Here is a 57,671-nt window from a genome sequence, read left to right as displayed (position 1 = left end):
GCTCGGAAAGGACGCACATCCAGTGATCGGCATACTTGTAACACACTAAATCCTGTATCAGGGTCAGGACTTTTGAGAATTTACACAAGCAATAACGTCATACAGCCAGTCTGCTCTAACACTTTACTAGAAGATATCCATGCGTATTTCTAGCCCATACAAATCACGTACACGTCAGGCATTCCGAGGGCTGGAGGCTGATCCAACACGTCAGAATGCCCTCACACTTTCTCGAAAAAAGTACGCCTGCATATACGTTCATTTATAGGTGGCCATCTCTGGCCAACTCCCGAGCATTGCTAGAGAGTGGCCAGAGGCGATTAGCCTTGTCAGGCACTTCTCGCAGATAGCCTAGGGGCTACAGGGACTTAGTTTTTTCGGATATCAACGATCCTGGCAGTACTGCCCTCCATCCGGAAATCAAACGCTACCTTGTCTCCAACCTTCAAGTCATCGAGCTGTTGCGCAGAGGCTTTGAAGCCCATGGTCATAGCCGGCCATTTCAACGCCGCCACCGGTCCATGCATTAGGGTCACTTTGCCGCCCTGGGCGTCTATGGCCTTTACCGTCCCTTCAGCGTGAGCGGCAGGTGATGATTGGGCTTCCTTCATATCCATACCATCCATGGTCATCCCGGCCGTGACGTCTTGAGCTTGCGCGCCTGATGCGAAAGCAAAGAGCAATGCAATGCTGAGGTAGCGCTTATTCATCGGATGTCTCCTGGTGTTGAATCATGAGGTACTACAAGATCGCGGCGTCGGACCAGCCAATACGCTGCGGGAATCACGAAGAGGGAGAGCAAGGGGGCAGTCAGCATTCCGCCTACCATGGGTACGGCGATGCGGCTCATCACTTCGCTGCCGGTCCCACTGCTCCAGAGAATAGGTAGCAAGCCTGCAACGATAACTGCCACAGTCATCGCCTTCGGTCGGATGCGCTGCACCGCGCCCTCGCGAATTGCCTCCAGAAGCGCATCCTGCGTGCGCTCGCTATTGGCTTTCCTCTCAGCCCAAGCGTTATTCAGGTATATCAGCATGATCACCCCGAACTCCGCCGCGACCCCGGCCAAGGCAATGAAGCCAACGCCGGTGGCCACCGACAGGTTGAAACCCATCAGGTACAGCAACCACACACCGCCGGTGAGGGCGAAAGGCAGGGTGCCCATGATCAGCAGCGCCTCGCCCATGCGTCCAAAGGTCAGGTAGAGCAGGACGAAGATGATCGCCAGGGTCGCCGGCACCACCCAAGCCAGCCGTGCGTTGGCGCGTTCCAGGTACTCGAACTGCCCTGAATAGCTCAGGCTCATGCCAGGATTTAGCTTCACTTCGCGGTCAACTGCCCGACGGAGGTCAGCGACCACAGACGACAGATCACGCCCGCGTACATCGATGTACACCCAGCCAGAGGGGCGGGCGTTCTCGCTCTTGAGCATTAGCGGGCCTTCGGCAATTCCCACGCGGGCCACGGTGCCGAGGGTGATCTGGCCCCCTTGTTCGGTGTAGATCGGTAGCTGACGCAGGGCGTCGACTGAGTCGCGCCATTCGCGGGGATAGCGCACGCTGATCGGGTAACGCGCCAACCCTTCGACCGTCTCACCGATGGTTTCGCCACCAATGGCGCCGGCGACAATGGCCTGCACGTCGGCGATGTTCAAACCGTAACGGGCAGCAGCCTGGCGGTCGATGTCGAGATCGACGTATCGCCCTCCGGTCAAACGCTCGGCAAGGGCTGAGGTCACGCCAGGTACAGACTTCGCTACCCGTTCGATAGCCAAGGTCGTGCGGTCGATCTGCGCCAGGTCGCTGCCAGCTACCTTCACCCCGATCGGGCTTTTGATACCGGTGGCGAGCATGTCGATACGATTGCGGATCGGGGGTATCCAGATGTTGGTTAGGCCCGGTACACGTACAGTACGGTCGAGCTCCTCGACCAGTTTCTCGCTGGTCATTCCAGGCCGCCACTGATCCTTCGGCTTGAGCCGTACGATGGTCTCGAACATCTCCAGCGGTGCTGGGTCGGTGGCAGACTCTGCACGACCGGCTTTGCCGAACACACTGGCGACTTCTGGCACCGTGCGGATCAGCCTATCAGTGCGCTGCAGCAGCTCCGAGGCCTTTTGCGCCGACAGGCCTGGTAGGGCCGAGGGCATATAAAGCAGATCACCTTCATCCAGCGGAGGCAGGAATTCCCCGCCCAAATGGCTCAATGGCCACAGGCTGCTGAGCAAGATTGCCAGCGTGCCTAGCAACGTCATCCATGGCCGGCGCAGCACTACCTCCAACGCCGGGCGGTACAAGCGAATCAGCCCTCGGTTGAGTGGATTACGTTCTTCGGCAGGTAATGGTCCACGAATCCAGTAACCCATCAGCACCGGCACCAATGTCACGGCCAGCCCTGCCGCCGCCGCCATGGCGTAGGTCTTGGTGAACGCTAAAGGTGCAAACAGCCGTCCCTCTTGGGCCTGTAATGTGAACACCGGGACGAACGACAGGGTGATGATCATCAGGCTGAAGAACAACGCCGGCCCTACCTCCACGGCGGCATCTGTCATGACCTTCCAGTGCTCGGCACCACGCAGCACCTGCCGCGGATTGCGTTCGTGCCAGGCCTCAACCCGCTTGTGCGCATTCTCGATCATCACCACAGCGGCATCGACCATCGCTCCAATCGCAATGGCAATACCACCAAGGGACATGATGTTGGCGTTGATTCCCTGGTGGCGCATGATGATCAGCGCGATCAGTACACCCACTGGCAATGAGACGATCGCAACCAGCGACGAACGCAGGTGCCACAGGAAGGCGGCGCACACCAGTGCGACCACGATGAACTCCTCGATCAGCTTGTGACTGAGGTTTTCAACGGCGCGATCGATCAATTGGCTGCGGTCATAGGTAGTCACCAACTCGACGCCGGCGGGCAGGCTCTTTTTCAGCGTTTCGAGCTTGTCCTTCACGTGTGCGATGGCTTCCTGGGCATTCTTGCCGCTGCGCAGGATTACCACGCCGCCCACGGCTTCGCCATCGCCGTCCAGCTCCCCGATGCCCCGTCGCGCTTCCGGTCCGAGCTGAACCCTGGCTACGTCGCCCAGTGTCACTGGCGCACCGTTGGCGGCAAGGCGCAGGGGTATGGCGCGAAAATCGTCTAGCGTCTTCAGGTACCCCGAGGCCCGCACCATGAATTCAGCCTCGCCCTGTTCCAGCACGCCGCCACCCGTTTCCTGATTGGCCTTTCCGATGGAGGCTGCCACCTCGCCCTGGGTGATGCCGAGGCTGGCCATGCGCAGAGGATCAATTACCACCTGATACTGTTTGACCATGCCGCCAATGCTCGCCACTTCGGCGACATCTGGCACGGTCTTGAGCTCAAAGCGCAGGAACCAATCCTGCAGGCTGCGCAGTTGTGCCAGATCATGCCCGCCACTGCGGTCGACCAACGCGTACTGGTAGATCCAACCAACGCCTGTGGCGTCCGGCCCGAGTGCTGGCTTGGCCGTTGCGGGTAGGCGTGACTGAACCTGGCTGAGGTACTCCAACACGCGGGAGCGCGCCCAGTACAGATCCGTGCCATCTTCGAAAATCACATAAACGAAGCTGTCGCCGAAGGCGGAAAAGCCCCGCACGGTCTTGGCTCCCGGCACCGATAGCATGGTGGTGGTCAGCGGGTAGGTGACCTGGTTTTCGACGATCTGGGGTGCTTGCCCTGGGTAGGAGGTGCGGATGATCACTTGAGCGTCTGACAGATCGGGCAAGGCATCGATCGGCAGACTGCGCAGCGAAAATATCCCCCAGGCCACCAGAAACACAGTGGCAAGCAGAACCAGTATGCGATTGCTCACTGACCAACGAATCAGTTTTTCGATCATGGCTGGTTCTCCAGCGCATTGATCTGCTCGATGACCATGCCATCGTCGCGCTCGCGAATACCAAAGCGGATACGCTCACCCACCTTGAGCGGGGTAATCAGCGTGGGGTCAGCCACTGGAAAAGTCATGGTCATTCCTGGCATTTCCAGGGTGACGAAAGGCCCATGGGCAATGGTCAGCTGATTACCTTCAATTTGCACGATTCGACCGTCTGCTTCATGCAGTTCTGGCGGTTGCGAGGCGGCAGGTGAGTCCGAGACGGTGGTCGCCTCAATTCCTTTGAGGCTGGCTTCGGAGTCGATCAGGAACTGTCCGGATGCCACGACTTTTTGCCCGGCCTGCAGGCCTTTCAAGATGGCAACCTGGCCGCCGCTCTCCTGGCCTAGCACCACCTCCACTGGACGGAAACGGCCTTGCTCTTCGGCCACCATTACCAGGTCACGTTTGCCGGTGCGGATTACGGCCTCGGCGGGTAGCAGCAGGCTGTCATCGGTGTTCTCACCTGGGCGCAGCGCAACCTGCGCGGTCATCCCCGGCCTTAGTCGGCCAGCTTTGTTGGGCAGTTCAATACGCAGGCGCAAGGTACGGCTTTGCAGGTCTGCATCCGCGAGTAGAGCTGTCAGTTTGCCCAAAACGGTCTCGCCGGGATAAGCCGGTAAGTGGGCCTCTACTGCTTGTCCCTCGTGCAGCCCACTTGCCTGAGCTTCCGGCACGGCGGCTTCGAGCCACACATTCGCTATGCCATTAATGCGTGCCAGGGTTGCGCCAGATGCCAGGGCCATTCCTGGGCGCAGGTCTAACGCCTGGATTACCCCGGCGCTCGGTGCGACCAGTGTTACCTGCTTCTGCACCTTGCCGATGCGTGCGACCCGGTCGACCAGATCACCCGGCATTCCGGCCAGCAGCAAGCGCTGGCGTGCTGCGGCTAGTAACTGCGCATCGCCCATGTGGCGTATCGCGAGAAACTCTTCCTGCAGCCCAACCCATTCCGGAGCTAGTACATCCGCCAGAGGCGCGCCCTTGGCCACCACGTCCCCTGTGGCTCGGCCATAGGTGCGCTCAACGAAGCCTGCGGTGCGTGCCTGGAGCACACTGAAGTCCCGCTCATCGAAGGCCAGCACACCACTGACCTGCAGAGTGCGCTGCAGCCGGCCACGGCTCACCGTCGCCAGGCGCACCCCAAGGTTCTGCTGAACGCCTTGGCTGATTTGCACCGCTGGCTCTGCGGGGTCTGTGCCTTCTTCGGCGTATTTCGCTACCAGTTGCATGTCCATGAATGGCGACTTGCCGGGCGCTGGGAAGTGCTGCTGCGGGTACATGGGGTCGTACCAATACAACGGCCTCTGCTCTGCTGCTGTTGCGGGTGCTTGTGCGGGTTGGGCCGGATGTCCCAACCAGTAGCCTGTCCCGACGCCAATAGCCAGGGCGAGTGCGGTGATCAAACCGATAGCCCTGTTGTTCATGCACGCACCTCGCCATATACGAAGTGCAGGCGGGCGGCGGTCGCCGCTAGCTGCCCTTGCAGGTCTATATCCTGTAACCGTGCCTCGATGCGTTGACGCCGCGCTGTGAGCACCTCTTCTAGCGTCGACTTGCCTGCCCGGTAGTCGGCCAAGGCCAGGCTGACCCTTTGTTCAGACAGCGGAAGCAAGGTTTCGCTGCTACGGGTCACCGCCCGCTGCAGGCGTTGGTATTCCGCCAGATCAGCTTCGAGCTGCGCGGTGTGTTCACGTAGTGCCGCTTCCTGCTCGTCCTCCAGCTGACGTACTTGGGCTCGGCGAGCGGCGATCATCGGGTCTTGCCGCGAACCGCTGAACATCGGCAACTGAAAACTGACCTGGACACTGACCATGTTGCTGAATTCAGGCCCGCGGCGTTGGTAGTCGACCTGCCAGCCCCAATCCGACTTTTTCTCGGCGATAGCCTGCTGCACCTGGGCTTGCGCTTCACGGGTCATGGCCCCATAGGTGGCCAGTTCCGGATGGGCGTGCAGGGAGTGCAGGTAGTCAGGTGCGCGTACCGGCCACTGCGGAAATGCCTGCGCTTGTGCATCGGCGTCCTGTCCGATCCAGCGTTTAAGTGCGGCGCGGGCTTGGGTGGCCTGGGCGAGCAGCTGGTCCTTCTGCTCTTCCAGTTGTGCGGCCTCCTGGCCGGGGGCCAGGGCATCGGCGGAAGCGCCTCCACCAGCGGCCAGGCGCGCACGCACCGCCGCTGCCAGCAGGCGGTTTTCGCTGAACAGCATGTCGAACTGCTGCAGTTTGCGTTGCAGGGTGTATGCAGTAATCCAGGCCTGTGCCGTGGCGGCGCGCACTTTCAAGCGCTCAAACAGCGCTTCGGCATCCGCCCGCTCGACTGTGGCCTGAGCGGTTTCGACCCGCGCTTTGCGTTTGTCGCGATTGGGCACCTCCTGAGAAAGACCGACCACCTGCATGGTCATGAAGTCTCGGTTGGTACTCCAACGATCACTGCCGTCCACTGGCAGGTTCTGCACGCCGAGATTGAGTCGTGGATCGGGCAATTCACCCGCTGGCATAACTGAGTGGCGCGCCGCGGACGCCTGCTCCTGGCGTGCTTGAAGCGAAGGTGCGTTGCGTTCGGCGAGTTGCAGCGCATCGTCCAGAGTGAGCGAATTCGCCTGCGCCGATAGCGCCGGCAGCAGGAGTACCAAGGCGGCAGCAAGCATCCGCCCTGAATGGGAACATAGGGGAGTCATGAAGATGATTCCTCGAAAAAACCAGCGCATAGGCGCGTGTCATCGTTCAGCCGCCGAGGCAGAACAATGGTGTGAGTTTTACGAAGGAATCAGGCCCGAGGAGGGCGCCAGTGATCGGGGGGAGCCCTGGTTAGAAGGCTTTGACCGTAGGTATCGACGGGACGTGGAGTGGCGAAGGTGAGTGCGGGCTCGACCATGCTGACCTGCAGTGTGCTTGCAGTTCTACATTCCTGACCGACTTTACAGGCTTTGGATGAGTGTTGGTTGGGCTTTCCGTTGTCTTGATCCTGGCAACAATCGTGGTCCATGCCTGCCATCATATCCATGCCCTGAGACTGCATCGGGCATGGTTCTATGGGTGAGTCGATTCCCGCCATCCCATGGAGAGGAAGCGCGACCACGAGCATCAACATAGTTAGCAGTCGTAGGAATCGAATCATGATGGTCGAGTGTAGGCCAAAGCGGTTAGCGCAGCATTAACGACGCGTGCGATTGTTAGCCGTTCGGTGCGCAGCAGGAAAAACGAAATTGAATGCTGTAACCCCTTCGGACGAGGTGCACCAGACTTTTCCATCATGTGCTTTGACGATGGAGCGGGTAATGGCCAGACCAAGCCCTGCATTGCTAGGTCCTCCTTCTCGCCTTGCCGGGTCGGCCCGGTAGAAGCGATCAAAAATCTTGTTGATGTGTTGTGGGTCAATGGCGGACCCGCCGTTTTTGATCGTGAGGGTTACCTTGTCTGCTGCTTGCTGAATTTCTACCGAGATCTCGCTCCCGTCCGGCGTGTATCGCACGGCATTCGAGAGAACGTTGGATACAGCTCGATCAATCATGAGCCTGTCTCCGGAGATGATGCCTTTCCCTTGAAGCGTGAGGCGTATGTCGCGATCGTCGGCCAGCAACTGGTAGTACTCAAAGAGTTTGGCAACGAGGTCATGAAGCTGGATGTCCACCTGCTCAGGGATGATGAGGCCGTTGTCTGACTTGGCGAGGAAGAGCATGTCATCGATCATGCGTGACATCCGCTTCAGATCTTCCAGGTTTGAATACAGGTTCTCTTCATATGCGTCGACATCGCGCTTCCGGGACAGCACCACTTCGGTGTGCGTTAACAGGTTACTGACAGGCGTTCGCAACTCATGCGCGATATCGGCTGAGAAATTTGATAGACGAACGAAGGCATCTTCCAGGCGTGCGAGCATCCCGTTGAAGGACAAGATCAGTGTTTGCAGTTCGAGTGGTACAGGCTCCAGAGGGATTCGCTCTTGAAGTGACCTGGCAGATATGGACGTCGCAACCTTCGTAATTTGTTCGACGGGGCGTAGGCCACTTTTCGCGACCAGCCAGCCTATACCAGCACTGACCAACGCACTAATAACCAAACCAATCGCAAACCACCGTTGGAGGGTTTCGAAGAAGTGCGCATGGCTGGTGATATCCAGCATCAGCATGACGGTGCCGAGAGCTGGTTGGCCCTGGATCGCAACGTCAGCGGTGATACCGCGGAAATTATGGTATTCGTCCTGCCATTCCCACACCTCTTCCTTGCCAGCGCGCTTGTAGTGGTCTGGAATTTGTACGGCTTTGAGATCTGAAAATAGTACCTCACCCTGTGAGGTCAGCACCTCCGCCGTCAGATCCTGATGAGCACCCAGCAATGCGCGGAGTTGTGGTCTCAGCTCTTCCATTCCCGCTCCAGGTGCCTGGATTGACAGGATGTGTCTCGTTGACTCCAACTTCTCGGACAGCGCTTGTTCATCGAGCATGCGGAAGTGATGCTGGCTCAGCATGTTGAAGCTGATGCCCGCGACCACAAGAACAGCAATGACCGCGAACATGATCATCAGAGTCAGGCGCTTTACGAGCGAGGACCGGGCCAAAATCACTCCGGTGCATCCATCATGTAGCCCATTCCCCGAGCTGTGTGAATGAGCTTAGGAGCAAAGTCATCATCAATCTTTGCCCGTAGCCGTCGTATCGCAACCTCGATCACATTGGTGTCGCTGTCGAAATTCATGTCCCACACCTGAGAAGCAATCAGAGATTTGGGGAGCACTTCACCACGCCGGCGCATCAAAAGCTCCAGAAGTGAAAACTCTTTAGCGGTTAGGTCGATTCGCTTGCCACCTCGAGTAGCTCTTCGTTTGAGGAGGTCTACCTCAAGATCCGCCATTCTCAGGGTGGTCTGGGCTGCTGTGCTGGTGCCCCTGCGTAGTAAAGTCCGCACACGAGCGAGCAGTTCTGAGAAAGCAAAGGGTTTGATCAAGTAGTCATCGGCTCCCAGCTCAAGGCCCTTCACTCGATCATCCACCCCATCCCTGGCAGTCAGAAACAATACCGGGACGTCTTTGCCGGCTGCACGGACCATTCGCAAGACTTCCCATCCTTCTAGCCCCGGCATCATCACGTCGAGTATCAGCAAGTCATAGCTTTCGCTGAGTGCATGTTGAAGGGCATCGGTACCCGTGAGGACCCGGTCAACAGTGAATCCCGCCTCTGCAAGGCCCTGTTGTAAATAAGCACCGGTTTTCGGCTCATCCTCAGCTACGAGTAGTTTCATGTGCTCAGCTTCCAAAGGTGTACATACCCAGTGTGCAGCAAAAAAGCGAGCTAACCAGAAGCTGACGTAAAAGTAATGTTGGTATCAGCCAGCTGTCAGGGCCTGCCGTCTACGGTCATTGAAGACGGGCATTGCAATCACGCCTGCCGTTATCGGTAGCAATGGTTTCAAACCACCTGATGGAGATAATCCCGTGAAATCGATCAGACTTTTGCTTGTGGCTACATCTCTGCTGCTGTCGTCGGCCGTTTTTGCTGAAGGTGGGAGCGATCGGGCAATTGAGCGGATGCAGCAGCTTCGCGACAGAGCCGAAGCAGTTCTGGTGAAGGCGGAAAAAGCTGAACCCAGCCAGCGACATGTGCATATGAAAGAGCACATGACCATGCTTCAGGACCTGATGGGCCAATTGCACCAAGATCACCCCAAAGCGGGTATGTCCAAAGAAGATCACCTGGCGTGGATGGAGAAACACGACAAGATGGTTGATGACGTACTCGGTCAAATGGTTCGTGAACACAAGTTGATGATGGCGGACAAGGAGTGTCATCCATAGCCCAGGATTCGTGGCCGTTCCCCCTCTGCTCCTTTGGCCTATCGGCGCCCACACGGCGCCGTTTTTTTGTGGGCCGCATGAAGCTGACGGAACTGTAATGCCGAGCTCAGCTTTCTGAAAGCGCAGCCTGGCTAATGTGACCCCAAGGCTGAACTCCATGGGCCGCACAGTAATCCGCCGAGGAACAACAGATGAACTCGATCAAAGCTCTCGTAATGGTTATCACTTTTGGAATGGCTGGCCTTGCTCTGGCTGAAGGTGGTGGCGACCGTACCTTTGCGAAAATGGAGGCTGCCCGCCAAACCGCCACAGAGGCGTATCAGCTTGCACAGCAGAAGACCGACAAGGCGCCGATGGCAAGCCAAAGCCATAAACACGGGCAGCATGAGAACTGCTGATCCGAGCTTACAGAAATGTAATCACTCGGGAATCTTTTATGTGGCAGTTTCAAATCGCTTTCTCCCACTGTGGCTTGCGCTTTCGAGCAAGTCCATAAGACTTGTGGGACCCCCAAGGAAGCCGGGTCTGCGATCGAGCGGCCCGGATATCAGCGAATTATCTGACTGACTGGACACTACGGCATGCACAGCAAAACCACGAGACGATCTTTCGTCAAAGGCCTGGCCGCTACTGGATTACTGGGTGGACTGGGCATGTGGCGCGCGCCGGTCTGGGCTGTGACCAGCCCTGGCCAACCGAATGTTCTGACAGGCACCGATTTTGATCTCTACATCGGTGAGCTACCGGTCAACATCACCGGAGCAACTCGCACAGCCATGGCAATCAATGGTTCGTTGCCGGGGCCGATCCTTCGTTGGCGGGAGGGAGACACAGTCACGCTCCGCGTACGCAACCGCTTGAAACAGGACACTTCTATCCATTGGCACGGCATCATCCTGCCAGCGAACATGGATGGTGTGCCTGGTCTGAGCTTTCATGGCATCGCACCCGATGGCATGTATGAGTACAAGTTCAAGGTCCATCAGAACGGTACCTACTGGTACCACAGCCACTCCGGACTCCAGGAGCAGGTCGGGGTGTATGGCGCCCTAGTCATCGACGCGAAAGAGCCTGAGCCGTTCACCTATGACCGGGACTACGTGGTCATGCTCAGCGACTGGACGGATGAAGACCCTGCACGTGTGCTGTCCAAGCTCAAGAAGCAGTCTGACTACTACAACTACCATAAGCGCACCGTGGGCGACTTCGTCAACGACGTAGGCGAGATGGGATGGTCGGCTGCGGTGGCGGATCGGAAAATGTGGGCTGAGATGAAAATGAGTCCTACCGACCTCGCTGACGTAAGTGGTTACACCTACACCTATCTGATGAACGGCCAGGCCCCGGACGGTAACTGGACGGGCGTGTTCAAGCCGGGCGAGAAAATCCGTCTGCGCTTCATCAACGGCTCGGCCATGACGTATTTCGATGTGCGAATTCCCGGCCTGAAGATGACGGTTGTCGCAGCGGATGGGCAGCATGTCAAACCCGTTGCGGTCGACGAGTTCCGCATCGCCGTTGCCGAAACCTACGACGTCATTGTTGAGCCGGAAGACGAGCAGGCTTACACCATTTTTGCTCAATCCATGGATCGCACAGGCTACTCCAGAGGCACTTTAGCCCTTCGCGAAGGTATGCAAGCTGCAGTTCCGGCAGTTGATCCTCGCCCTCTCATTTCAATGAGCGATATGGGTATGGATCACGGCAGCATGGCTGGCATGGACCACGGCAAGATGGCTGGGATGGACCAAGGCAGCATGGCCGGTATGGACCACAGCAAAATGGCTGGGATGGATCAAGGCAGCATGGCCGGTATGGACCACAGCAAAATGGCTGGGATGGATCAAGGCAGCATGGCTGGTATGGACCACAGCAAAATGGCAGGGATGGACCAAGGCGGCATGGCCGGCATGGACCACAGCAAGATGGCTGGTATGGACCACGGCAGCATGGGAGACATGGGCGGCGCCATGCAGTCTCACCCAGCCTCAGAAACTAATAACCCCTTGGTCGACATGCAGACTATGAGTCCAACGCCCAAGTTGGACGATCCGGGAATCGGCCTGCGCAACAATGGACGACGTGTCCTGACGTATGCGGATCTGCGCAGCACGTTCATTGATCCAGATGGACGTGAACCAGGGCGCACCATCGAGCTGCATCTCACAGGCCATATGGAGAAGTTCGCCTGGTCCTTTGACGGCGTCAAATTCTCCGATGCTGAAGCCCTGCGCCTCAAGTATGGCGAGCGTCTGCGAATCACGTTGGTCAACGACACCATGATGACTCACCCCATCCACCTCCACGGAATGTGGAGCGATCTGGAAGATGAGGAGGGTAATTTCATGGTTCGAAAACACACCATCGACATGCCTCCAGGCTCAAAACGAAGCTACCGAGTAACCGCGGATGCTTTGGGCCGTTGGGCCTACCACTGCCACCTACTGTTCCATATGGAAATGGGCATGTTCCGAGAAGTCCGCGTGGACGAATGAACTGGAGATCCAAGATGAGCAAACCAATGAAGCGAAACGCCTTTTTCCTTTCTGCTGCGATGGCTGGTCTGTTTGCTGTTTATGCTCCTTCGTCGTGGTCCAGCGACAATCATGAACAGCACACCCAGAAGTCTGCCGATGCCGCGAAATCGAAGGGTTCTCAGGGCATGGATCATGACTCGATGAAGGGTATGGATCATGGCTCCATGAAGGGTATGGACCACGACAGCATGAAAGGTATGGACCATGGCTCGATGGAAGGTATGGATCACAGCAAAATGATGGAATCGCATGGCAGCGATAAAGCTAAGGCAGGGAAAGATGACCAATAGCCTGGTACGACCATCGCTGCTGGCATTGACCGTTTCATTCAGCTTGCTGGGTGCTGCGCCCAGCTTTGCTGCTGAGGAGATGGACCATTCGGCAATGGGGCACGGAGCCATGGAAATGGATTCCGCTCCTTCGGCTGACCCGATGCCAGGCATGGACCACGCTCAGATGGGCGCGAGCAAGCAGCAGAAGAAAGCCGCGCCCGTTGATCACAGCAAAATGAAACACAGTCAACCTGCGGCCAAACCTGCACACATGGACCACAGCAAGATGGACCATGGCAGCATGCAGGGGATGGACCATGGGGCCATGGATCACTCGATGATGAACCATGGCTCTGATGCCCCAACGACGACTAGCCGTACTCCGATACCTGTGCTGACGGATGCTGATCGCCAAGCTGCCTTTCCTCCGTTGGGCGGGCATCAGATGCACGACAGCGCGATCAACAGCTTCTTCCTGCTAGATAAGCTTGAGTACCAGGATGCAGACGAAGGCAGCGCGCTGGCTTGGGAAGCCTCTGGATGGGTTGGCGGCGATATCAACCGGCTGTGGATCCGCTCCGAAGGTGAGCGGACGAATGGCGTCACCGAGGACGCTGAGTTGCAGCTTCTGTATGGGCGATCCATTAGCCCATGGTGGGATGTGGTCGCTGGGGTGCGCCAGGATTTCCAACCAGGATCTCCACAGACATGGGGAGCTTTTGGTATCCAGGGCATGGCGCTCTATGACTTCGAAGCCGAAGCCACAGCGTTCATCGGTGAGAATGGCCAGACAGCTGCTCGGCTGGAGGGCGAATACGACATTCTCCTGACCAATCGCCTGATCCTGCAGCCAACCGCTGAAGCCAATTTTTATGGCAAAAACGATCCCGAGCGCGGGGTGGGTTCTGGCCTGGCAAACACCGAAGTCGGTCTGCGCTTAAGGTATGAGATCGTGCGCCAGTTCGCACCCTACGTCGGCGTCACCTGGAGCCGCTCTTACGGCAAAACGGCAGACCTGATCCGCGATGAAGGCGGGGATGTCGATGAAGCGCGTTTCGTTGCCGGCATTCGGATGTGGTTTTGAGAGCCTGACATGAAGAGAACAATTACAACGTTGGTAGCAGCAGGCGCCGTGGGTAGTGCGGCGGCGTTGGGGGCCGCATATTTTGGCCTGGTAAACGTCGGTGCTGATGATCCTCACTTCCCAGCCGTGCATGCTTTCCTCGCCATGGCGCGGGATCGCTCCATTGAAGTGCGCGCACGGGACATCGAGGTACCGAACCTAAAGGATGAAACCCTTATCCGTACAGGTGCCGGTAACTACAATGCGATGTGCATTGGCTGCCACCTCGCCCCTGGGGTGGATAAAACCGAGCTCAGCCAAGCGCTTTATCCGGCACCGCCCAATCTTGCCAAGATTGGTTCAAGCAATAACCCCGCAGCGGCCTTCTGGACCATTAAACACGGTATCAAGGCTACCGGCATGCCCGCTTGGGGCAAGAGCATGGGTGATCAGTACATCTGGGGTATTGTCGCTTTCCTTGAGCAAATGCCGCAGATGAACGCAGAGCAGTACAAGGCCCTGGTAACAACCAGTGGCGGCCACCAGCACGGTGGTGGAGAAAGTGAGATGCACAACCATGAGGGCCAGCATGGCGGCAATGAGCCAGACCATCATGGCAAGGTTTCCTCTGAGGCAGGGCATCACGATATGGAGCAGTCAGAGGCTCATCACTCACACTCGGCAGATTCCGAGGGTCACGAATCTGAGGGCGGCCATCATGATGCTACCGAGTCCTCTAGTGATCAGCATTCCAAACCAGGTTCGAAGACGCACACACACAAAGATGGAAAGGTACACACCCATGAAGGCTAACAGCCGCTTTCTCAGGTTGGCCGCCTTCGCGGCATTCATCGCGCTGCCGCCAGTCTACGCAGCCGTACCGACCACGATTGATGTTCATCGGGATGCCAATTGCGGCTGCTGTAAAAAGTGGATCGCACACTTGGAACAAAATGGCTTCAAGGTCATTGACCATGTTGAAACAGACATGAGTGCTGTGAAACAGAGCCTTGGGGTCGCACCGCGTTTGGCTTCCTGTCACACGGCAGTGATTGATGGGAAGTTTGTCGAAGGACACGTGCCAGCTGAGCAGGTTCGTGAGCTGGCAAACAGGGATGATCTGATCGGTGTCGCCGTCCCAGGTATGCCGGCAGGCTCCCCAGGTATGGAAGTGGATGGTGTCACTCATGCATACCAAGTCATCGGTTTCAACAAGAGCGGGCAGGATGTAGTGGTTGCGGAGTATCCAGGCCACTGATCGACAGTTTTCCCAACGCAAACGGCGCTTTCAAAGGCGCCGTTTTCGTTTGGATAGCGTTCAAGAGCTCAGTTCTGGCCGCGGCAATTGATGCCAGCTGCGCGGTATTCGAGAATGTTGAGCTTGCCTGTCGAGTCTTCATAGGTCATTTGCGCAGGCATCACATCACAGCTCCCCCGGTTCGAGGTCACAGCAATCACTTTTGCTACATCAAGCTCCATGCCGTAGCGGTAGTGGACAACCTCAGGCGGATTTTTACCGATGGAGGCTGCGTATGCGCGCATGGCCTGCTCATTCGCCTGAATCATCTTCCCGTGCAGGCGGTCGGACCCGCCCTCAGCCATTACGGCCGAGGAAGCCATCAGAATCAGTAAGGCGGCAATGCCGTTGAGAGCTTTCATGTTAGTCACTCCGATTTGGTGTGATTGAATCTTAGGGGGCAGCACCTGTCTCTCGGGTGATCTGTGGATTACATCTTTGTCAGCCGGCAAGCGGTGTCGAAAGACATTCTCTGAGATCTGGTGAAAGGCCAGAAAAGCTCATTCCCTGGGCGCAACATAGAACCTGGGACTACCCGAGATGCGATCCTTAGGGTTGAGGGCATGGTTTCGTGATCGAAATGACAAAGGAAAGGCGCCGTCTTTTTGACTTGCCTAAAACGCATTGATCAACTTCCGCGTGCCCAGGTACATGTGATATTAATTAAAAGTTGCCGCATCAACTCCTTAGGGATATGGCTCTCGAAAGATAGAGCATGTGGATAGCCGTAATAAACTGGCAGGAAGATCAGATAGATGTTGCGGACAGGCCCAAACGGAAGTTTATATTTGCAGCTTCTGGGTATATCTATGTAATCGGCGGACTGCTTTCTTCACTTACCATCTGGCTGATGGACGTGGAGCAAGATGAAAAGTGGATCGAACAGAAACCCATCATCTGGATGTTTATAGAGAGGTTCCAGGAAGCCGGCATTTGGGGGCTCACGATCATCGCCATCGTCATCACCGCTACCGCAATCGTGAAACGCATGGCTGATCCATGGGCTGTAGAGAAGCTGCAGTTCATTCTCGACGAGTATCAGGACAAAGTCTTTAAGAACCTCAATGCCCCTAAGGATCATAATAGAGGCACTCTATTCAAATTCCGTGAGAATCTTCTCTTCCGCCGCCACTGGCACATTTGCATTCAACTTGACCACTCAATTGCATTCGACTTGACCAGTCGTTGGCGTTGAGCGCAGCCAGGGCTTGCCTCATCACATCATGGCGTTGGCTCGAAGAAAATGCCGTCTCTGCACGGTGTGCTCATAACCCTTTTGAAAGGCGCACAGATCATCCAAACCGATACGGGATGTGGTCGCTACGGGCAGAGGGCTGCTGGATGATGTAAACCAAGCAATTGAGCAGAGTCGGCTAGCACGGCGCACTCCTGCTAGCCGGGCAGGAGATTAGCCTTGGTGGCCCATCGAGAGCCAAAGCGTAGTTTTATCCTCGTAATCATCGCGGCGGAGCGTTTCTAGTGAACCAAGGGCGATTCAGGCGTCCAGCGGCGTGAGATGTCCTATAGTTTTCTAATCAATTGGACGGGGCGAGCCATGAAACGGACAATCGAGGATGCGGTGCTTGCTGGCGACCTCCGGCTACTTGAGGCACTGTCAGCTTATCGGGCCTTTAAAGATGCTGACGAGGGCGGAGCCCCAGCAAATGAGGTTCGCCGACTTTGGATTTTGGCCGAGTCGCTTTACCATGCGGTGAACGATTTCCAGCTTCTCGTTGCCGTCCCACCACCCTCAACCGTTCACTGAATGGGGAGAGCGCATGGTGTCCAACGTGCCACTTCTTCCCGACTACCCCATGTAAGCTGGCAGATCATCCAGAACCGATCTGGGATATGGTTGCTATGGGCAAAAGGCCGCTGGGGTATGTAAGCGGGGTGCCAACTGCGTAGAGAGGCAAGCAGGTTGTGAATTCATAAGGCGATACTCAACAACCCACCCGAAATGCCGCTGCCGAGTACGACCAACCAAGGTGGCAGCTTCCAGAACACCAAGGCAACCAGCGCCATGAGGGCCAAGCCGAAGTCCTGCGGAGCGTGTATCGCACTCGTCCAAACTGGCTGATAGAGGGCGGCGAGCAAAAGACCGACTACAGCTGCGTTGATGCCAAGCAGTGCTGCCTGCGTGCGTATATTACGGCGCAGATGCTCCCAGAACGGTAAAGCGCCCACCACAAGTAAAAATGAAGGTGCGAAGATCGCCAGCAGGCAAACCAGACCTCCTGCCCAGCCATTGGGCTCTTGGCTCATCGAGGCACCAAGAAATGCCGCGAAGGTGAATAGCGGTCCAGGAACCGCCTGCACGGCGCCATAGCCTGCCAAGAACACATCGTTATCGACCCAGCCTGACGTCACGACTTCGGATTGCAAGAGTGGCAGCACGACATGTCCGCCCCCGAAAACCAGCGATCCGGCACGGTAGAAGGCATCCATACTCGACAGCATCTGACTTGGTAACCACGTAGCCAGAAGAGGTAGGCCGAGCAGCAGGGCAAAGAACAAAGTCAGCCAGCACAGGCCAGCGCGGCGTCGGATGCCAATGGGCAGCGACTCATGGGCTCCGCACGGTTGCGGCTTGAATAGCAGCACGCCAATGACTGCGGCAAGCGCAATGACCCCTATTTGCGCCAAGGCGGATGGGAGCAGCAATACCAAGCATGTCGATGCTGCCATGATAGAAATACGTGGCACATCAGGACACAGATTGCGTCCCATACCCCACACCGCTTGGGCGACTACTGCCACAGCTACTACCTTCAAACCGTGCAGCACGCCAGCCGGCAGAGCATCGCCATAGTTGGCAATGCCAAATGAGAAGAGGATCAGGGCAATCGCCGAAGGTAATGTGAAGCCTAACCATGCAGCCAGTGCGCCGCCATAGCCGGCGCGTGTCAGCCCCAGTGCGATACCAACTTGGCTGCTAGCAGGACCTGGTAGAAACTGACAAAGGGCAACCAAATCTGCGTAACTGCGCTCGCTTAGCCATTGCCGACGAATCACGAACTCATCCCGAAAGTATCCCAGATGAGCGATTGGGCCTCCGAAAGAGGTCAGACCCAAGCGCAAAAAAATTAGGAAAACAGTCCAGCGTGAACTTTGGGGAGTATCAGTGATGCTTGTTTGATTCATAATAGTCTGATCCAACATAACAATTCTTCGTCGCTGGCATGGCGCATCGGTAGTCGGCTAGCTATGCCATCGAATGCATCCGCCTTGAATAAGTGATCAGTGGGTCTGCTGTTTCATTTCGTGGTGTCTGGGCAGTCCTATCGAGATGAGCGCGGCGGTCAATACGAACATGCTGGAAACCCACAAGCAAGCCTCCAACCCATAGGCCTGAAACACCCAACCTGACAGCAGGGTGCCGACCAAGCGCCCCAGGGCGTTGGACATGTAGTAGAAGCCCACGTCCATCGAAACGGTTGTTCCATCAACAAGACGCAGGGGCCGGCCCCTCCAGCGCCATGACGAGGGGGCTTGATCACTGATCGATGAAGCCGTGTGACGAACCAGTGTTGAGACCATCTCCACCGGTAGGCGCTGTCTGGCTCTGCAGAAGGCGCCTGTACGAGTGCTGTTGGGCTTCATACCGTTGCAGGATCGCTTGATGGAAAAGTCATTGACCGCCTGCTGGCAGCAGCGATCAGCATTCATTGCTTGAGCCAGGAACATCGAGAGCTTTTCAGTCGGTGGGAATAGGCGCTCTCGATGTGCTGGCAACGATGACTCGACACGCTTTAGCAGTTCGGGGGCCATGAGGAGATCAAAAAATGCCTGAGCGTCACTGGTCGAAACATGGTGGCGGAAACGCTGCTGTTGATGCTGCAGGATTTGACGTCTACGATCCATTCTGGGCTGCGTCCTTGGCTTAATGGTGTGTGTTCGCAACTATCTGAAGTTATCCACCGTTTCCTAACTTCTAAGCGCACCAAGACTGGCATTCTTGAACGAATTCCCGTTACCAGCTGATTTGAACCGTGCGTGCACCACCTCGTGGTGAGGCACGCATGACTCGCTGCCTCCCGCATCTTCTCTAATCACTTCCTTGGCCTGATACAGGCGGTGCGATACAGCGCCGATTGGGTCACACGTCGCTCCTCGGCCACCAACTTCGCCTCCGCCCACAACAAACGTCGGATATGAAACTGTTCGGCAGACTCACAAACCTGTTCCAGTGCGCTCACACAGAGCGGAAGCTTGGAGACCTGTTTCTCGAAGCGTGACTGAGCATGCAGCTCCCGACCAATTCGGGTACGTGAGATCCAGACAGGTTTTCCCAACCCCTCGTGAAGCCGCCGTGCACAAGCTCGAATCTGCTCGGCAAGTCGCACATCGAGGGCAGCAAAAGCGTCGGCGTTGTCTGCTCGACTTGCGTGGATACCACCGTATTTCGCTATGCAGTCTGTAAGCCAGGCCCGGTCACGTCGGTATAGCCAGGCATAGTCCCGGCATCGGTGTGCATGCAGGTACCCATAATCCTCCTGAAAGGCCGCCCTGCGCTGCGAGCGCTCGCGTAAAAACCTCGCTTCACGCCATCTACTCGGACCGCCTTCGACGGCTCGGATGGTTCGATAAACGTAGACACTGGATACACCCAGTGCACTGGCGATCAACTGCGCTTCGTTTCCAGTGAGTGCCAGCTTCCAAACCGCTTCCGGTAAGCCACTCAGCTCCGAAGTTAAGATCGTTGATGATTGCATTTGCGGTGAATGCGCATCTAATGCCGATGGGGGCGCATCCGCAGGAGGCGCAGGCTTTTCGAAACCTGAAATGCGAGCCAAGTCAACCTTCAAAGCGCAGGCCAGCACAATGTATTTGAGCGGGTGGTGAGTACCTCTAGGCCTTCGAAGCAGCTTGGTGACCCAAGTAGCGGGTAGGCCCTCCGGGGCCTCTCGAAGAACTGCATACTCCCAGTCGACCGGAAGTTCTTGGAAGAAACCTGCCATGTACGCAGCCAAACACCGCAGGTCCAGCCGCTGTGCCGCCCCACAGGTCAGATCCAAATCAGCAGCCCCTTGAAGGAGGCAACCACGCACTGCGGGTGCAGGAAGGGGGCCGAGCTCCGCGTTCAGCAGCTCAAGTGATTGCGATGCGATCTGCTGCAGCGCAGGTCGGTTCCCGATGGCAACGTCGAGTTGAATTGAGTGAGCTTGCACGCCTTCATCGTCAGGCAGGTTGAGCTGTCGAGAGTTGCGGCTACTCCAGCCCGGATCCAGTACCTTGAGCAACTGCCCATCGTGGGGGCATACCAAGACACCGGGAAGTAGGTGAACCCGATGCCAGTATGCCGCGCCGAACTGATGGATGTCCTCATCGAGGCACTCGGGACAGAACCGAATCCTCGACGCGTATTCAACCCGGCTGGCATTTATGCCCAGTTTCAACATCAACCCTCTACCATCCCCGGCCATTGCGGCATGCGCGTGCTCCAGCTGGCTGCTGGTGAGAAAGGGGGCGTAGTAAGGCAGCAGGGTGTGACGCTTGATGATTTGAGCCACCGACAGATCCAAACCGCGAGGAAGTGACTCGACCAAATCGCCTAACCTACTTGGAAACGCTACGTTCTGCGTGAACGACGCGGCAGCGTCCTCTCCAGCGAAAGCAGCTTTGCGGCTACCTCCACCGCAAAGCCGAGCGTAGCGAGAGAGGACGCTGTGAAGTGTCTCGTCAGGGAACACCGCCGGGAAGAAATGGAATTTCAGCGCCATTCCACCACCTTCGATTCACGATTTGCGGTAGGCCGGTGAAAACTCAAAAAGGTCAGTGCTGATCCAGCCGGCGGACTTCAGAGCTGCCAAGCTGTCTGGCTGCTCGCTCAGTGCTTTCGCTTCCGATGTCTCCACCGCGATAGCTGCTGGAGCCAATGTTTTCGTAACAGCCGCTGGAGGGGCGGCCTCTGGCTTCGCGTGTGGCTTCACGCCCCGAAGCAAGGCAAGGCCCTCAGATCGCGGAAGCCCATCGAAGGACATCATGTCGATCAACTGCTCCTCGATCGGAAGCAGGTCGTCGAACTGCCTCATGCGAGCAGGATCTCGGCTGCGTAGAGCTGACAGCGCTGGCTTGAGAATCTGCATCTTGGTGCTGCTCACCTTGGCGATTATCTCGGCACTCAGGCTCTCGGAGCCGCTTTGAATAGCATAACGCTGGCTGAGCACCAGAAGCTTGACCAGAAAATCAGTTACGCCTTGAGTGTGCTCGTAGAGCGCATCAAAAATCTCGGGCGTAAGCTCAACCGTCTGCTTGCACCACTGATAGCTCCAGAGGTTCTCAACTAGGATTTGCCATTCTTCATTGTCCTTCTCGAAGCGCTTGAATTCGACCATGCCGCCGCCACAGCTGCGCCTGGCAACCCGCATGACGTCCGAGAAAAGGCTGATCATCGAGTTCGTACCGATGAAAACGACAGGGATGCCGATGTTGTTCACCAGGTGGAGGAAGAAGTTCAACATGCTCTCCTTGCCGCCCGATTTCGCCAGATGCAGGTTCTGCAGCTCATCAATGAGCAAGGCACCTATGTAGAACGTGCTGGCGACCTGCTCCATCTGCTGCAGTGCATCGTTGATATTCCGGTGCCGATGTCGCTTGTGATAGTCCTTGTCACCCAGTGCCAGACCGACCGCGTGGAAGAACTGCTGACAGAACCCACCCAAGGAACCATCCCGCGGACAATCAAGTTTGAGCCACGTGATCTGAGTGTGGACGAACTGATTGCCCTCATAACGCTCATGCCGAATCGTCTGTGGATAAAGACTTAAAATGGCATGGAGGGCAGTAGACTTCCCAATGCCACTCAGGCCCACAACACTGAAGGAGTCAGCTGTTGACCTGAAGGAGTCGTGATAGCGCTGAGCCCCCGACAACGAATGCAGGTGCCTCACCGTGTCGGGTGAAGTTGGATTGCGTCCTACGTATCCGCGGCGGATCAGCAGAGAAAACATGGACTCCAACTCCAGATGTAGCAGGAACGGCTGCACCACCGTCCTCAGTCGCTCAATGCAGTGGATCCGTGTTGCCCCGTCGAGTTCGAGTTCTTCAGGTGCTACCGGCTGGGGAAAATTCGAAATCAGCTCGATGGCTGTCGTTTCTGCAAGAATTGGCGGCAGCGCTTCGATCAACGGATTCCCCGCATACTCCGAGATAGCCTGCTTCGTGTAGCTAGCAAAAGTCTGTGCGCCTTTCATTGGGTCTGTCCTGGCCGACGTCTTTTGAGCAGATCAATAATCTCTGCGCTGCGAGGCCCCGCGTAAGAGTCGTGCGCGGTGGGAGGGGTATCTGCGGCAGGCTGAACTGGCTCGGCACGAACACCATCTGGGACAGTCGCGTTTTCGCGCTCCAGAGTCCGCTCCTCAGCACGATTCTCGCGGATGTTGGCCACTGCCCCTGCCTTGGTGCTGGGTGCAGGTTCAAGCTTCTGCTCGGCCTGCGCATTGGTGATGATTTGTTCCACGGTGTCGACCAAGCCCACACGGCTCTCCAACTCCGCACGTTTGTGAGCTGGGGGTGTCTGCCGATAGGCCTCCAGAAGATCGTAAATCTCGTCCGAGCGGTAACTCGCGTATTTGATATCCGAGCGGCGAAGGTCACAGCGAACAAATTGCTTGTTCGGGCCATGGATCCAGATGTGCGCTGCCGAGTTGGGATCGAATCGGCAGTCGATTGACCAGACCCCATTACGCCGCGCTTTGGCGAACCAATTTTCGTTGATCACCATCTCGCAGACATAGTGCATTCCGCGGAAAATGACCCCACCCTTTTGGACGGTGGCTCGTTCACGAGGCAACAGATGGAGGTAGATCAGTTCGTCAGGCCGATTGTTGGCCTGGATCAGGTCATTCTCTGAAGCCCAGTTCCAGATGCCGATTGGGGTCGGCTCAACCCCATCGTTCATCATCGCCTGGGTCAGCCGGTCTGGTTGCCGGTGATGGCGGTTGTAGTGCAGGACACACTCAATGATGATCCGAGTGAACTCCTTCAGGTTCAGCGTGGCATCGAGGCGATAATCACGCTGGCCTCGTTCCTGTTCACGCGCGGCCACACCACCCGGTAGCCACCTGATACCCGTTAGGTCATTGAGGATGCCAAATCGGCTCTCGACCATGGATTTCCAATCGGGTCGATACGGCGGAGCGGTGCCCATTTCGATGCCCAGGCCAGTTGCCAATCCCTCCGATGCCAAAGACAGCATCTCGCCTCGGTCGGCGTAGATATTGTGTGGCAGGTGGTGGCAGTTCCACTCCTCGGGAGTGATTTCAACATCGTATTGCGCGCAGAAATCTACCTTGGAGGTGAACGCGTTGAATAACGCCTGTCGAGCGCCATTCCAGCTTGGCCCCTCTAACCCGACATACAGTCCGACAATCATCCCCGAGAAGCTATCCACGACGATGTACACCACTGGCCGGCCGATGAGCATCCGCCTGGAGTAGCTGTTGACCAAATAGATATCAGCAATCGTCGCGTCGATCTCGAACTGGTGGCAAGGCCCTCTGAGCCAATCTCGAACGGTACCGGAAAGCGGGCGACAATCCTTGAGCCACTTTGTCAGCCCCTTACGTCCTCGATCAGTTTCTACCTCATCAAAAAATTGCTTCCCCCAATAATCAAACTGGTTGAAATTTGGGAGTTCGGACTCAGGAAGCAAACGAACTCGATTTTCTGCATCCTTAGAAATATCTTTCATCGAATAGAACTTTTTAAGCATTTTGTCGTAAGCACTACGGATTGTAGACGTCTTATTTTTGGTATAAAGCGAGTAACCTATACGAATGCAACGCTTATCTGTAACGCTGAGTAACTTGGAAGGCGGAACAAGCACTCCTTGAAACTTTGGCTTTGGCCCTGGGCGCTTGTCAGGAGTGTAATTACGGTTTGGCACACCAACCGCCGAATAATTTTTTAGAAGTGCATTTCTTATCTGGCCATAAAACCAGTATCTGTACAGGTGTCGGTAGATTGTCTTCCGCTGTATACCTAACTCTGCGGCCCTGTTACCGACTAACCGTCCCATTTCGCCACGAACGAAAATCTGCCCTGGATAGGCCGGATCCAACAGCGGGGCAATTACCGCCCACTTTTCATCCCTGTCTCGCTTGGCGGTGTCTTCGAGGTCATCCTCAAGGACCAACATGAACTCCGGCACGGCCGTAACCACTGACTTGGTGTCGCCAGACTCCAGTGATATTTTCAACTCCTCAAGCCCCATGGGGTATGGCTTTCCAGGGGGATCAATCAGGTTCATAACGATCACGGCATCGTGTGCCTCATCGATGTGAATTGCCCTCACCATAGTAGAAAACACAGAGAACTCTGTGACGGGTTCGAATACGTCATTTACTGAAATATTCATGACGACCTCTCCCTCAGTGAACTCAACTCAGTTGGATAAACGATGTTTAAAGCAGGTAACGGCGAAGTTAGGTGAAGAGGAACATTGAACAGATCAAGACGGATGATTTTACGCCATATCAGGTTAAAGAAGATGTCCCGCGTCTCCGCATACGGGATAGACAAACGCTTGGAAATTTTCCTCAGGCACTCTGCCGTCGTCGCCCAGGCGTAAGGTTTGCTAGCCTCTAGAAGCTCAAGAAACTCCGAATGCAGAGATGAATTCATAAGAGCACGAGGCAGTTGAGCATATCGCCTTAGCAATCCAAGGTTTTTTATCAGATCAGGCGTGAAATCCTCTTCTGTGACGATACTCCAGTCCACTCCTTGGCTCATCCAGAATCGTCTTTCAACTTCTAATTTTTCCAGCGTCCGAAGAGCGTCTTCGCCCACCAGGTCCTTTTGATATTTGATAGTTCTAGCGACAGATTTAAAGTCTCCATTTGGCTGTTTAACGGTCAACAGGAAGTCAGTCGTCATAACCAGTGGAACGTTGGTCTTCATGTACCTTGGGTAACGAACACCAATTGCACTTGCGATTGCCTGGGGGCTTTCAATAGGCAGCAGTGGATACTGCTCGCGGATATCCACAACGTTTTCAGAGAACTCGAGGACCAGAAGGTAAGCCCGTTCAAGATCGGAAAGGAGATGATGCATGCGCTCGATTTTGACGCCTTGAATCTTCCAGGAGCGACCAGTGGAGGGCACATCCTGCACACGTAACCAAGGCATGTAGCCGACTCCGGCGCCTGCTCCAAATCCATTTGCGATGTGCCGATCAATATCCTGCTTCGATGAAAATCTACGACCGCGCAACCCCACCTCCTCAGCCCAACCGGACCGCTTCACCTCACTCACAAAAAATAGTCCTAGGAAAAAACCGACCTACCGATCGGCCCATCGATGGGATTCCTACACTACTCCCGCTGACAAGCGAAGCGGCTGATCCGGACCAACGGCTTGGTCCAGAAACGGAAAACCCCCGTAAATACGGGGGTTTTCGCGTTGTGTCAAACTATAATTGGTCGTGTCAAACTTTAACCTTTTGTGTCAATCTATAATCCGTGCAACCAGCCTTGCTTCGACAGCCGTGGGGTTACTCCACCGTCACCGACTTGGCCAGGTTACGCGGCTGGTCGACGTCGGTGCCCTTGAGCACGGCGACGTAGTACGACAGCAGTTGCAGCGGAATGGTGTAGAGGATCGGCGCCAGCGCATCGTTGATGTGCGGCACGTTGATCACATGGGTGCCCTCGCCGTTGCTCATGCCGGCGTGCTCGTCGGCGAACACCACCAGCTCGCCGCCACGGGCGCGCACTTCCTGCAGGTTCGACTTGAGCTTCTCCAGCAGCTCGTTGTTCGGCGCCACGGTCACCACCGGCATGTCGTTGTCCACCAGCGCCAGCGGGCCATGCTTGAGCTCGCCTGCCGGGTAGGCTTCGGCGTGGATGTAGGAGATCTCCTTGAGCTTGAGCGCGCCTTCCATCGCCACCGGATACTGGGCACCGCGGCCGAGGAACAGGGTGTGGTGCTTGTCGGCGAACAGCTCGGCGATCTTCTCGACCACGCCATCCATCGCCAGCGCTTCGCTCAGGCGGGCCGGCAGGCGACGCAGCTCGTCCACCAACTCGGCTTCGACACCAGCTTCGAGGGTGCCGCGCACCTGGCCGAGGGCCAGGGTCAGCAGCATCAGCGACACCAGCTGGGTGGTGAAGGCCTTGGTCGAGGCGACGCCGATCTCCGGCCCGGCCAGGGTCAGCAGGGTCAGGTCGGATTCGCGCACCAGCGAGCTAATGCCCTTGTTACAGATCGCCAGGCTGCCGAGGAAGCCCAGCTCCTTGGCGTTGCGCAGGGCCGCCAGGGTGTCGGCGGTTTCGCCGGACTGCGAGATGGAGACGAACAGGGTGTCCGGCTGCACCACCACCTTGCGGTAGCGGAATTCGCTGGCCACTTCCACCTGGCATGGGATGCCGGCCAGGCTTTCCAGCCAGTAACGGGCGACCATGCCGGCGTGATAGCTGGTGCCGCAGGCGACAATCTGCACGTTGCGCACCTTGGCGAACAGCTCGGCGGCCTGTGGACCGAAGGCCTGGACCATCACGTGGTCCTTGCCCAGGCGCCCTTCCAGGGTACGCTGCACCACGGTGGGCTGCTCGTGGATTTCCTTGAGCATGAAGTGGCGGTAGTTGCCCTTCTCGGCGGCTTCGGCGCCTTCGTGGTACTGCACCGTCTCGCGCTGGACCGGATGACCGGCCTGATCCCAGATCTGCACCTGGTCACGGCGGATCTCGGCGATATCGCCTTCTTCCAGGTACATGAAGCGGTCGGTGACCTGGCGCAGGGCCAGTTGGTCCGAGGCCAGGAAGTTTTCGCCAAGGCCCAGGCCGATCACCAGCGGGCTGCCGCTGCGGGCGGCGACCAGGCGGTCCGGCTGGCTGGCGCTGATCACTGCCAGACCATAGGCGCCGTGCAGGCGCTTGACCGCGGCCTTGAGCGCGTCGGTCAGGTCGGGAATGCCCTTGAGCAGGTGGTGGATCAGGTGGACGATGACTTCGGTGTCGGTCTGCGAGACGAAGACATAGCCCAGGCCCTTGAGCTCTTCACGCAGCTCTTCGTGGTTCTCGATGATGCCGTTGTGCACCACCGCCACGTCGTGCCCGGAGAAGTGCGGGTGGGCATTGGTCTCGGTCGGCGCGCCATGGGTCGCCCAACGGGTATGAGCGATGCCCAGCTGACCGGCCAGCGGATCGGCGCTCACGGCGCCTTCCAGCTCGCTGACCTTGCCGATACGGCGGCGACGCTCGAGCGCGCCTTGCTGGTTCAGGACGGCCAGGCCGGCGCTGTCATAACCACGGTATTCCAGGCGCTTGAGGCCTTCGATGAGGATGGCTGTGATATTGCGCTCGGCAACGGCACCAACGATTCCACACATAAGATGTTGCTCCTAGCTGATAGCGGCGCAGATAAGGGTGATGCCGCGGGCTTGAATCCGGTCGCGCGCCTCGGCGGGCAGGCGATCATCAGTAATCAGGGTGTTGACGCTGCCCCAGGGCAGCTCGAGGTTGGGGATCTTGCGACCGACCTTGTCCGACTCGACCATGACGATCACCTCGCGCGCCACCTCGGCCATGACCCGACTCAGCCCCAGCAGCTCGTTGAAGGTGGTGGTGCCACGCTCCAGGTCGATGCCGTCGGCACCGATGAACAGCTGGTCGAAGTCGTATGAGCGTAGTACCTGCTCGGCCACCTGGCCCTGGAAGGACTCAGAGTGCGGGTCCCAGGTGCCACCGGTCATCAGCAGCACGGGCTCATGCTCCTGCTCGCTGATGGCGCGGGCCACGTGGAGCGAGTTGGTCATCACCACCAGGCCTGGCTGGCGCCCGAGCTGTGGGATCATCGCTGCCGTGGTGCTGCCGCTGTCGATGATGATGCGTGCATGCTCGCGAATGCGATCGACCGCTGCCCGGGCGATGGCCTGCTTGTAGAGGGACACCGGCTGGACCGTATCGCCCAACAGCTCCTGGGGCATGGTCACCGCGCCACCGTAGCGGCGCAACAGCAGACCGTTGGCCTCCAGGGCGTGGAGATCCTTGCGGATGGTCACTTCGGAAGTTTCGAAACGCTTGGCCAGGGCATCGACGCTCACCTCGCCCTGCTCGTTGAGCAAGGCCAGGATGTTGTGGCGGCGCTGAGGGGTATTTCGTTTCGACATGTCGGCTTTAAGTTTCGATTCGAAAGATAAGTATTGCAATCAAAACCTAAGATGGACGATTCGTCAAGTTTATCTCTGCTTCGGCACGGTCCCTGTAGGAGCGGCCTTGTGCCGCGATGGGGCGCGCAGCGGCCCCAATGGAATTCACCTTGGCACCCAATAAAAAGCCGGCTTATTCACATAAGCCGGCTTTCGATCGAAAGCGCTGTGGATAACTCAGCTCTTCTTGATCTTCTCCGGCCGCTTCCAGCCTTCGATGTTGCGCTGGCGCGCACGGGCCACGCCCAACTGCCCGGCTTCAACCGTCTGGGTGATGGTCGAGCCCGCCGCGGTAGTGGCCCCCGCCTGGATTTCCACAGGTGCCACCAGCGAGTTGTTGGAACCGATGAACACATCCTCGCCCATCACCGTACGGAACTTGTTGGCGCCGTCGTAGTTGCAGGTGATGGTGCCAGCACCGATATTGGTACGGGCACCGACCTCGGCATCACCCAGGTAGGTCAGGTGACCGGCCTTGGCGCCCTCGCCCAGGTGCGCGTTCTTCAGCTCGACGAAGTTACCCACATGGGCACGAGCTTCCAGGACGCTACCTGGACGCAGACGGGCGAACGGGCCGGCATCGCTGCCCTCGCCCAGCACCGCGCCTTCAAGGTGGCTGTTGGCCTTGACCACCACGCCCTTGCGCAGGGTGCTGTCCTTGATCACGCAGTTGGGGCCGATCTGCACGTCGTCCTCGATCACCACCTTGCCTTCGAGAATGACGTTGATGTCGATCAGCACGTCGCGGCCGACCGTCACCTCGCCGCGTACATCGAAGCGCGCCGGATCACGCAGCGTGACACCCTGGGCCATCAGGCGGAGGCCTTCACGCAGTTGATAGTGACGCTCGAGCTCCGCCAGCTGGCGGCGGTCGTTGGCGCCCTGCACTTCCATCGGGTCGTGGGGCTGCTCGGTGGCGACCACCAGGCCATCGGCCACGGCCATGGCGATCACGTCGGTGAGGTAGTACTCGCCCTGGGCATTGTTGTTGGACAACCGGCCCATCCAGTCGGCCAGGCGTGCGGCAGGCATGGCGAGGATGCCGGTGTTGCCTTCCTTGATTGCCTTCAGCGCTTCGCTGGCATCCTTGTGCTCGACGATCGCGGTCACGTTGCCCGCCGCGTCACGCACGATGCGGCCGTAGCCGGTCGGGTCCTGCAAGGTCACGGTGAGCAGCCCGAGCTGCTGCTCGCTAACCTTGGCCAGCAGGCGCTGCAGGGTGTCCACCTCGATCAGCGGCACATCGCCGTACAACACCAGCACGGTATCGGCGGTGATGGCCGGCAACGCCTGGGCCACGGCATGGCCGGTGCCCAGTTGCTTGTCCTGCATGACGAAGTTCAGATCGTCGGCTGCCAGGCGCTCACGGACCAGCTCGGCGCCATGGCCGATTACCACGTGAATACCTTCGGGCTGCAACTGGCGTGCACTGTGGATAACGTGGCCGAGCATGGAATTGCCGGCGACCGGGTGCAGTACCTTCGGCAGCGCGGAGCGCATGCGGGTGCCTTGGCCTGCGGCGAGAATGACGATATCGAGGGACATTGACTGGCTACCAATCCTGGGCGGTCAGGGACGTGACCGAAGGGGAATTTCAGAAAAAGAAAAAGGGTAGCCGAGGCTACCCTTTAACTCAATCGCAACGGCAGTAAGCGGCCAAGGCCGGATTACTTGCCTTTGCGCAATTGCTGGACAGTACGCAGCTGAGCTGCAGCCTCGGCCAGACGTGCGGCAGCAGCGCCGTAGTCGAAGTCCGAGCCTTTAGTGTTCAGCGCGTTCTCGGCAGCCTTGAGGGCTTCCTGAGCCTGAGCTTCGTCCAGGTCGGCAGCGCGCTGCACGGTGTCGGCAAGAACCTTGACCATGTTCGGCTGCACTTCGAGGAAGCCACCGGAGATGTAGAACACCTCTTGAGTGCCACCCTGCTTGGTCAGCGTGATCGGACCAGGCTTGAGATTGGTGATCAGCGGCGCGTGGCCCGGAGCGATACCAAGATCACCCAGGTTACCGTGCGCGACTACCATCTCGACCAGGCCGGAGAAGATCTCTCCTTCCGCGCTGACGATATCGCAATGGACTGTCATAGCCATCTGCTTGCCTCAACCTGATTAGCGCCCCTTGCGGGGCGCCGGGATTACAGTTTCTTGGCTTTCTCGATCGCTTCGTCGATGCTGCCGACCATGTAGAACGCTTGTTCTGGCAGGTGGTCGTAGTCACCTTTGAGGATGCCGCTGAAGCCAGCGATGGTGTCCTTGAGCGAAACGTACTTGCCTGGCGAGCCGGTGAAGACTTCGGCCACGAAGAACGGCTGCGACAGGAAGCGCTGGATCTTACGAGCGCGGGCAACCAGTTGCTTGTCGGCTTCGGACAGTTCGTCCATACCCAGGATCGCGATGATGTCCTTCAGCTCTTTGTAGCGCTGCAGAACATACTGAACGCCACGAGCGGTCTCGTAGTGCTCGGTGCCGATCACGTTCGGGTCCAGCTGGCGCGAAGTCGAGTCCAGTGGGTCGACCGCTGGGTAGATACCCAGGGAAGCGATGTCACGGGACAGAACGACGGTGGCGTCCAGGTGGGCGAAGGTGGTCGCTGGCGACGGGTCGGTCAGGTCGTCCGCAGGTACGTATACGGCCTGGACGGAGGTGATCGAACCTTCTTTGGTCGAAGTGATACGCTCTTGCAGAACGCCCATCTCTTCGGCCAGGGTCGGCTGGTAACCTACTGCCGAAGGCATACGGCCCAGCAGTGCGGATACTTCGGTACCGGCCAGGGTGTAACGATAGATGTTGTCGACGAACAGCAGAACGTCGTTACCTTCGTCACGGAACTTCTCAGCCATGGTCAGGCCGGTCAGCGCTACGCGCAGACGGTTTCCTGGTGGCTCGTTCATCTGACCGTAGACCAGCGCTACCTTGTCGAGAACGTTGGAGTCCTTCATCTCGTGGTAGAAGTCGTTACCCTCACGAGTACGCTCACCCACACCAGCGAACACGGAGTAACCGCTGTGTTCCATGGCGATGTTACGGATCAGTTCCATCATGTTCACGGTCTTGCCGACGCCGGCACCACCGAACAGACCAACCTTACCACCCTTGGCGAACGGGCAGACCAGGTCGATAACCTTGATGCCGGTTTCCAGCAGGTCGTTGCCGCCCGCCTGGTCGGAGAACGAAGGCGCTGGCTGGTGGATACCGCGACGCTCTTCTTCGCCGATTGGACCGGCTTCGTCGATCGGGTTGCCCAGGACGTCCATGATACGGCCCAGGGTTGCCTTGCCGACAGGTACCGAGATGGCAGCCTTGGTGTCGACGACATCCAGACCGCGCTTCAGACCTTCGGTCGAGCCCATCGCAATGGTACGAACCACGCCGTCGCCCAGCTGCTGCTGAACTTCCAGGGTGGTTTCCGCGCCTTGTACTTTCAGCGCGTTGTAAACACTCGGCACGGCATCACGTGGGAATTCCACGTCGATGACGGCGCCGATGATTTGAACGATACGTCCGCTACTCATAGCTGGATCCTCTGAATTTTTGAACCGTTAAACCGCGGCAGCGCCGCCGACGATTTCCGAGATCTCCTGGGTGATCGCAGCCTGACGCGCCTTGTTGTAGATCAACTGAAGCTCTTTGATCAAATCACCGGCGTTGTCTGTGGCGTTTTTCATGGCGATCATCCGGGCCGCTTGTTCAGCAGCGTTGTTCTCGACCACCGCCTGGTAGACCTGCGACTCCACGTAACGCACCATCAAGCCGTCCAGCAGCTCTTTTGCGTCGGGTTCGTACAGGTAGTCCCAGTGGTGCTTGAGTTCCTGATCCGGGGTTGCCACCAACGGTACCAATTGCTCGACCGTCGGTTTTTGGGTCATGGTGTTGATGAACTTGTTCGAAACCACCGAGAGGCGATCGATGCGGCCGTCCAGGTAGGCGTCCAGCATCACCTTGACGGAGCCGATCAGATCATTGATCGATGGCTCTTCGCCCAGATGGCTGATCGCGGCTACGACGTTACCGCCAAAGATGCGGAAGAAAGTCGCACCCTTGCTGCCGATCACGCACAGGTCGATTTCAACGCCCTGTTCGCGGTTTTCGTTCATGTCCTTGACCAGGGCCTTGAACAGGTTGGTGTTCAAGCCACCGCACAGACCACGGTCACTGCTCACCACGATATAACCAGCGCGCTTTACAGGGCGCTCGATCATGAACGGGTGGCGGTATTCCGGGTTGGCGTTGGCCAGATGACCGATCACCTGGCGGATACGCTCCGCGTAAGGACGGCTAGCAGCCATGCGCATTTGTGCCTTGCGCATCTTGCTGACCGCCACTTTCTCCATGGCGCTGGTAATTTTTTGCGTGCTTTTGATGCTCGCAATCTTACTGCGAATCTCTTTTGCGCCTGCCATGTATCACCTATCAGGTTAGCAAGCGGGGGCCGGAGCCCCCGCTGCGGCTTACCAGGTCTGGGTGGCCTTGAACTTCTCGATACCGGCTTTCATGCCAGCGTCGATTTCGTCGTTGAAGTCACCCTTCACGTTGATCTTCGCCATCAGTTCGGCGTGATCACGGTTGAAGTAGGCGATCAGCGCTTGCTCGAAGCTGCCAACCTTGGCGACTTCTACGTCGGTCAGGAAACCACGCTCAGCGGCGTACAGCGACAGGGCCATGTCGGCGATCGACATTGGCGCGTACTGCTTCTGCTTCATCAGCTCGGTAACGCGCTGACCATGCTCCAGCTGCTTGCGGGTAGCCTCGTCCAGGTCCGAAGCGAACTGGGCGAATGCCGCCAGTTCACGGTACTGGGCCAGGGCGGTACGGATACCACCGGACAGCTTCTTGATGATCTTGGTCTGGGCGGCACCACCAACACGGGATACCGACACACCGGCGTTAACGGCAGGACGGATGCCTGCGTTGAACATGGCCGATTCCAGGAAGATCTGACCGTCGGTGATCGAGATCACGTTGGTCGGAACGAACGCGGAAACGTCGCCAGCCTGGGTTTCGATGATCGGCAGAGCGGTCAGCGAGCCAGTCTTGCCGGTTACGGCACCGTTGGTGAACTTCTCGACGTACTCTTCGGAAACGCGCGATGCACGCTCCAGCAGACGGGAGTGGAGATAGAACACGTCGCCTGGGTACGCTTCACGTCCTGGTGGACGGCGCAGCAGCAGGGAGATCTGACGGTAGGCAACGGCCTGCTTGGACAGGTCATCGTAAACGATCAGGGCGTCTTCACCGCGGTCACGGAAGAACTCGCCCATGGTGCAGCCGGCGTACGGGGCCAGGAACTGCAGTGCGGCGGATTCCGAGGCACTGGCAACGACCACGATGGTGTTGGCCAGGGCGCCAGCTTCTTCCAGCTTGCGAACGATGTTGGCAACGGTGGAACGCTTCTGGCCGACTGCAACATAAACACAGAAAATACCGGAGTCTTTCTGGTTGATGATGGCGTCGATGGCCATGGCGGTCTTGCCGATCTGACGGTCACCGATGATCAGCTCGCGCTGGCCACGGCCGACAGGGATCATGGCGTCGACGGACTTGTAGCCAGTCTGTACAGGCTGGTCTACCGACTTACGCCAGATCACGCCTGGAGCTACTTTCTCGACCGCGTCGGTCTGGGTGTTGCCCAGAGGACCTTTGCCGTCGATCGGGTTACCCAGTGCGTCGACGACGCGACCCAGCAGTTCCTTACCAACCGGAACTTCCAGGATACGGCCGGTGCACTTGGCGCTCATGCCTTCGGCGAGGGTGTCATAGGCACCCAGGATCACTGCACCTACGGAGTCTTGCTCCAGGTTCAGGGCCATGCCGAATACGCTGCCAGGGAACTCGATCATTTCGCCGTACATGACGTCGGCCAGACCGTGGATCCGCACGATGCCGTCGGAAACCGAAACGACGGTACCTTCGTTACGGGCTTGGGAGCCGACATCGAGGTTGTCGATGCGGCCCTTGATGATTTCACTAATTTCGGAAGGATTGAGTTGCTGCATTGCTCTGCTGCCCCTTCAAACTCAAGATTTCAAGGCTTCGGCCAGTTTCGCGATCTTGCCGCGAACCGAACCGTCGATTACCAGGTCGCCAGCGCGGATGACGACGCCGCCGATCAGGCTGGCATCCTCCGACGCGTGCAGGCGCACTTCCTGGCCTAACCGTGCACTGAGAACCTTGGCGAGTTTGTCTTGCTGTTCTTGGTTCAACGCAAAAGCACTGGTGACTTCCACGTCCACGGACTTCTCTTGCTCGGCCTTGTACAGGTCGAACAGAGTCGAAATCTCCGGCAGAAGCAGGAGACGTTCGTTTTCCGCGGCAACATGAATGAAATTCTGTGCCTTGGCGTCAAACTTGTCACCGCACACTTCAATGAATGCGGCGGCCTTTTCTGCGCTAGTCAGTTGCGGGGCCTTGAGCAGGCGCTGCATGGTGTCGTCTTGCGACACCGCAGCAGCCAGGCCGAGCATGGCTGACCAATTGGCCAGTTGCTGATGGGCCTGGGCATGCTCGAAGGCAGCCTTAGCGTAAGGTCGGGCCAACGTGGTCAGTTCTGCCATGATCGCCCTCGCTTAAATTTCAGCGGCCAGTTTGTTAACCAGCTCCGCATGCGCGTTTTGATCGATTGTGGCGCCAAGGATCTTTTCAGCACCGCCAACGGCCAGGGCACCCACTTGGGCACGCAGGGCGTCTTTGACGCTGTTCAGTTCCTGTTCGATCTCGGCTTGAGCCTGAGCCTTCACACGGTCAGCTTCGACGCGAGCCTGTTCACGGGCTTCCTCGACAAGCTGAGCAGCGCGTTTCTTGCTTTGCTCAATGATTTCGGCTGCCTGTGCCTTCGCTTCACGCAGTTGCTGACCCGCTTTCTCTTGGGCCAGCTCCAGGTCGCGAGCTGCGCGGTTGGCAGCGTCCAAGCCGTCGGCAATCTTCTTTTGGCGCTCTTGCAGGGCAGTGATGACCGGAGGCCATACGTACTTCATGCAGAAGAGTACAAAAATCAGAAAAGCAACGGATTGGCCAATCAGGGTTGCATTAATGTTCACGCCAACACCTCGCTCGGTCTTTGTCCATCACACCAATCAACTCGTAGGAACGAGTGATTAGCCGGCGATCTGACCAACGAAGGGGTTCGCGAAGGTGAAGAACAGAGCGATACCAACACCGATCATGGTTACGGCGTCGAGCAGACCGGCAACGATGAACATTTTGACCTGCAGCATCGGAACCATTTCTGGCTGGCGAGCAGCGCCTTCCAGGAACTTGCCGCCCAGCAGGCCGAAACCAATGGCGGTACCCAGAGCACCCAGGCCGATCAGCAGAGCAACAGCGATAGCGGTCAGACCAACTACAGTTTCCATCTTTCCTCCCGACTTTTACGTCGTATTGGTTAGGTTTTTAGTTTGAAGCGGTAAAACAAATCGTTTGGTACAGCATGCCCTTGCGGACTTTTTAAGCCCTCCCCCCAAACGGGCAGGGAAGGCTATCAGACACGCCAGGCGGTCTTAATGGTTATCTTCGTGAGCCATCGACAGGTAAACGATGGTCAGCATCATGAAGATGAAAGCTTGCAGGGTGATGATCAGGATGTGGAACACGGCCCACGCCCACTGCAGCACCACACCCAGGCCGCTGAGCCACAGCAGGCCGGAGCCGAACATCACGGCGATCAGGATGAATACCAGCTCACCGGCGTACATGTTGCCGAACAGACGCAGGGCCAGCGAGATCGGCTTGGCGATCAGGGTGACGAACTCGAGCAGGAAGTTGACCGGAATCAGCAGGATCTGCACGAAGATGTTCTTGCTGCCGAACGGGTGCAGGGTCAGCTCGCCGAGGAAGCCACCCAGGCCCTTGACCTTGATGCTGTAGAAGATGATCAGGGCGAACACGCAGAAGGCCATGGCCAGGGTCGCGTTCGGGTCGGTGGTTGGTACCGCACGGAAGACGAGATGCGGATCACCGGAGATCCAGGCCGCCGCTTTCGGAATCCAGTCGACCGGAACCAGGTCGATGGCGTTCATCATGAACACCCAGACGAAAATGGTCAGTGCCAGCGGGGCGATCACCGGGCTACGGCCGTGGAAGGAGTCCTTCACGCTGCCGTTGACGAAGTCGACCAGCACTTCAACGAAGTTCTGCAGACCGCCAGGTTGGCCGGAAGTCGCCTTCTTGGCCGCCATGCGGAAGATGAACAGGAAGATCAGACCCAGCGCGACGGACCAGCCCAGGGTGTCCACGTGGAACGCCCAGAAGCCCATTGCCTTGGCTTCTGCAGCCGAATGGGCGAAGCCCCAGCTGCCGTCTGGTAGTTGACCGTAGGTCAGGTTCTGCAAGTGGTGCTGGATATAACCCGAAGCGGTTTCTTCTGCCATGGTTGCCTCAAACGCCCTAAGGTCTCGAAAGTCTTTTATTCATCAGCAGGGGCGCGAACCAGCTGACCAAAAGGGTCAGCACGAAGACGCCGAATACTGCCAACGGCGCCAATGGCTTCACTCCTGCGAAGGTCAGTGCAAACAGCACTGCCGTCAAAATCATCTTGCCTGCCTCGCCCGCGTAGAACGACTTGACGATGGCCTGCGCCGCCCGGGCTCCGCTGAAGCGAAAAGCCTTCCAGGCGAAATACACATTGGGCAGCCAGGCAATCAACCCTCCGCAGAGGCCTGAATATCCACTGACCGCCCCTTTCCACTGCCACAACACCAGCGTTGCCAGCAGCAGGACGACAAATTGAGCCAGCAGTACCGGAAAAACCGCCCAGCGATGGAAAGGCAGGCGGTTTGGCGTGCGGATTTCCATCACAACTGCTCCTCTAAAGTCGACCGCCTAGTCAGCAATGACTTGGCATAATTTGTGCCGACAAAATGCGCGCAGAGTATAGGGGTGGATTAACCCCTATTCAACTCTTCGGTAGTGATTTCCGACTGCGCGCTACAACAGGAATTGTTTCAGCGGATGTGAGCAAGCACGCCCTGCAACTCGTCAAGGGAGTTATAGCGAATAACCAACTGACCTTTGCCCTTGTTGCCATGGCGAATTTGTACCGCCGAGCCCAGGCGCTCTGCCAGACGCTGTTCGAGACGGGCAATGTCCGGATCAGGTTTGCTCGCCTCGACCGGCGCAGGTTTGCCATTGAGCCACTGACGCACCAGTGCCTCGGTCTGGCGCACGGTGAGGCCGCGTGCGACAACATGACGCGCCCCTTCTTCCTGGCGATCTTCCTCGAGGCCGAGCAAGGCGCGGGCATGGCCCATCTCCAGGTCACCGTGGGCGAGCATGGTCTTGATCGCCTCCGGCAGCGAGATCAGGCGCAGCAGGTTGGCCACGGTCACCCGCGACTTGCCGACGGCGTCCGCCACCTGCTGCTGGGTCAGCTCGAACTCCTGCTGCAGGCGCTGCAGGGCGAGCGCCTCTTCAAGCGGGTTGAGGTCCTCGCGCTGGATGTTCTCGATCAGCGCCATGGCGATGGCGGCTTCGTCGGGCACTTCGCGGACCATGGCCGGAACGGTGTCCAGGCCAGCCTGCTGGGTGGCGCGCCAGCGCCGCTCACCGGCGATGATCTCGTAGCGGTTGTCGCCGATCGGGCGCACCACGATCGGTTGCATCACGCCGTGGGTGCGGATCGAGTGCGCCAGTTCCTCCAGCGCCTCGGGATCCATGTCGCGACGCGGCTGGTACTTGCCGCGCTGGATCAGCTCGACCGGCAGGTGTTGCAGTTCCTTCTGGTCGATCTTGACAGCCTGCGCCTCGAGCGCGCTGACGGAAGGACCACTGAGCAGTGCATCCAACCCACGTCCGAGACCGCGTTTCTTGATGGCCATGCGGATTCCTTAAGTTGTCTGTGCAATGCGTGATGGACGGCGCTGACGGCGAACCAGTTCCCCGGCCAGCGCCAGATAGGCGAGCGCGCCGCGGGATTGCTTGTCGTAGGCCAGGGCCGGCATGCCGAAGCTCGGCGCCTCGGCCAGGCGGATGTTGCGCGGGATCACCGTGTCGTACAACTGGTCGCCGAAGTGCTCCTTGAGCTGCGCCGATACATCGTTGTTCAGGCTCAGGCGCGGGTCGTACATGGTCCGCAGCAGGCCTTCGATCTTCAGCTCCGGGTTCAACCGGGCAGCGATGCGCTTGATGTTATCCACAAGGTCGCTGAGACCTTCCAGCGCGTAGTACTCGCACTGCATGGGGATGATCACGCCATCGGAGGCGACCAGGGCGTTGAGCGTCAGCATCGACAGCGACGGTGGGCAGTCGATGAGGATGTAGTCGTAGTTCTCGCGGATCGGCGCCAGCGCGTTGCGCAGGCGGCTCTCCTTCATCTGCATTTCCAGCAGGACCACCTCGGCGGCGGTCAGGTCGCGGTTGGCCGGCAACAGCTGGTAACCGCCGTGCTCGGAGTAGTGCATGGCCTGGGCCAGGTCGCATTCCCCGATCAGCAGGTCGTACACCGAGTGCTCGAGCTCGTGTTTATCCACACCGCTGCCCATGGTGGCGTTGCCCTGTGGATCGAGGTCGATCAGCAGCACGCGACGCTTGGTCGCGGCCAGCGATGCGGCGAGATTGATGCAGGTGGTGGTCTTGCCCACACCACCCTTCTGGTTCGCGATTGCGAATACCTTAGCCATTGTTGCGTGTGTTCCCAGTCATGCCTTGCGGCGCAGTATCAGCAGATGGCGCTGGCCCTGGCAACCTGGAACGGTCAGGGCCTGCTCGCTTTCCACTGTGAAGTCTGCGGGCAATGCTACCAGTTCGTCGGCAGGATGCAGCCCCTTCATTGCAAGCCATTGCGTGCGGGCGTCACCCAGGTGGCGGGTCCAGTTGGTGAAATTCTCCATGCTGCTGAACGCTCGGGAAACGATCCCGCAGAACGGCTGCTCGGGCTGGACCTCTTCCACCCGGCTGTGGATAACCGTGAGGTTGTCCAGTTTCAGTTCCATCTTCACCTGGGTGAGGAAACGGGTCTTCTTGCCGTTGCTGTCCAGCACCGTCACCTGTTTGTGCGGATGCAGGATGGCCAGTGGAATACCCGGCATGCCGCCGCCGCTGCCGACATCCAGCCAGCGCTGGGTGTCATTGTGGATAAACGGCATGACACTCAGGCTGTCGAGCAGGTGGCGCGAGACCATCTCGTCCGGGTCGCGCACCGCGGTCAGGTTGTAGGCCTTGTTCCATTTGATCAACAGGGCCAGGTAGCCCAGCAGCAACTCATGCTGCTGCGCGCTCAGCTCGACACCAAGCTGGCGCGCACCTGTGGACAACTCTTCGGCGTGTTGCGGGGTGACCGGGGAACTCAAGCGCTTTGCTCCAATTCGCGGCCTGCGCCGCGCTTTTTCAAGTGAATCAGCAACAGGGAAATCGCCGCCGGGGTGACACCCGGAATGCGCGAAGCCTGGCCCAGGGTCTCCGGGCGGGTCTGCCCGAGCTTGCCCTGGATCTCCTTAGACAGGCCGGAAATCGTGGTGTAGTCGATATCCACAGGCAGGCGCATGTCTTCGCTGGCGCGCAGCCGGGCGATCTCGTCCTGTTGGCGGTCGATGTAGCCGGCGTACTTGGTCTTGATCTCAACCTGCTCGGCAACCTGTGGATCGATCACTTCACCGCCGGTCGCCTCGATCAAGCCAGCGTAGTCGACTTCCGGACGGGCGAGCAGGTTGAGCAGGCTGTATTCATGGGCCAGCGGCGTGCCGAACTTATCCACAACAGCTTGGCCCTGCGGCGTACCCGGACGAACCCAGGTGCTCTTCAGGCGCTGTTCTTCACGCTCGATGCCTTCGCGCTTGGCGCAGAACGCAGCCCAGCGCTGGTCGTCGACCAGACCCAGTTCGCGGCCTTTCTCGGTCAGGCGCAGGTCGGCGTTGTCTTCGCGCAGGATCAACCGGTACTCGGCACGTGACGTGAACATGCGGTACGGCTCCTGGGTCCCCAGGGTGATCAGGTCGTCGACCAGCACGCCGATGTAGGCCTCGTCGCGGCGCGGGCACCAGCTTTCACGGCCCTGGGCACGCAGCGCGGCGTTGGTCCCGGCCAGCAGGCCCTGGGCGCCGGCCTCTTCGTAACCGGTGGTGCCGTTGATCTGGCCGGCGAAGAACAGGCCGCCGATGACCTTGGTCTCGAGGCTGTACTTCAGGTCGCGCGGGTCGAAGTAGTCGTACTCGATGGCATAGCCCGGACGGACGATGTGGGCGTTTTCCATGCCGCGGATCGAGCGGACGATCTCCAGCTGCACGTCGAATGGCAGCGAAGTGGAAATACCGTTGGGGTACAGCTCGTGGGTGGTCAGGCCTTCCGGCTCGATGAACACCTGGTGGCTTTCCTTGTCGGCGAAGCGATGGATCTTGTCCTCGATCGACGGGCAGTAGCGCGGGCCGATGCCTTCGATCACGCCGGAGTACATCGGCGAACGGTCGAGGTTCGAGGCGATGATCTCGTGGGTGCGGGCGTTGGTGTGGGTAATCCAGCAGCTCACCTGGCGCGGATGCATTTCGGCATTGCCCATGAACGACATCACCGGGATCGGCGTGTCGCCCGGTTGTTCGGTCATCACCGAGAAGTCCACGGAACGGCCATCGATGCGCGGCGGCGTGCCGGTCTTCAGCCGGCCGACGCGCAGCGGCAGTTCACGCATGCGCTGGGCCAGGGCGTTGGCGGGTGGATCGCCGGCGCGGCCACCGGAGTAGTTCTGCAGACCAATGTGGATAAGTCCGCCGAGGAAGGTGCCGCTGGTCAGGACCACGGAGTCGGCGAAGAAGCGCAGACCCATTTGCGTGACCACGCCCTTGACCTGGTCCTGCTCGACGATCAGGTCATCGCAGGACTGCTGGAATATCCACAGGTTCGGCTGGTTTTCCAGGATTTCGCGCACCACCGCCTTGTAGATGGCGCGGTCGGCCTGCGCACGGGTGGCGCGTACGGCCGGGCCCTTGCGGTTGTTCAGGATGCGGAACTGGATGCCGCTCTTGTCGGTGGCCAGCGCCATGGCGCCGCCGAGCGCATCGATTTCCTTGACCAGGTGGCTCTTGCCGATGCCGCCGATGGCCGGGTTGCAACTCATGTGACCGAGGGTTTCCACGTTGTGGGTCAGCAGCAGGGTTTTCACACCCATGCGTGCGGACGCAAGCGCAGCCTCGGTACCGGCATGGCCGCCGCCGATGACGATCACTTCAAAACGGGAAGGGAAATCCACCACGCACCTCGTGCCTGTTTTTGCGAATAGAGAAGGTAAGCGGACAAGTATAGGGACTTACCGCCCTTCAAAGAAACCTTCTGAGCAAAAAATGAGCAGGCTGTGGATGAGTGGCAGGCAAAAGAAAACAAAGAGGAAAAATTTAAAAAAGCTTTGTTTTTATGTTTATGTTTAGGGCCCATCCTGTCTGTGCATAAGTCTTCCAAGGCCACAGAATACGGCATGTACAGAGAATCAAAACCCTGTGTCGAAACAGGCCTGTGGGCTCTGGATAGCGCTGTTTAACCTGTGGATGAATGTGCCTGTTACCCACAGAGCGGTTTGTCCTCAGAAAAAAAGCCCGGTTATCAACGGAGCTGAGGCCGAGTTTTCCACAGAGCTCCCGAGTCAGGACTTTAATCTGTGGATGACGTCGTGGGAGCGAGCTTGCCTCGCGAAGCAGGCTTACAGATTTGGCAACGGCTGCACCGGTGTTCGTGGGTCAGGCCCGCTCCCACAAACCTGAATCACAGGCAAAAAAAAGCCGCTCCAGACAGGAGCGGCCTTGTTATCGAAGGGCTGTGGACTATTTGCCGATGCAGAAGCTCGAGAAAATCCTGCCAAGCAGGTCGTCCGAACTGAACGCCCCGGTGATTTCACCCAGCGCCTGCTGTGCCTGGCGCAGATCCTCCGCCAACAGCTCTCCGGCGCCAGCCAGGGTCAGCTGCGCACGACCATGCTCCAGGTGCTCACTGGCCTGGCGCAGCGCTTCCAGGTGCCGGCGACGGGCGCTGAAGCTGCTCTCCGCGGTCTGTTCATACCCCATGCAGGCCTTGAGGTGGTCACGTAGCAGGTCCAGCCCCATGTCGTCTTCGCGGGCACTCAGGGTAATGGTTACATGCCCATCGTCACTCTGCTCCATGCCGACACGTTCACCACTCAAGTCGGCCTTGTTACGGATGAGCGTGACCTTTGCCACATCTGGTCGTTGATCCAGGAATTCCGGCCACAGCGCAAAGGGATCACTGGCTTCCGGTGCGGTCGAGTCGACGACCAGCAGCACCCGATCAGCCTCGCCGATGGCCTTGAGCGCCCTTTCCACCCCGATCTTTTCCACATGGTCATCGGTATCGCGCAGACCGGCGGTGTCGACCACATGCAACGGCATGCCATCGATGTGGATATGTTCGCGCAGGATGTCCCGGGTGGTGCCGGCGATATCGGTGACGATCGCCGCCTCGCGTCCGGCGAGCTGGTTGAGCAGGCTCGATTTGCCGGCGTTCGGCCGACCGGCGATGACCACCGTCATGCCGTCGCGCAACAGGGCACCCTGCCCGGCCTCACGCTGCACTGTTGACAACTCGCTGCGCACGTCATCGAGCATGCGCAACACATGACCATCGGCGAGGAAGTCGATTTCTTCCTCGGGGAAGTCGATCGCGGCCTCGACGTAGATGCGCAAGGCAATCAGCGCTTCGGTCAGCCCATGCACGCGCTTGGAGAACGCTCCTTGCAACGAACGCAGGGCATTACGGGCAGCTTGCGTGGAGCTGGCTTCGATCAGGTCAGCGATGGCTTCGGCCTGGGCCAGGTCGAGCTTGTCGTTGAGGAACGCACGCTCGCTGAACTCGCCCGGGCGTGCCAACCGGCAGCCCAGTTGCAGGCAACGCTGCAGCAGCATGTCCATGACCACCGGCCCCCCGTGGCCCTGCAGCTCCAGCACGTCTTCGCCAGTGAACGAGTTCGGCCCGGGGAAGAACAGCGCGATGCCTTCGTCCAGGACCAGGCCATCGGCATCGCGGAACGGGCCGTAGTGGGCATGGCGCGGGGTCAGCGTGCGGCCGGTGATGGCCTGCCCGGCCTGGCTGGCCAGCGGCCCGGACAAGCGGACGATGCCGACCCCACCGCGGCCCTGGGCGGTAGCGATGGCGGCAATGGTTTCACGCACAGTGTTCATGCTCGAAAGCCTCTACAACGAATTCGTCAGATAGCAAAAACGCCCCACTAGGGGGCGTTTTTATTCACAGGCAAACAGGCTTGCCCGTCAAGCGGCAGCTTTCTTGGTCGCTGCCTCGATGCTGCGGGTGATGTACCACTGCTGTGCGATCGACAGGCAGTTGTTCACAACCCAGTACAGCACCAGACCGGCCGGGAACCACAGGAAGAAGAAGGTGAAGATGATCGGCATCATTTTCATCACCTTGGCCTGCATCGGATCCGGCGGGGTCGGGTTCAGACGCTGCTGGATGAACATGGTGGCGCCCATGATGATCGGCAGGATGAAGAACGGATCCTTGATCGACAGGTCGGTGATCCACAGCATCCACGGTGCCTGGCGCATCTCTACGCTTTCCAGCAGTACCCAGTACAGGGCCAGGAACACCGGCATCTGTACCAGGATCGGCAGGCAGCCGCCCAGCGGGTTGATCTTCTCTTTCTTGTACAGCTCCATCATCGCCTGGGACATCTTCTGGCGATCGTCACCGAAGCGTTCCTTGAGCTGGGCCAGTTTCGGCGCCACGGCACGCATGCGCGCCATCGAGCGGTAGCTGGCGGCCGACAGCGGGAAGAACAGGCCTTTGATCAGCATGGTCAGGACAATGATCGACCAGCCCCAGTTGCCGAGCAGGCTGTGGATATGTTGCAGCAGCCAGAAGATCGGCTGGGCGATGAACCACAGGAAGCCGTAGTCGACGGTCAGTTCCAGGCCTGGGGACAGTTCCTTGAGCTTGGACTGGATCTTGGGACCGGCATACAGCATCGCGCTGGTTTCGACCTTGCCGCCGGCAGGGACGTCAAGCGCAGGGCCGGTGAAGCCGATGATGTAGTTGCCCTGGCTGTCCTTGCGGGTCTGGACGGCGTTGTTGTCCGACTTGCTCGGGATCCAGGCGGTCACGAAGTAGTGCTGCAGCCAGGCGACCCAGCCGCCGGTCACATTTTCTTTCAAATTGCCCTTGTCGATGTCTTTCATCGACACTTTCTTGTACGGCTCGGAAGCTGTCCACAGGGCGGCGCCCAGGTAGGTGGCCGTACCGGTGGCAGTGCTCGACGACGGATCGGAGCTGGCGTCGCGCTTGAGCTGGGCAAACATGTTGCCGCTCCAGGCCTGGCCGCTCTGGTTGTCGATCAGGTAGCTGACGGTCAGGTCGTACTCACCGCGCTTGAAGCTGAAGCGCTTGATGTAGTTGACGCCGTTCTCGCTGAACTTCAGGTCGACGGACAGTTGGTCCTGACCGTCGGCAAGCTGGAAGCTCTTCTGTTCGGCGGCGTACAGCGGGCGACCCGTGGAGCGGGCGTCCGGGCCGTTGGTGCCGGTCAGGCCGCTCTGGGCCAGGTACACGCGCTCGCTGCCGTTGTCGAACAGCTGGAACGGAATGTCCGGATGGTCCTGGCGACGTGGGTACTTCGGCAGGTTCAGCTGGACGATGTCACCACCGACCGGGTCGATAGCCAGGTCCAGGACATCGGTCTTGATCCGGATCAGGTCCTTGCTGACCGCGACCGGCGCCAGTTCAGCAGGGCTGGATTCAGCATTGGCGCTCGGCACATCGGCGCTTGCACCGGAGTTGCCGGCCGGCACGGTGTCCGGCAGGGCCGGGGCAGCATTGCTGGCAGCAGCATTCTGAGTCGGCAGGGCAGCCTGGCCATAGTCCTGGTTCCACTTGAGGACCATGACATAGGACACGATTGCCAGGGCGACGATCAGGATCGTGCGTTTAATATCCATGATTACTCGGCTATCGAAGAAGTTCGGGAGGAAGGAGCAGGTGGAACGGGATCGAAACCGCCGTCGTTCCACGGATGACAACGCCCCAGGCGACGAACGGCCAGCCACCCACCACGCAAGAGGCCATGGTTTTCGATGGCTTCATAGGCGTAACAGGAACAGCTGGGATAGAAACGACAGTGACTGGCCATCAGTGGACTGATGGCATAACGGTAGAACTGGATCGGAACGAGGGCCAGTTTACGCATCGTGACTGTCTACCCCTGCGGAATCGGCGACCGCTGGAGAGGGCCGACTGCGGACCAGTCGCTTCCAGAGCTTGCCAAAGTGTTGGTGCAATTCTGGGTTTTCCACTTCGCCCAACCCCTTGCGTGCAACGATCACGATATCCAGCCCTGCCAGCATTTGCTGGTTCAGGCGGAACGAATCGCGCATCAGGCGTTTCAGGCGATTGCGTTGAACGGCGAGCTTGACGCTCTTCTTGCCGATTACCAGGCCGAGGCGTGGATGATCGAGGCCGTTCTCGCGGGCAAGGATAAGCAGGTTTTTCCCTGGAACCTTGCCGGTTGGGGAGTCGAAGACCGCTTTGAAGTGCCGGGGTGTAAGCAGTCGCTTGTCCCGACTGAAGTCCTGACTCACCACCTGTACCGAAAAATCAAATGGCCAGACGCTTACGGCCTTTGGCACGGCGACGCGACAGAACGGCACGGCCGTTCTTGGTAGCCATACGGGCACGGAAACCGTGGGTGCGGGCGCGCTTGATGGTGCTTGGTTGGAAAGTACGTTTCATGGCGTGTTACCTGGGTTGGTCGACAACGGGCCGGAAGGGCCCCCTTTTTAAGAGATCGGCGATTCTAGAGAAAGCAAGGCGATAGGTCAATTTCCAACCAGCCTTTCCTTATGGAAGGTCGAGGCAGGTCGATGGGTGCTACCTCGACCTGGCTGACCTGAAAGCGGGCAAATCAAAAAAACAGAAGAGGCATATAAAAAGCTTTTCTGAAGAACTTATAGATCTTAGGTGGATAACCTTCTGTGGATAACCTATTTGAGCCCTTTAACTGCGGGCTGTACAGAAAACCATAACCTTGTCGGTAAGGGGTGTTCTGTCTGTGCCTGGGGTGAGGAAAACCTGTGGGGGAAAAGAGTGTTTATCCACAGCCGATTTATCCACAGATCAGAACCCAGGGTTGTGCATAGCCCACAGGTGCTGTTATCCACAGGGCTTATCAACAGTGCATGAGTGGTGTTCGAGTCGTTTTTTGGCGGATTTACCCTGATAGTGGGTGGCGTCACGTGTGGATAACTGACCGCCCGCCCGGTACAATGGCGGTTTGTTTTTGCCTCATCCGGCTTTCAACTCAGGGGATATCCGTGTCAGTGGAACTTTGGCAGCAGTGCGTGGAGCTTCTGCGCGATGAGCTGCCTGCCCAGCAATTCAACACCTGGATCCGCCCGCTACAGGTCGAAGCCGAAGGCGACGAGTTGCGCGTCTATGCGCCCAACCGCTTCGTGCTCGACTGGGTCAATGAAAAGTACCTTGGCCGCCTGCTCGAACTGCTGGGTGAACAGGGCAGCGGTATCGCTCCCGCCCTTTCCTTATTAATAGGCAGCCGTCGCAGCTCCGCAGCCCGTGCCGCTCCCAACGCCCCTGTCAGTGCCGCCGTCGCGGCAACCCTTGCGCAACAGGCGCAGGTGCAGCAGGCAGCGCCGGTGCTCGAGCCTGTCAGTGCACCTGTGGTGGAGCCGACGCAGGTTGCCGAAGTCGAAGAACCTTCTTCGCGCGACAGCTTCGACAGCATGGCCGAGATCGCGACCGCTCCGGTTGCCAGTGGGCGTACCGAGCAGCGTACGGTGCAGGTCGAGGGTGCCCTGAAGCACACCAGCTACCTGAACCGCACGTTCACTTTCGAAACCTTCGTCGAAGGCAAGTCGAACCAGCTGGCCCGGGCCGCAGCCTGGCAGGTTGCCGACAACCCCAAGCACGGCTACAACCCACTGTTCCTTTATGGTGGCGTCGGCCTGGGTAAGACGCACTTGATGCACGCTGTGGGTAACCACCTGCTGAAGAAGAACCCGAACGCCAAGGTGGTCTACCTGCATTCGGAGCGTTTCGTCGCCGACATGGTCAAGGCGCTGCAGCTGAACGCGATCAACGAATTCAAACGCTTCTACCGTTCGGTCGATGCGTTGCTCATCGATGACATCCAGTTCTTCGCCCGCAAGGAGCGTTCCCAGGAAGAGTTTTTCCACACCTTCAACGCCCTGCTCGAGGGCGGCCAGCAGGTGATCCTCACCAGCGACCGCTACCCGAAGGAGATCGAAGGCCTGGAAGAGCGCCTGAAGTCCCGCTTCGGCTGGGGCCTGACGGTGGCCGTCGAGCCGCCGGAGCTGGAAACCCGCGTGGCGATCCTGATGAAGAAGGCCGACCAGGCCAAGGTCGAGCTGCCGCACGATGCCGCGTTCTTCATCGCCCAGCGTATCCGCTCCAACGTGCGTGAGCTCGAAGGCGCCCTGAAGCGGGTGATTGCCCACTCGCACTTCATGGGCCGCGACATCACCATCGAGCTGATCCGTGAATCGCTCAAGGATCTTTTGGCGCTGCAGGACAAGCTGGTCAGTGTGGATAACATCCAGCGCACCGTGGCCGAGTACTACAAGATCAAGATCTCCGATCTGCTGTCCAAGCGGCGGTCGCGCTCCGTTGCGCGACCACGTCAGGTGGCCATGGCGTTGTCGAAAGAGCTGACCAACCACAGTCTGCCGGAGATCGGTGACATGTTCGGCGGCCGCGACCACACCACCGTTCTGCACGCCTGCCGCAAGATCAACGAATTGAAGGAATCCGACGCGGACATCCGCGAGGACTACAAGAACCTGCTGCGCACGCTGACGACCTGATGGCCGTCTGCGCAGCTAATTGAAGGCAAGGGACTAGACCATGCATTTCACCATTCAACGCGAAGCCCTGTTGAAACCCCTGCAACTGGTCGCAGGCGTCGTCGAGCGCCGCCAGACCTTGCCGGTCCTGTCCAACGTCCTGCTGGTCGTGCAAGGCCAGCAGCTGTCGTTGACCGGTACCGACCTGGAAGTCGAACTGGTTGGCCGCGTCCAGCTGGAAGAGCCTGCGGAGCCGGGCGAGATCACTGTTCCGGCGCGCAAGCTGATGGACATCTGCAAGAGCCTGCCCAGCGATGTGCTGATCGACATCAAGGTCGACGAGCAGAAGCTGCTGGTCAAGGCTGGCCGCAGCCGTTTCACCCTGTCCACCCTGCCGGCCAATGACTTCCCGACCGTGGAGGAAGGCCCAGGCTCGCTGACCTGCAACCTGGAACAGAGCAAGCTGCGCCGCCTGATCGAGCGCACCAGCTTCGCCATGGCCCAGCAGGATGTACGCTATTACCTCAACGGCATGTTGCTGGAAGTGTCCACCGATACCCTGCGCGCCGTCGCCACCGATGGCCACCGTCTGGCGCTGTGCGCCATGCAGGCGGCGATCGGCCAGGCTGAACGCCATCAGGTCATCGTGCCACGCAAGGGTATCCTCGAGCTGGCGCGCCTGCTCACCGATCCGGAAGGCATGGTCAGCATCGTCCTGGGCCAGCATCACATCCGTGCCACCACTGGTGAGTTCACCTTCACCTCCAAGTTGGTTGACGGCAAGTTCCCGGACTATGAGCGCGTCCTGCCCAAGGGCGGCGACAAGCTGGTGATCGGTGACCGCCAGGCGCTGCGCGAGGCGTTCAGCCGTACCGCGATCCTGTCCAACGAGAAGTACCGCGGCATCCGTCTGCAACTGGCCGCCGGCCAGCTGAAGATCCAGGCCAACAACCCGGAGCAGGAAGAAGCGGAAGAAGAGATCAGCGTCGACTATAACGGCAGCTCGTTGGAGATCGGTTTCAACGTCAGCTACCTGCTGGACGTGCTGGGTGTCATGACCACTGAACAGGTTCGCCTGATTCTGTCCGACTCCAACAGCAGCGCCTTGCTGCAGGAAGCCGGCAATGACGACTCGTCCTACGTTGTCATGCCGATGCGTCTGTAAGCCATAGCAGGCGACATGTCCCTTCGACGTCTCTCGGTCACCGCGGTGCGCAACCTGCACCCGGTGACCCTCTCACCCTCCCCCCGCATCAACATCCTTTACGGCGCCAACGGCAGTGGCAAGACCAGCGTGCTCGAAGCCGTGCACCTGCTGGGGCTCGCCCGCTCGTTCCGCAGCACCCGGTTGAACCCGGTGATTCAGTACGAGCAGCCGACCTGTACCGTATTCGGTCAGGTCGAACTGGCCGAAGGTGGTACCAGCAACCTGGGTGTTTCACGGGAGCGGCAGGGTGATTTCACCATCCGTATCGACGGCCAGAATGCGCGCAGTGCCGCGCAACTGGCCGAGATGTTGCCCCTGCAACTGATCAACCCGGACAGTTTCCGCCTGCTTGAAGGTGCGCCCAAGGTGCGCCGGCAGTTTCTCGACTGGGGCGTGTTCCACGTGGAACCTCGTTTCATGGCGACCTGGCAGCGCCTGCAGAAGGCCTTGCGGCAGCGGAACTCATGGCTGCGGCATGGTACACTTGATGCCGTTTCGCAAGCCGCCTGGGATCGGGAGTTATGTCTCGCCAGTGCGGAAATAGATGAATACCGTCGCAACTACATCAAGGCCTTGAAGCCTGTCTTCGAGCGTACCCTGAGCGAGCTGGTCGAACTGGACGGGCTGACCCTGAGCTACTACCGAGGCTGGGACAAGGACCGGGAACTCAACGAAGTCCTCGCAACCTCTCTCCTTCGCGATCAGCAGATGGGCCATACCCAGGCCGGGCCACAGCGTGCTGATCTGCGCCTGCGATTGGGCGCGAACAACGCGGCCGACATCCTCTCGCGCGGGCAGCAGAAGCTGGTGGTCTGTGCCCTGCGCATTGCCCAGGGACATCTGGTCAGCCAGGTTCGTCGCGGTCAGTGTATTTATCTGGTGGATGACCTGCCGTCCGAGTTGGACGAGCAGCACCGCCGCGCCCTGTGCCGCTTGCTTGAAGAATTGAACTGCCAGGTGTTCATCACCTGTGTAGACCACGAATTTCTGAGGGAAGGCTGGCAGACGGAAACGCCAGTCGCCTTGTTCCACGTGGAACAAGGCCGTATCACCCAGACCCACGACCATCGGGAGTGAAGGCATGAGCGAAAATCAAACGTACGACTCCTCCAGCATCAAGGTGCTGAAAGGGCTGGATGCCGTACGCAAGCGTCCCGGCATGTACATTGGCGACACCGATGACGGCAGCGGCCTGCACCACATGGTGTTCGAGGTGGTCGACAACTCGATCGACGAAGCCCTGGCCGGTCACTGCGATGACATCACCGTCATCATTCACCCGGACGAATCCATCAGCGTCCGTGACAACGGCCGTGGCATTCCAGTCGACGTGCATAAAGAAGAAGGCGTTTCCGCAGCCGAGGTCATCATGACCGTCCTGCACGCCGGCGGTAAGTTCGACGACAACTCCTACAAGGTATCCGGCGGTCTGCACGGCGTAGGTGTTTCGGTGGTGAACGCCCTGTCCGAGCAATTGGTGCTCACCGTTCGTCGTAGCGGCAAGATCTGGGAACAGACCTACGTCCATGGTGTGCCACAGGCGCCGATGGCGGTCGTCGGTGAGAGCGAAACCACCGGTACCCACATCCACTTCAAGCCCTCGGCTGAAACCTTCAAGAACATCCACTTCAGCTGGGACATTCTCGCCAAGCGTATCCGCGAGCTGTCGTTCCTGAACTCGGGTGTTGGCATCCTGCTGAAGGACGAGCGCAGCGGCAAGGAAGAGTTCTTCAAGTACGAAGGCGGCCTGCGCGCATTCGTTGAATACCTGAACACCAACAAGACCCCGGTCAATTCCCAGGTCTTCCACTTCAACGTCCAGCGTGACGATGGCGTGGGTGTCGAAGTCGCCCTGCAGTGGAACGACAGCTTCAACGAAAACCTGCTGTGCTTCACCAACAACATTCCCCAGCGCGATGGTGGTACCCACCTGGTCGGTTTCCGTTCCTCGCTGACCCGTAGCCTGAACAGCTACATCGAGCAGGAAGGTCTGGCGAAGAAGAACAAGGTCGCCACCACCGGTGACGACGCCCGTGAAGGTCTGACCGCGATCATCTCGGTCAAGGTGCCGGATCCGAAGTTCAGCTCGCAGACCAAGGACAAGCTGGTTTCCTCGGAGGTGAAGACCGCCGTGGAACAGGAGATGAACAAGTACTTCGCCGACTTCCTGTTGGAGAACCCCAACGAAGCCAAGGCCGTGGTCGGCAAGATGATCGACGCTGCCCGTGCCCGTGAAGCGGCGCGTAAAGCCCGTGAGATGACGCGCCGCAAAGGCGCGCTGGACATCGCTGGCCTGCCGGGCAAACTGGCCGACTGCCAGGAGAAGGACCCTGCCCTTTCCGAACTGTACCTGGTGGAGGGTGACTCCGCAGGTGGTTCGGCCAAGCAAGGCCGTAACCGCCGCACCCAGGCGATCCTGCCGCTCAAGGGCAAGATCCTCAACGTCGAGAAAGCGCGCTTCGATAAGATGATCTCTTCTCAGGAGGTCGGCACGCTGATCACCGCACTGGGTTGTGGCATCGGCCGCGAAGAGTACAACATCGACAAGCTGCGTTATCACAACATCATCATCATGACCGATGCTGACGTCGACGGTTCGCACATCCGTACCCTGCTGCTGACCTTCTTCTTCCGGCAGCTGCCGGAGCTGGTCGAGCGTGGCTACATCTATATCGCCCAGCCACCGCTGTACAAGGTGAAGAAAGGCAAGCAGGAGCAGTACATCAAGGACGACGAGGCCATGGAAGAATACATGACCCAGTCGGCCCTTGAGGATGCCAGCCTGCACCTGGACGAAGCTGCGCCAGCCGTCTCCGGTGTTCAGCTGCAAGCCCTAGTAAATGAATTCCGCGGTGTGATGAAGACGTTGAAGCGTCTGTCGCGTCTGTACCCGGAAGAGCTGACCGAGCACTTCATCTACCTGAATAAGGTTTCCCTCGAGCAACTGGCCAACAAGGCGCAGATGGACGATTGGCTGAAGGCGTTCCAGCAGCGCCTGGATAACAGCCAGCGCTCCGGTCTGGTTTATAAAGCCGACTTGCATGAGGACAAGGAGCGCAACCTCTGGCTGCCTGTCGTTGAAACGACATCCCATGGTTTGGCCAGCTATGTCACCTTCAACCGTGACTTCTTCGGCAGCAATGACTACAAGACTGTCGTTGCCCTGGGTGAAAAGCTGGGTACCTTGCTGGGCGACGGCGCCTATGTTCAGCGTGGCGAACGTCGCAAGGCAGTTACCGAGTTCAAGGAAGCCCTCGACTGGCTGATGAACGAAAGCACCAAGCGCCACACCATCCAGCGATACAAAGGGCTGGGTGAGATGAACCCGGACCAGCTGTGGGAAACCACCATGGATCCGACCGTGCGCCGCATGCTCAAGGTGACCATCGAGGACGCCATCGCCGCCGATCAGCTGTTCAACACCCTGATGGGTGATGCGGTCGAACCGCGTCGCGACTTCATTGAAAGCAATGCGCTGTCGGTGTCCAACCTGGACTTCTGATCTTTCGGTCGGACACGCAAAAGAAAAAAGCCAATACGCGAGTATTGGCTTTTTTTTTGAATCAGCAGGTATGACTGATATTCAGGCAACTTTCGCCTGAACGGTGAACAGGCTCGCTCCCAGCGCCACGAACGAGGCGCCGAACAGCCGGTTCATCAACCGCGCACGGTTCGGCGAGGCGAGCTTGCGACGCAGCACCTGGGCCAGGGTCACATAGAAGGCGTGGGAGACGATCGAGCAGGCCGCGAAGGTCAGTACGAGAATGCCCAGCTGCACGGTCGAATCACTGCCCGGACGGATGAACTGCGGCAGGAACGCTGCGAAGAACAGGATCGCCTTGGGGTTGGTCAGCGCCACCGTCACGCCGTTGAGCATCAGCCTGTTATTGGTGGAGGCGCGCCCGGCCGGCTGGTCGAGTTTGTCGAAGGCGCTGGTGCGGCTCCTCCACTGCTTGACGCCCAGGTAGATCAGGTAGCTCGCGCCGAGCACCTTGAGTAGCAGTAAGGCGGTGGCGGACGCCTGTAGCACCACCCCCAACCCGGCACTGGTGGCGGCCGAGATTGCCAGCAAGCCGAAGGCGTTGCCGATCGAGCCGAGCATCGCCCGTCGCGGTCCGTAGGCCACCGAGTTGGACAGCGCCATGATGACCCCGGGACCTGGGGTCAGGGTAACCAGCATGGCGACGACGACAAAACCGAACCATTCGTGAAGCGACATCCTTGTACATCTCCTGGGGAACACCACATAGATTCGACGGACTGTAACAGATAGTTGCCCTGCTCATGAATGGCCGGCACCGCTTGCGATTACCGGCGGTCTTTACAGGTCCAGCACCAGGCGAGGCGACTTGCAACCCGACACGCAGATCATCATCGTCTTCCCTGCTTCCTGCTCGTGAGGGCTGAGCACGAAGTCGCGGTGGTCGGGCGTGCCTTCCAGCACAGTGGTTTCGCAGGAGCCGCACACCCCTTCCCGGCAGCTGAACGAGACCAGATGACCTGCGTCGAGCAGCGTGTCGATCAGGCTGCCGCGCCCGGGTCGAAACTCGCCAGCGCGCTGGGCCGCGGCACCCTCAATTTCCCGGCATTGGTCGATGCGATGCAGTACACCGGCTGGAAAGGGATGGTCGGTTTTGAAACCCGGGGCGGCACCCTGATGGGCGGTGTCAGTCACCTCAACCAGTTGGTGGCGGCTTCGACCCACTGATCAGCGAGACGCGAGGCACAGCCTCTCGTAAAACACGCGCACGGCAGCTAATCTGGCTGCCGTGCGTGTCTTCGTGCCAAGGAATCGCCATGACCGAACAATCGCTACCTACAGTCCAGGACGTGCAAGCCGCAGCCGATCGCCTGCAAGGCCATGTCCACCGTACTCCTGTGTTCACCTCCTCCACCCTCGACGCCCGGGTTGATGCGCAGGTCTTCTTCAAGTGCGAACAGTTTCAGCGCATGGGCGCCTTCAAGATTCGTGGCGCGCTCAATGCGCTGATGCGGCTCGATCCGGCCAGCCGGCAACGCGGAGTGGTCGCTTATTCGTCTGGCAACCACGCCCAGGGCGTCGCCCTCGCCGCCCGGGAGCTGGGTATGCCGGCGGTGATCGTGATGCCCGCCGACGCCCCTGCGGCAAAACGGGCAGCCACCGAAGGCTACGGTGCCACTGTGGTCGCCTATGACCGCTACCGCGAAGACCGTCTCGCCATCGCCCGTCAGTTGCAGTTGGATCACGGTTACACGCTGATCCCTCCGTTCGATCACCCGGATGTGATCGCCGGGCAAGGCACCGCGGCGCTCGAGCTGTTCGAGGAGACTGGCCCGCTGGACGTATTGCTGGTACCGGTGGGCGGCGGTGGGCTGATTTCCGGCTGTGCCCTGGCGGCGCATTTACGCAGCCCCGACTGCGAAGTGATCGGGGTCGAACCCGAGGCCGGCAACGACGGTCAGCAGTCCTTCCGCACCGGCAAACTGGTGAGCATCGACACGCCAGCGACCCTGGCCGACGGCGCGCAGTCGCAGTCGCTGGGGACGATCACCTTTCCATTGATCCAGCAGCTGGTGAGCGACATGGTCACGGTATCGGACGCGGAGTTGCTGCAGGCCATGGGTTTTCTGGCTGAGCGCATGAACCTGTTGGTCGAGCCCACCGGCTGCCTGGCGGCAGCAGCGGTAGTGAAGCTGCGCGAACGGCTGCGGGGCAAGCGAGTCGGGGTCATCCTCACCGGCGGTAACGTCGACCTGCAGCACTATGCGCGTTTGCTACTCGAAGCCGAGGGCGCCGCGACCCGCTGACAGCAGGTAACGACTCAAATCCTCGGGATGTTTCACGTGGAACATTTACAGCCCGAGGGTTTTGAGTCGCCGATACAGCGTGCGTTCACTCATGCCCAGATGTGCTGCCAGTTCGTTGCGTGATCCTTTGAAGGTTTCCAGGGCGTGCGCCAGGTCGGCCATTTCTTTGCGCCCCCGACTGCGCAAGTGGCCCTGATCTGACATCGGATGGATGTCTTCGGGCAGATGTTCCGGACGAATGAAACCGTCATCGGCAAACAGCCTGGCCCGTTCCAGGATGTTCCTGAGCTCACGAATGTTGCCTGGGAAGGTATGCAGGTTGAGGCACGAGAGTGTTTCGGCGGTAACCTTGGGCGAGTGCTTGCCGGCCATGCGTTGCAGCAGACTCTCACAGAGCAACGGCAAATCCTCGACCCGCTCACGCAGTGATGGCAGGCGAATCGGGAATCCGCTGATGCGGTAATACAGGTCTTCGCGGAACGTCCCCTCGGCAGCCATCTCTTTCAATGGCTTGTGCGTGGCCGAGACCAGGCGAAAATCCGAATGGACCGTACGCGTGCTGCCGACCGGGCGGAAGCTGCCGGACTCGATCAGGCGCAGCAGTTTCACCTGCATCGCCAGCGGTACTTCACCGATCTCATCGAGGAACAGGGTGCCACCGTGAGCGGCTTCGGCCAGGCCGATCTTGCGTTGGGTCGCACCGGTGAAGGCGCCCTTCTCATAGCCGAACAGTTCACTCTCGAACAACGACTCGGTCAGCCCGGTACAGTCCACCACCACCAGGGGACCATTGGCTCGGGGGCTGCCCAGGTGCAAGGCGCGGGCGAACAGCTCCTTGCCCGTGCCCGACTCGCCCTGGAGCAGTACCGGAATCTGCGCAGGGGCTGCACGTTGCAAACTGGCCACGGCGGTCTTGAAAGCTGGCGCCCGGCCAACCAGTCCTTGTTGTTGAGGTTGTGCCGATGCCAGGGTGACGCTGGTCAGGCGTTCGACGAAGGCCACTACCCTGCCCTCGTGATCGAGGATCGGGCGCAGCTCTACATCCACATGTTCCGGCCCTCGCGGGGTGTGATGGATGTGCAGCACGCGCTCCGGCACCTTGCTGTCCAGCGATTTGCGCAGTGGGCAATGTTCCCCGGCCTGGTCGCAGGGCACGGCATAGTGGTGCGAGACCCGGTGGCATTTTTCGCCGATCGGCGCGTGCTCCTCGTTGCCGAACTGGCGACGGTACGCCGCGTTGGCAGCCAGGATGTTGTAGTCGGTGTCCAACACGATACTGGGCAGGACATCGTGTTCGAGGTAGGACACCAGCGCGAGGATCGCGGGATGGGAAGCGGCTAGCATGACAGCACCAGATGAAGGACCTGGCGAGGGTAGCAAGGACTGCCAAACACTGCCATTGGCTGACAGTCGACTGCCAGGAACTGTCACCTTCGGGTCGCTCGAATGGGGGCTGCTGCGCAGCCCATCGCGGCACGAGGCCGCTCCTACGGGGGGAAGGCGTCCTATCTGAAAGGCTGGCATGTATCTTGATAAAGCACCCTCCACTGCCTATGCCTTCAAGGAGGCCCGGTAGATAACTGGAGAGTGCAATGATCATCGGCAACAACCTTCACGTCGAAGCATTCTTCGACAAGGCGACCTGGACCATCAGCTACCTGGTCATGGATGGCGAGACGCGCCAATGCGCGCTGATCGACAGCGTGCTGGACTATGACCCCAAGTCCGGGCGCACCTGCACCGATTCGGCGGACAAGCTGATCGCCCGTGTCGAGGCGCTGGACGCCAAGGTGCAATGGATCCTGGATACCCATGTGCACGCCGACCATCTGTCGGCGGCGGCCTATCTCAAGGAGCGGCTTGGCGGCAGCATCGCGATCGGTGCGCAGATCACCCAGGTGCAGAAAGTCTTCGGCACCTTGTTCAACGCCGAGCCGGGTTTTGCCCGTGACGGCAGCCAGTTCGATGTCCTGTTCGAAGATGAAGAGGGATTTCGCATCGGCAACCTGCATGCCCGTGCCCTGCACACCCCAGGGCATACACCGGCGTGCATGAGCTACATGGTCGAGGACGCAGGTGAGAAGGCCGTGTTCGTCGGCGACACCTTGTTCACCCCCGACTATGGCACCGCCCGTTGCGACTTTCCGGGCGCCAGCGCGCGAACCCTGTACCGGTCGATCCGTCGCCTGCTCGCCTTCCCCGACCAGACCCGGCTGTTCATGTGCCATGACTACCTGCCCGGTGGTCGTGAGCTTTGCTTTGTCACCACCGTGGCCGAGCAACGCGCTAAAAACATCCATATTCATGAGGGCGTCAGTGAAGAGAGTTTTGTGCAGATGCGCGAAGCCCGTGACAAGACCCTCGACATGCCCGTGCTGATCCTGCCGTCGGTGCAGATCAACATGCGCAGCGGGCAATTCCCCGAACCTGAAGCCAACGGTGTGAGCTACCTGAAGATCCCGCTGAACAAGCTGTAAGCCACGCCGTACCCATAACGAGATTTCCAAGGAACACCGCCATGCCTGCCTTGCTGTCCCCTGCCGTTTCCTCCCGTGCCGACCACCACAAGGTGGTGATCGTCGGCGCCGGTGCCGCCGGTATCGCCACCGCCTCCAGCCTGATCGCCCGTGACCCGTCGCTGGATATTGCCTTGATCGACCCTGCCGACGTGCACTACTACCAACCTGGCTGGACCATGGTCGGCGCCGGTGTTTTCAAGGCACCGAGTACCGCCCAGACCATGGCGGCCACCCTGCCCCGTGGCGTGCGCTGGATCAAGGCACGGGTGGAGGGCTTCGACCCTCAGGGGCAGCTGGTGGTGCTCGAGGACGGGCGTGCGGTCAGCTATGAACAGCTGGTGGTCTGCCCGGGATTGAAACTCGACTGGAACGCCATCGAGGGTTTGAGCGAGACCCTCGGA

General features: G+C 58.9%; 51 protein-coding genes and 3 pseudogenes (1 of these 54 running past the window's edge). 16 read left to right on the top strand and 38 right to left on the bottom strand.

The annotated features are described in order from the left end of the window. Window positions 1-368: 368 nt before the first annotated feature. From NMG10_RS06240 to NMG10_RS06210, 6 genes are all read right to left on the bottom strand, one after another. On the bottom strand, window positions 369-710 hold the full coding sequence (locus NMG10_RS06240; RefSeq protein WP_254463984.1) for a copper-binding protein: 342 nt from the start codon (window positions 708-710) through the stop codon (window positions 369-371). After that, window positions 707-3,865 carry an efflux RND transporter permease subunit gene (locus NMG10_RS06235; RefSeq protein ID WP_254463983.1) on the bottom strand — a complete coding sequence of 1,053 codons (3,159 nt, stop codon included), beginning with the start codon at window positions 3,863-3,865 and terminating at the stop codon, window positions 707-709. Before NMG10_RS06235 ends, NMG10_RS06240 begins: the two co-directional genes overlap by 4 nt. Continuing rightward, window positions 3,862-5,328 (bottom strand): efflux RND transporter periplasmic adaptor subunit, encoded by a 1,467-nt coding sequence (locus NMG10_RS06230; RefSeq protein WP_254463982.1) that lies wholly within the window; start codon window positions 5,326-5,328, stop codon window positions 3,862-3,864. Before NMG10_RS06230 ends, NMG10_RS06235 begins: the two co-directional genes overlap by 4 nt. Beyond that, window positions 5,325-6,578 carry a TolC family protein gene (locus tag NMG10_RS06225; RefSeq protein ID WP_254463981.1) on the bottom strand — a complete coding sequence of 418 codons (1,254 nt, stop codon included), beginning with the start codon at window positions 6,576-6,578 and terminating at the stop codon, window positions 5,325-5,327. Before NMG10_RS06225 ends, NMG10_RS06230 begins: the two co-directional genes overlap by 4 nt. A gap of 476 nt (window positions 6,579-7,054) precedes the next feature. After that, on the bottom strand, window positions 7,055-8,461 hold the full coding sequence (locus tag NMG10_RS06215) for a heavy metal sensor histidine kinase (RefSeq protein WP_274235407.1): 1,407 nt from the start codon (window positions 8,459-8,461) through the stop codon (window positions 7,055-7,057). Further along, on the bottom strand, window positions 8,461-9,138 hold the full coding sequence (locus tag NMG10_RS06210; protein WP_254463979.1) for a heavy metal response regulator transcription factor: 678 nt from the start codon (window positions 9,136-9,138) through the stop codon (window positions 8,461-8,463). The genes NMG10_RS06215 and NMG10_RS06210 overlap by 1 nt, the downstream gene beginning before the upstream one ends. A gap of 193 nt (window positions 9,139-9,331) precedes the next feature. Between NMG10_RS06210 and NMG10_RS06205 the strand changes: the two genes are divergently transcribed. From NMG10_RS06205 to NMG10_RS06175, 7 genes are all read left to right on the top strand, one after another. Continuing rightward, window positions 9,332-9,691, top strand: a complete 360-nt coding sequence (locus NMG10_RS06205; protein WP_254463978.1) for a co-regulatory protein PtrA N-terminal domain-containing protein — start codon at window positions 9,332-9,334, stop codon at window positions 9,689-9,691. 191 nt (window positions 9,692-9,882) lie between these two features. Continuing rightward, window positions 9,883-10,089: a co-regulatory protein PtrA N-terminal domain-containing protein gene (locus NMG10_RS06200; protein ID WP_059183363.1), complete on the top strand. Its 207-nt coding sequence runs from the start codon at window positions 9,883-9,885 to the stop codon at window positions 10,087-10,089. Window positions 10,090-10,272: 183 nt separating this feature from the next. Beyond that, a complete protein-coding gene (locus NMG10_RS06195; protein ID WP_254463977.1) occupies window positions 10,273-12,186 on the top strand; it encodes a copper resistance system multicopper oxidase in 1,914 nt (637 codons plus the stop codon). Between the two features lie 14 nt (window positions 12,187-12,200). Then, a complete protein-coding gene (locus tag NMG10_RS06190; protein ID WP_235583557.1) occupies window positions 12,201-12,518 on the top strand; it encodes a hypothetical protein in 318 nt (105 codons plus the stop codon). Further along, complete coding sequence (locus NMG10_RS06185) at window positions 12,508-13,584, top strand: copper resistance protein B (RefSeq protein ID WP_254463976.1); 1,077 nt, start codon at window positions 12,508-12,510, stop codon at window positions 13,582-13,584. Before NMG10_RS06190 ends, NMG10_RS06185 begins: the two co-directional genes overlap by 11 nt. Before the next feature lie 9 nt (window positions 13,585-13,593). After that, entirely contained in the window at window positions 13,594-14,376 is a 783-nt protein-coding gene (locus tag NMG10_RS06180) for a cytochrome c (RefSeq protein WP_254463975.1), read from the top strand. Next, a complete protein-coding gene (locus NMG10_RS06175) occupies window positions 14,366-14,821 on the top strand; it encodes a DUF411 domain-containing protein (protein WP_254463974.1) in 456 nt (151 codons plus the stop codon). The genes NMG10_RS06180 and NMG10_RS06175 overlap by 11 nt, the downstream gene beginning before the upstream one ends. A gap of 68 nt (window positions 14,822-14,889) precedes the next feature. Here NMG10_RS06175 and NMG10_RS06170 read toward each other — a convergent pair whose 3' ends face one another. Then, window positions 14,890-15,222 carry a DUF2790 domain-containing protein gene (locus NMG10_RS06170; RefSeq protein WP_254463973.1) on the bottom strand — a complete coding sequence of 111 codons (333 nt, stop codon included), beginning with the start codon at window positions 15,220-15,222 and terminating at the stop codon, window positions 14,890-14,892. A gap of 353 nt (window positions 15,223-15,575) precedes the next feature. Between NMG10_RS06170 and NMG10_RS06165 the strand changes: the two genes are divergently transcribed. Next, a complete protein-coding gene (locus NMG10_RS06165) occupies window positions 15,576-16,055 on the top strand; it encodes a hypothetical protein (RefSeq protein WP_254463972.1) in 480 nt (159 codons plus the stop codon). 734 nt (window positions 16,056-16,789) lie between these two features. Here NMG10_RS06165 and chrA read toward each other — a convergent pair. The 28 genes and pseudogenes from chrA to rpmH form a co-directional block, all read right to left on the bottom strand. After that, the gene (gene chrA, locus NMG10_RS06155; RefSeq protein WP_254464002.1) at window positions 16,790-18,004 is read right to left on the bottom strand and encodes a chromate efflux transporter; all 1,215 of its coding nucleotides are present in this window, start codon (window positions 18,002-18,004) and stop codon (window positions 16,790-16,792) included. A gap of 96 nt (window positions 18,005-18,100) precedes the next feature. Further along, window positions 18,101-18,307: pseudogene (locus NMG10_RS06150) on the bottom strand (MFS transporter); the annotation flags it as partial. Beyond that, window positions 18,287-18,724 (bottom strand): annotated as a pseudogene (locus NMG10_RS06145) (IS4 family transposase); the annotation flags it as partial. The pseudogenes NMG10_RS06150 and NMG10_RS06145, both read right to left, overlap by 21 nt. Window positions 18,725-18,912: 188 nt before the next feature. Next, a complete protein-coding gene (locus tag NMG10_RS06140; RefSeq protein ID WP_254463970.1) occupies window positions 18,913-20,583 on the bottom strand; it encodes a TnsD family Tn7-like transposition protein in 1,671 nt (556 codons plus the stop codon). 15 nt (window positions 20,584-20,598) lie between these two features. Beyond that, window positions 20,599-22,056, bottom strand: a complete 1,458-nt coding sequence (locus NMG10_RS06135; RefSeq protein WP_254463969.1) for an ATP-binding protein — start codon at window positions 22,054-22,056, stop codon at window positions 20,599-20,601. Next, the gene (locus NMG10_RS06130) at window positions 22,053-24,221 is read right to left on the bottom strand and encodes a Mu transposase C-terminal domain-containing protein (RefSeq protein ID WP_254463968.1); all 2,169 of its coding nucleotides are present in this window, start codon (window positions 24,219-24,221) and stop codon (window positions 22,053-22,055) included. Before NMG10_RS06130 ends, NMG10_RS06135 begins: the two co-directional genes overlap by 4 nt. Beyond that, complete coding sequence (locus tag NMG10_RS06125; protein ID WP_254464001.1) at window positions 24,218-25,075, bottom strand: TnsA endonuclease N-terminal domain-containing protein; 858 nt, start codon at window positions 25,073-25,075, stop codon at window positions 24,218-24,220. Before NMG10_RS06125 ends, NMG10_RS06130 begins: the two co-directional genes overlap by 4 nt. Window positions 25,076-25,355: 280 nt before the next feature. Continuing rightward, a complete protein-coding gene (gene glmS / locus NMG10_RS06120; protein ID WP_254463967.1) occupies window positions 25,356-27,191 on the bottom strand; it encodes a glutamine--fructose-6-phosphate transaminase (isomerizing) in 1,836 nt (611 codons plus the stop codon). A 12-nt stretch (window positions 27,192-27,203) separates the two neighbouring features. Next, window positions 27,204-27,971 carry a DeoR/GlpR family DNA-binding transcription regulator gene (locus tag NMG10_RS06115; protein WP_254463966.1) on the bottom strand — a complete coding sequence of 256 codons (768 nt, stop codon included), beginning with the start codon at window positions 27,969-27,971 and terminating at the stop codon, window positions 27,204-27,206. Window positions 27,972-28,187: 216 nt separating this feature from the next. Then, window positions 28,188-29,555, bottom strand: coding sequence for a bifunctional UDP-N-acetylglucosamine diphosphorylase/glucosamine-1-phosphate N-acetyltransferase GlmU (glmU, locus tag NMG10_RS06110; protein WP_254463965.1), 1,368 nt, complete (start codon window positions 29,553-29,555; stop codon window positions 28,188-28,190). A gap of 122 nt (window positions 29,556-29,677) precedes the next feature. Continuing rightward, window positions 29,678-30,097 carry a F0F1 ATP synthase subunit epsilon gene (locus tag NMG10_RS06105; protein ID WP_054893003.1) on the bottom strand — a complete coding sequence of 140 codons (420 nt, stop codon included), beginning with the start codon at window positions 30,095-30,097 and terminating at the stop codon, window positions 29,678-29,680. Between the two features lie 44 nt (window positions 30,098-30,141). Beyond that, the gene (gene atpD / locus NMG10_RS06100; RefSeq protein WP_028690019.1) at window positions 30,142-31,518 is read right to left on the bottom strand and encodes a F0F1 ATP synthase subunit beta; all 1,377 of its coding nucleotides are present in this window, start codon (window positions 31,516-31,518) and stop codon (window positions 30,142-30,144) included. Between the two features lie 27 nt (window positions 31,519-31,545). Next, entirely contained in the window at window positions 31,546-32,406 is an 861-nt protein-coding gene (gene atpG, locus NMG10_RS06095) for a F0F1 ATP synthase subunit gamma (protein ID WP_028690020.1), read from the bottom strand. 48 nt (window positions 32,407-32,454) lie between these two features. After that, window positions 32,455-33,999 carry a F0F1 ATP synthase subunit alpha gene (atpA, locus tag NMG10_RS06090; RefSeq protein ID WP_050707597.1) on the bottom strand — a complete coding sequence of 515 codons (1,545 nt, stop codon included), beginning with the start codon at window positions 33,997-33,999 and terminating at the stop codon, window positions 32,455-32,457. A gap of 21 nt (window positions 34,000-34,020) precedes the next feature. Then, the gene (locus NMG10_RS06085; RefSeq protein WP_023628561.1) at window positions 34,021-34,557 is read right to left on the bottom strand and encodes a F0F1 ATP synthase subunit delta; all 537 of its coding nucleotides are present in this window, start codon (window positions 34,555-34,557) and stop codon (window positions 34,021-34,023) included. A gap of 12 nt (window positions 34,558-34,569) precedes the next feature. After that, window positions 34,570-35,040, bottom strand: coding sequence for a F0F1 ATP synthase subunit B (locus tag NMG10_RS06080; RefSeq protein ID WP_023383136.1), 471 nt, complete (start codon window positions 35,038-35,040; stop codon window positions 34,570-34,572). Window positions 35,041-35,097: 57 nt separating this feature from the next. Continuing rightward, window positions 35,098-35,355: a F0F1 ATP synthase subunit C gene (gene atpE, locus NMG10_RS06075; protein WP_003097235.1), complete on the bottom strand. Its 258-nt coding sequence runs from the start codon at window positions 35,353-35,355 to the stop codon at window positions 35,098-35,100. Window positions 35,356-35,499: 144 nt separating this feature from the next. Beyond that, window positions 35,500-36,369: a F0F1 ATP synthase subunit A gene (gene atpB, locus NMG10_RS06070; RefSeq protein WP_232855429.1), complete on the bottom strand. Its 870-nt coding sequence runs from the start codon at window positions 36,367-36,369 to the stop codon at window positions 35,500-35,502. Window positions 36,370-36,385: 16 nt separating this feature from the next. Next, window positions 36,386-36,793 carry a F0F1 ATP synthase subunit I gene (locus tag NMG10_RS06065; protein WP_008092225.1) on the bottom strand — a complete coding sequence of 136 codons (408 nt, stop codon included), beginning with the start codon at window positions 36,791-36,793 and terminating at the stop codon, window positions 36,386-36,388. Between the two features lie 149 nt (window positions 36,794-36,942). Then, window positions 36,943-37,815 (bottom strand): ParB/RepB/Spo0J family partition protein, encoded by an 873-nt coding sequence (locus tag NMG10_RS06060; protein WP_254463964.1) that lies wholly within the window; start codon window positions 37,813-37,815, stop codon window positions 36,943-36,945. Window positions 37,816-37,824: 9 nt separating this feature from the next. Further along, window positions 37,825-38,616, bottom strand: coding sequence for a ParA family protein (locus tag NMG10_RS06055; protein ID WP_011536509.1), 792 nt, complete (start codon window positions 38,614-38,616; stop codon window positions 37,825-37,827). 18 nt (window positions 38,617-38,634) lie between these two features. Continuing rightward, complete coding sequence (gene rsmG, locus NMG10_RS06050) at window positions 38,635-39,285, bottom strand: 16S rRNA (guanine(527)-N(7))-methyltransferase RsmG (RefSeq protein ID WP_203649276.1); 651 nt, start codon at window positions 39,283-39,285, stop codon at window positions 38,635-38,637. After that, entirely contained in the window at window positions 39,282-41,174 is a 1,893-nt protein-coding gene (mnmG, locus tag NMG10_RS06045) for a tRNA uridine-5-carboxymethylaminomethyl(34) synthesis enzyme MnmG (RefSeq protein WP_254463963.1), read from the bottom strand. The genes rsmG and mnmG overlap by 4 nt, the downstream gene beginning before the upstream one ends. A gap of 565 nt (window positions 41,175-41,739) precedes the next feature. Beyond that, window positions 41,740-43,110 carry a tRNA uridine-5-carboxymethylaminomethyl(34) synthesis GTPase MnmE gene (gene mnmE / locus NMG10_RS06040; RefSeq protein WP_232855431.1) on the bottom strand — a complete coding sequence of 457 codons (1,371 nt, stop codon included), beginning with the start codon at window positions 43,108-43,110 and terminating at the stop codon, window positions 41,740-41,742. Window positions 43,111-43,197: 87 nt separating this feature from the next. Beyond that, on the bottom strand, window positions 43,198-44,880 hold the full coding sequence (gene yidC / locus NMG10_RS06035) for a membrane protein insertase YidC (protein ID WP_050707603.1): 1,683 nt from the start codon (window positions 44,878-44,880) through the stop codon (window positions 43,198-43,200). 2 nt (window positions 44,881-44,882) lie between these two features. Beyond that, the gene (yidD, locus tag NMG10_RS06030) at window positions 44,883-45,128 is read right to left on the bottom strand and encodes a membrane protein insertion efficiency factor YidD (protein WP_011536514.1); all 246 of its coding nucleotides are present in this window, start codon (window positions 45,126-45,128) and stop codon (window positions 44,883-44,885) included. After that, a complete protein-coding gene (rnpA, locus tag NMG10_RS06025; RefSeq protein WP_234560813.1) occupies window positions 45,121-45,522 on the bottom strand; it encodes a ribonuclease P protein component in 402 nt (133 codons plus the stop codon). The genes yidD and rnpA overlap by 8 nt, the downstream gene beginning before the upstream one ends. A gap of 13 nt (window positions 45,523-45,535) precedes the next feature. Beyond that, the gene (rpmH, locus tag NMG10_RS06020; protein ID WP_003253163.1) at window positions 45,536-45,670 is read right to left on the bottom strand and encodes a 50S ribosomal protein L34; all 135 of its coding nucleotides are present in this window, start codon (window positions 45,668-45,670) and stop codon (window positions 45,536-45,538) included. 581 nt (window positions 45,671-46,251) lie between these two features. On the opposite strand from rpmH, the gene dnaA reads away from it, so the two are divergent. The 4 genes from dnaA to gyrB are packed head-to-tail and all read left to right on the top strand — an operon-like array spanning window position 46,252 to window position 52,466. Further along, window positions 46,252-47,778 (top strand): chromosomal replication initiator protein DnaA, encoded by a 1,527-nt coding sequence (gene dnaA, locus NMG10_RS06015; protein WP_232855433.1) that lies wholly within the window; start codon window positions 46,252-46,254, stop codon window positions 47,776-47,778. Between the two features lie 40 nt (window positions 47,779-47,818). Further along, window positions 47,819-48,922 carry a DNA polymerase III subunit beta gene (gene dnaN, locus NMG10_RS06010; RefSeq protein ID WP_234560797.1) on the top strand — a complete coding sequence of 368 codons (1,104 nt, stop codon included), beginning with the start codon at window positions 47,819-47,821 and terminating at the stop codon, window positions 48,920-48,922. 15 nt (window positions 48,923-48,937) lie between these two features. Next, the gene (gene recF / locus NMG10_RS06005; protein ID WP_028690032.1) at window positions 48,938-50,041 is read left to right on the top strand and encodes a DNA replication/repair protein RecF; all 1,104 of its coding nucleotides are present in this window, start codon (window positions 48,938-48,940) and stop codon (window positions 50,039-50,041) included. 4 nt (window positions 50,042-50,045) lie between these two features. Then, a complete protein-coding gene (gene gyrB / locus NMG10_RS06000) occupies window positions 50,046-52,466 on the top strand; it encodes a DNA topoisomerase (ATP-hydrolyzing) subunit B (RefSeq protein ID WP_232855434.1) in 2,421 nt (806 codons plus the stop codon). 81 nt (window positions 52,467-52,547) lie between these two features. On the opposite strand, the gene NMG10_RS05995 is transcribed toward gyrB, so the two are convergent. After that, complete coding sequence (locus NMG10_RS05995; RefSeq protein WP_232855435.1) at window positions 52,548-53,183, bottom strand: LysE family translocator; 636 nt, start codon at window positions 53,181-53,183, stop codon at window positions 52,548-52,550. 102 nt (window positions 53,184-53,285) lie between these two features. Continuing rightward, a pseudogene (locus NMG10_RS05990) lies at window positions 53,286-53,501 on the bottom strand (2Fe-2S iron-sulfur cluster-binding protein); the annotation flags it as partial. Between NMG10_RS05990 and NMG10_RS05985 the strand changes: the two are divergent. Next, complete coding sequence (locus tag NMG10_RS05985; protein WP_232855501.1) at window positions 53,460-53,672, top strand: hypothetical protein; 213 nt, start codon at window positions 53,460-53,462, stop codon at window positions 53,670-53,672. The pseudogene NMG10_RS05990 and the gene NMG10_RS05985 sit on opposite strands and share 42 nt — an antisense overlap. Before the next feature lie 89 nt (window positions 53,673-53,761). After that, window positions 53,762-54,751, top strand: coding sequence for a threo-3-hydroxy-L-aspartate ammonia-lyase (locus tag NMG10_RS05980; RefSeq protein ID WP_203649241.1), 990 nt, complete (start codon window positions 53,762-53,764; stop codon window positions 54,749-54,751). A gap of 45 nt (window positions 54,752-54,796) precedes the next feature. Here NMG10_RS05980 and NMG10_RS05975 read toward each other — a convergent pair whose 3' ends face one another. Continuing rightward, window positions 54,797-56,095 carry a sigma-54-dependent Fis family transcriptional regulator gene (locus NMG10_RS05975; RefSeq protein ID WP_232855436.1) on the bottom strand — a complete coding sequence of 433 codons (1,299 nt, stop codon included), beginning with the start codon at window positions 56,093-56,095 and terminating at the stop codon, window positions 54,797-54,799. A gap of 248 nt (window positions 56,096-56,343) precedes the next feature. Here NMG10_RS05975 and NMG10_RS05970 point away from each other — a divergent pair, with 248 nt between their 5' ends. After that, window positions 56,344-57,228 carry an MBL fold metallo-hydrolase gene (locus NMG10_RS05970; protein WP_254463962.1) on the top strand — a complete coding sequence of 295 codons (885 nt, stop codon included), beginning with the start codon at window positions 56,344-56,346 and terminating at the stop codon, window positions 57,226-57,228. A 41-nt stretch (window positions 57,229-57,269) separates the two neighbouring features. After that, window positions 57,270-57,671, top strand: the 5' end (the start) of a protein-coding gene (locus NMG10_RS05965; protein WP_254463961.1) for an FAD/NAD(P)-binding oxidoreductase. Its footprint extends 879 nt past the window's final position; only the first 402 of its 1,281 coding nucleotides appear in the window; it begins with the start codon at window positions 57,270-57,272; its stop codon lies beyond the right edge, outside the window.

It is taken from the genome of Pseudomonas sp. DVZ6 (assembly GCF_024259445.1).
GTDB lineage: Bacteria > Pseudomonadota > Gammaproteobacteria > Pseudomonadales > Pseudomonadaceae > Aquipseudomonas > Aquipseudomonas peradeniyensis.
This window is presented reverse-complemented; position numbering and strand designations above follow the sequence as displayed.

Coding starts and splice junctions, on each gene's coding strand:
- NMG10_RS06225 (WP_254463981.1), bottom strand. CDS start 6,578: ATGACTCCCCTATGTTCCCATTCAGGGCGGATGCTTGCTGCCGCCTTG.
- gyrB (WP_232855434.1), top strand. CDS start 50,046: ATGAGCGAAAATCAAACGTACGACTCCTCCAGCATCAAGGTGCTGAAA.
- NMG10_RS06165 (WP_254463972.1), top strand. CDS start 15,576: ATGTGGATAGCCGTAATAAACTGGCAGGAAGATCAGATAGATGTTGCG.
- NMG10_RS06170 (WP_254463973.1), bottom strand. CDS start 15,222: ATGAAAGCTCTCAACGGCATTGCCGCCTTACTGATTCTGATGGCTTCC.
- NMG10_RS06195 (WP_254463977.1), top strand. CDS start 10,273: ATGCACAGCAAAACCACGAGACGATCTTTCGTCAAAGGCCTGGCCGCT.
- NMG10_RS06060 (WP_254463964.1), bottom strand. CDS start 37,815: ATGGCCATCAAGAAACGCGGTCTCGGACGTGGGTTGGATGCACTGCTC.
- NMG10_RS06210 (WP_254463979.1), bottom strand. CDS start 9,138: ATGAAACTACTCGTAGCTGAGGATGAGCCGAAAACCGGTGCTTATTTA.
- NMG10_RS06180 (WP_254463975.1), top strand. CDS start 13,594: ATGAAGAGAACAATTACAACGTTGGTAGCAGCAGGCGCCGTGGGTAGT.
- NMG10_RS05980 (WP_203649241.1), top strand. CDS start 53,762: ATGACCGAACAATCGCTACCTACAGTCCAGGACGTGCAAGCCGCAGCC.
- NMG10_RS06240 (WP_254463984.1), bottom strand. CDS start 710: ATGAATAAGCGCTACCTCAGCATTGCATTGCTCTTTGCTTTCGCATCA.
- NMG10_RS06135 (WP_254463969.1), bottom strand. CDS start 22,056: ATGAAAGGCGCACAGACTTTTGCTAGCTACACGAAGCAGGCTATCTCG.
- NMG10_RS06175 (WP_254463974.1), top strand. CDS start 14,366: ATGAAGGCTAACAGCCGCTTTCTCAGGTTGGCCGCCTTCGCGGCATTC.
- yidC (WP_050707603.1), bottom strand. CDS start 44,880: ATGGATATTAAACGCACGATCCTGATCGTCGCCCTGGCAATCGTGTCC.
- dnaN (WP_234560797.1), top strand. CDS start 47,819: ATGCATTTCACCATTCAACGCGAAGCCCTGTTGAAACCCCTGCAACTG.
- NMG10_RS06185 (WP_254463976.1), top strand. CDS start 12,508: ATGACCAATAGCCTGGTACGACCATCGCTGCTGGCATTGACCGTTTCA.
- NMG10_RS05985 (WP_232855501.1), top strand. CDS start 53,460: ATGACCTGCGTCGAGCAGCGTGTCGATCAGGCTGCCGCGCCCGGGTCG.
- atpD (WP_028690019.1), bottom strand. CDS start 31,518: ATGAGTAGCGGACGTATCGTTCAAATCATCGGCGCCGTCATCGACGTG.
- NMG10_RS06200 (WP_059183363.1), top strand. CDS start 9,883: ATGAACTCGATCAAAGCTCTCGTAATGGTTATCACTTTTGGAATGGCT.
- atpE (WP_003097235.1), bottom strand. CDS start 35,355: ATGGAAACTGTAGTTGGTCTGACCGCTATCGCTGTTGCTCTGCTGATC.
- NMG10_RS06115 (WP_254463966.1), bottom strand. CDS start 27,971: ATGTCGAAACGAAATACCCCTCAGCGCCGCCACAACATCCTGGCCTTG.
- NMG10_RS06105 (WP_054893003.1), bottom strand. CDS start 30,097: ATGGCTATGACAGTCCATTGCGATATCGTCAGCGCGGAAGGAGAGATC.
- NMG10_RS06140 (WP_254463970.1), bottom strand. CDS start 20,583: ATGGCGCTGAAATTCCATTTCTTCCCGGCGGTGTTCCCTGACGAGACA.
- chrA (WP_254464002.1), bottom strand. CDS start 18,004: ATGAATCAAACAAGCATCACTGATACTCCCCAAAGTTCACGCTGGACT.
- NMG10_RS06085 (WP_023628561.1), bottom strand. CDS start 34,557: ATGGCAGAACTGACCACGTTGGCCCGACCTTACGCTAAGGCTGCCTTC.
- NMG10_RS06130 (WP_254463968.1), bottom strand. CDS start 24,221: ATGAATATTTCAGTAAATGACGTATTCGAACCCGTCACAGAGTTCTCT.
- atpG (WP_028690020.1), bottom strand. CDS start 32,406: ATGGCAGGCGCAAAAGAGATTCGCAGTAAGATTGCGAGCATCAAAAGC.
- NMG10_RS06055 (WP_011536509.1), bottom strand. CDS start 38,616: ATGGCTAAGGTATTCGCAATCGCGAACCAGAAGGGTGGTGTGGGCAAG.
- atpA (WP_050707597.1), bottom strand. CDS start 33,999: ATGCAGCAACTCAATCCTTCCGAAATTAGTGAAATCATCAAGGGCCGC.
- NMG10_RS06235 (WP_254463983.1), bottom strand. CDS start 3,865: ATGATCGAAAAACTGATTCGTTGGTCAGTGAGCAATCGCATACTGGTT.
- yidD (WP_011536514.1), bottom strand. CDS start 45,128: ATGCGTAAACTGGCCCTCGTTCCGATCCAGTTCTACCGTTATGCCATC.
- NMG10_RS06190 (WP_235583557.1), top strand. CDS start 12,201: ATGAGCAAACCAATGAAGCGAAACGCCTTTTTCCTTTCTGCTGCGATG.
- NMG10_RS05995 (WP_232855435.1), bottom strand. CDS start 53,183: ATGTCGCTTCACGAATGGTTCGGTTTTGTCGTCGTCGCCATGCTGGTT.
- NMG10_RS05975 (WP_232855436.1), bottom strand. CDS start 56,095: ATGCTAGCCGCTTCCCATCCCGCGATCCTCGCGCTGGTGTCCTACCTC.
- NMG10_RS06065 (WP_008092225.1), bottom strand. CDS start 36,793: ATGGAAATCCGCACGCCAAACCGCCTGCCTTTCCATCGCTGGGCGGTT.
- recF (WP_028690032.1), top strand. CDS start 48,938: ATGTCCCTTCGACGTCTCTCGGTCACCGCGGTGCGCAACCTGCACCCG.
- mnmE (WP_232855431.1), bottom strand. CDS start 43,110: ATGAACACTGTGCGTGAAACCATTGCCGCCATCGCTACCGCCCAGGGC.
- glmS (WP_254463967.1), bottom strand. CDS start 27,191: ATGTGTGGAATCGTTGGTGCCGTTGCCGAGCGCAATATCACAGCCATC.
- NMG10_RS05970 (WP_254463962.1), top strand. CDS start 56,344: ATGATCATCGGCAACAACCTTCACGTCGAAGCATTCTTCGACAAGGCG.
- NMG10_RS06230 (WP_254463982.1), bottom strand. CDS start 5,328: ATGAACAACAGGGCTATCGGTTTGATCACCGCACTCGCCCTGGCTATT.
- glmU (WP_254463965.1), bottom strand. CDS start 29,555: ATGTCCCTCGATATCGTCATTCTCGCCGCAGGCCAAGGCACCCGCATG.
- rpmH (WP_003253163.1), bottom strand. CDS start 45,670: ATGAAACGTACTTTCCAACCAAGCACCATCAAGCGCGCCCGCACCCAC.
- atpB (WP_232855429.1), bottom strand. CDS start 36,369: ATGGCAGAAGAAACCGCTTCGGGTTATATCCAGCACCACTTGCAGAAC.